Raw genomic sequence first — 57,009 nt, 5'->3', positions numbered from 1 at the left:
GTGGCCGACGGCAACGCCGAGTACGACGAGCTGACCAGCCGCGCCCAGATCGACGCCGACCGCGCCATCGAAGCGGGCAAGGCCTCCTATGAGCGTTCGGTCGCCGACGGCAAGGCCGAACAGGCACGCCTGGTCGCTCAGACCGAGGTGGTGCGGGCCGCGCACGCCGAATCCGCTCGCTTGATCGACGAGGCCCAGGCCGAATCCGACCGGGTGCGCGCCGAGTGCGACGACTACGTCGACGAGCGGATGTCGGATTTCGGCGGCCGGCTCGCCGAACTCGAGGAGACGCTCAACACCACCCGGCGCTCGATCACTCGCGGCCGCCAGCACATGCGTGGTGCCCCGGCGGCGGAATACGCGACCGAGCACCGTCGTTGAGCTGCCGCGCGTTTTGAATTCCGGCGGGTTCCTGCCGTACTGTTGAGTGGTTGCCCACGATCCCCCCTGAAGAAGTGAGTTTGTGATGCCCGCCGGTTCCGGTTCGCCCTCGCGTCACCGCAAGACCAGTAGCGGTCCTGTGTCCGACGCGGGTTTCGTGCTGGACGTCCGCAATCTCGGCCGTCGGCCGGGAACGCTGCGGGAGATGCATCGCACGGTCACCGAGCACGGGCGGCTGGGTCTGGACCTGATCGCCATCCCGGCTGATGCCGAGGTGGAACTCGATCTGCAATTGCAGGCGGTCTCGGAGGGTGTGCTGGTCACCGGCACGGCGTCCGGGCCGACGGTCGGGGAGTGCTCGCGCTGCCTCGAACCGTTCGACGACCAGGTGCAGATTCGTCTGACGGAGCTGTTCGCCTACCCGGACAGCAACACCGAGCAGACGACCGAGGACGCCGAGGTCTACCGCATGGAAGACGACCTCATCGATCTCGAGCCGGTGATCGTCGACGCCATCGGGCTGGAGCTTCCGCTGCAGCCGCTGTGCTCTCCGGACTGCGCGGGCCTGTGCCCCGAGTGCGGTGTGCGGATGGCAGTTGCCGGTCCCGATCACGGGCATGAGATACTGGACCCTCGCTGGGCGAAGTTGGCACAGTTCGCCACCGACGCGCCCGGCACCGGCGACCCCGCTGAGGGTTCCACCCACCCAGACCGATCCGCTCCCGCGGCAGCCGATGCCGACGTGGTCAGCGAAAACCAAGAGGAGAAGTAGCCGTGGCTGTTCCCAAGCGCCGGATGTCCCGTTCCAACACCCGGTCGCGGCGCAGCCAGTGGAAGGCCGTTGCGCCGACCCTGGTCACCTGCCCGAACCGTGCCTGCGGTGAAAAGACCCTCCCGCACATCGCGTGCCCGTCCTGCGGCACCTACAAGGGCCGCCAGGTCACCTCCGCCGCCTGATCGTCTCGATCATCAGTAGCGACGTGACAGCAAGCAAAGAAACATCGGGCTCGGCCGACAACGCCAGCCTGCTCACCGCCCTCGGTGTCGACGTACGACCGGAGCTGCTGCGCCTGGCGCTGACGCACCGGTCGTACGCCTACGAGAACGGCGGTTTGCCGACCAACGAGCGTCTGGAGTTCCTCGGCGACTCGGTGCTCGGCCTCAGCATCACCGAGCGCCTCTACACCGAGCACCCCGAGAAGTCCGAGGGCGAGCTCGCGAAACTGCGCGCCAGCGTGGTGAACATGCACGCGCTCGCCGAGGTGGCGCGTGGTCTCGGCGACGGCGGTCTCGGCCGGTATCTGCTGCTCGGTAAGGGCGAAGAGCAGACCGGTGGCCGGGACAAGCCGAGCATTCTCGCCGACGGCATGGAATCGCTGCTCGGTGCGGTGCATCTCGAGCACGGCATCGAGGTGGCGCGCGGCGTGGTGCTGCGCCTGTTCGCCGAACTGCTCGAGCGTGGTCCCCGCATGGGTGCCGGCCTCGACTGGAAGACCAGCCTGCAGGAACTCACCGCCGAGCGCGGTCTCGGCGTGCCCGCCTACGAGATCACCTCCACCGGCCCGGACCACAACAAGGAGTTCACCGCCACCACGGTGATCGCCGGTCGTTCGTACGGGCAGGGTGTCGGCCGCTCCAAGAAGGACGCCGAGCAGAAGGCCGCCGGTACGGCCTACAAGGCCCTCACCGCCGAAACCGCCGTCGACGAAGCCGTCACCGAAGCCTGATCGTGCCCGAACTGCCCGAAGTCGAGGTGGTGCGGCGCGGTCTGGCCGATCATGCCGTGGGACGGGTGATCGACACGGTGACCGTGACCCATCCCCGCGCGGTGCGCAGGCATGTGCCGGGTGGTGCGGACCTGGCCGCCCAGCTCACCGGTCTGCGCATCGATGCCGCCCAGCGGCGCGGCAAATACCTCTGGCTCACCTTCGACGACGCCGAACTCGCCCTGGTGGTGCACCTGGGCATGAGCGGTCAGATGCTGGTGCAGCCGGCCGCGGCCCCGGTCGAGAAGCACGCCCACATCCGGGCCGGGCTCGACGACGGGTCCGAACTGCGTTTCGTCGACCAGCGCACCTTCGGTGGCTGGTCGCTGGCCGGACTCGTCGAGGTGAACGGCACCGTGGTGCCCGATTCGGTGGCCCACATCGCCCGCGACCCCCTCGACCCGCTCTTCGACGCCGAAGCCGCGGTCGCCGCCGTCCGCGCCAAGAACACCGAGATCAAGCGGGTGCTGCTCGACCAGACGGTGATCTCGGGCATCGGCAACATCTACGCCGACGAGGCACTGTGGCGGGCCGGGCTGCACGGCACCCGCATCGCCGCCGATCTCACCCGCCCGGTGGTGCGCACCCTGCTCGGCGCGGTCGCCGCGGTGATGGGCGAGGCACTGTCCGTCGGCGGCACCTCCTTCGACGCGCTGTATGTGAACGTGAACGGCGAATCCGGGTACTTCTCCCGCTCGCTGGCCGCGTACGGGCGGGAGAACGAACCCTGCGATCGGTGCGCCACGCTGCTGATCCGGGAACAGTTCATGAATCGGTCGTCGTTTTCCTGTCCGAAGTGTCAGCGCAAGCCACGCCGTCGCTGAGCTGAGCGCGATACGGTTTCGGTGAGTGGTCCGAGACCGGGGTCCGTGCAGGAGGACGCTATGCGCAAGCTGACCTATTTCGTGGCATCGACGATCGACGGCTTCATCGCCGCCGAAGACGGGACGCTGGACTTCTTCCCGGTCGGCGGTGATCACGGTCCGGCGATCACCTCCCAGTATCCGGAGACCCTGCCGACGAAGGTCCGTGAGGCGCGCGGCGTCGCGGCGGGCAACATCTATTTCGACACCGTCATCATGGGCCGCAAGACCCACGACTTCGGGGTGCGCACGGGCACGGCCAGCCCGTACGAGCATCTGCGTCAGTACGTGGTGTCGACCACGCTGCCCGAATCACCGGCACCGGGGGTCGAACTGATCTCGGCGGACCCGGTCGCCGCGGTACGCGAGCTCAAACGGGAATCGGGCCTGGGCATCTGGCTCTGCGGTGGCGGCGAGCTGGCACAGACGCTGTTACCCGAGATCGACCAGGTGTTCCTGAAACTGTATCCGGTGGTGCTCGGCACCGGGCGCCCACTGTTCGGCGGCGGCACGAAACTGCCCGCCCCGGAACGGTTCCGGGTGATCACCAGCCGGGTGTACGCCGACGGCGTCGCCTTCCTCAAGTACGGCCGGATCAGGTAGCACCGATGCCCACGGCGACCGGACCCGACCCGGTGGCGGCGCTGCGCGAGATCGCGTTCTGGCTCGAACGCGCTCGGGCACAGACCCATCGGGTGAAGGCCTACCGCCGCGCCGCCGATGTCGTGGCCGAACTGCCCGTGGCCGAGTACACCGAACGTGCGGCGCAGCACAGCTGGCAGGAGCTCGCCGGGATCGGGCCCAAGACCGCCACCGTCATCGAACAAGCCTGTGCCGGTGCGGTCCCCGCGTATCTGACCGAACTGCGCAACGCCGCCGAGCCGATCGGTCCCGCCGGTGACGCGCTGCGCAAGCGGCTGCGCGGCGACCTGCACACGCATTCGGACTGGTCCGACGGCGGCAGTCCGATCGCGGAGATGATGCGGGTAGCCGCCGCTCTCGGACACGAATACTGCGCCCTCACCGACCATTCGCCGCGGCTGAAGGTGGCCAACGGACTGTCGGCCGAGCGGTTGCTGCGTCAGCTCGACGTGATCGCCGAACTCAACGAGCAGCTGGCCCCGTTCCGCGTCCTCACCGGCATCGAGGTCGACATCCTCGACAAGGGCGCCCTCGATCAGCGTGCGGAGCTGCTCGAACGGCTCGATGTGGTGGTGGCCAGCGTGCATTCGCGCCTGCGCGACGACAGCGCGACGATGACCGAACGCATGGTCTACGCCGTGGCCGATCCGAACGTGGACATCCTCGGGCACTGCACCGGTCGCCTCGTCGAAGGCGGGCGCGGTACCCGCCCCGAATCGTCGTTCGACGCCGAGGTCGTCTTCGAAGCCTGCCGGCGGTACGGCACCGCCGTCGAGATCAACAGCCGCCCCGAACGCCGTGATCCACCGGGGCGTTTGATCGAACTGGCCGTGGAGATGGGCTGCTACTTCAGCATCGACACCGATGCCCACGCCCCGGGCCAATTGGCCTGGCAGGGTTACGGTTGCGAGCGTGCGCTGGCCCACGGCGTGCCCGCCGAGCGGGTGATCGATACCTGGCCACTGGACGAGCTGCTCGCCTGGTGCCGGGAAACCGGCGCGTGAAGTATTGACCAACACCTGACGCTCGGCCGCCCTCGGCCGGATTCGCCTGATATATATGCGATCACAGGTTCTGCAGGTGAGGGGTGGGTCAGCCGGTGGACGAGTTCCCGTTGGAAATCGTGCTGTCGATCGTCGGTATCGTGGTTGCGCTGGCCACCTTCCTGGGCGAATTCGTCCTCGTCGGACGCAGGCGGCTGGGGTACCGGGTGCAGATGGACACCCCGGTCACCGGGGAGGTCGAATTCCCGGCGCCCGCCACGGCTGCCGATCCCGATGTCACCGGGGTGCTGCGCAACCTGCGCACCACCACCGACGGTGCCCTTTCGCTGGTGCTGGTGCGGATCGAGAACAGCGGATCGCTCGGGATCAACGACGGCGACTACACGATGCGCATCCGGGATCGGGAATCGGTGGGCCTGCACCTGTGCTTTCCAGAGCGCGAGGTGATCGGGGTGGCCGTCACCGAGCTCCAGGGGGTGCCACGCGAGAACCTGGGCCACGACTCCGGCATCGGCCGACGGGTGGAGAGATCGGCGTCGTCGGCCGAGGGCCGGCCCGCCACGCTGACCGGCATCGTCGACCTGCCGAAAGTGCCACTCGAACGCGGTGATCACTACAAGGTGCTGGCGGTGTTGAACCGGCCGGCCGGTAGTGGCCATGCCCCCGAACCGACACTGTCGGGCGGGATGCGAGGCGGCAGGGTGGTCAAGACCGAGAGCAACGGACGTCCGCCCTGGATTCTCGTGGCGCTGAGTCTGTTCCTGCTCACCCTGGTCGTGGTCCAGTTGGTGGTCGCGGTGGTGCGGCCGGATCCGCCGCCACGCGATTGCGCCGCCGGTGACCTCACCGTGGTCGGATCATCGGCGATGGCGCCGATGATCGGCAAGGCCGCCGAGAACTACCGCAGGACCTGCACCGGTGCGCGGTTCAGCTTCGACTTCACCGGGACCGAACCGGGATTGCGCGCGCTCACCCGCGCCGGGCAGACCGAGACCATGCTGGCCATCGGTGACGGCGCCAAGGGCAACTCGTTCCAGTCGCTCACCGAGCATCCGCTGGCGCTCGGGTCGTTCTCGATGGTCGTGCACCCCGATGTCGGGCTGACGGATCTGACCACGAGCCAGATTCGTGCTCTCTACCGCGGCAACGTCGTCAACTGGCAGCAGCTCGGTGGGCCAGATCTGCCGGTGGTGCTGATCGACCGGACCGCCGGCTCGGGAACCCGGCGTGCCCTCGAGTCGCGGTTGCTCGAGGACAACCGCAAGGTCTTCCGCTACGCCAGCTGCGTCGGGATGGCGCCCGGTGGTGCGCAGTGCGAGGTCGACGTCACCGAGGAAGTGGCTGTGTTCGTTGCCAAAATCCCGGGCGCGGTGGGCTATCTGGAGACCTCGGCCGCCGGGGACGGCGTCCGCGCGGTCACCATCGACGGGGTCGGGCCGAGTCCGGACACGTTGCGCGGCGGTGACTACCCGTTCACCGGTGTCGAGTACGCCTACACCCACGGTCCGGTCGCCGGTGATTCGCTGGCCGCGCAGTTCCTGGACTATCTGGTCCGGGGAAAGGCCCGGCTCACCGTGGCCGAGTTCGGGAACATCCCGTGTGGAGACCCGGCCGTGTCGAAATTCTGTACACCGTAGACCGCTGTTGACGGTGGAATCTCCTGTCCCGCCGGGGAATCGCCGGAAAACAAATCCAGCAACATGCTGGTTTACTCTCCGGTAGCGGGGTACGTTCCATCACGGCCCCTCTGTTCAGGCGAGCATCCCCGCGGTGCGCTCGGCGTCTGGCCAGGCCAACCATGCCCCATGGACGGCGGTGAAGCTCTCGTCTCCACCCCGCCGAGGCGGCCATCTCTTGTTCGCGCAAGTGTTGCGAGGTTGTGTCCCTGGAAGGAAGGTCATGAGTGCAGACATGTCGGCAATGTCGCCGACCGGGTTCTCCACGTCCGATCTCTATTCGATCGAGCACAACGGTGGCCCACTGCGGATCGCGATGGTGGTTCCACCCTATTTCGATGTTCCCCCCAAGGCCTACGGCGGCGTCGAGGCCGTAGTCGCCGATCTGGTCGATTCGCTGTGCGAACGCGGCCATCACGTCACCCTGTTCGGTGCGGGCGAACCCGGTACCCAGGCGAATTTCGTCCCACTGTGGGACCGGATCGTGCCCGAGCGGCTCGGTGACCCGTTCCCCGAAGTGGTCCACGCGCTGCGCGTGCGCCGCGCGATCGAGCGGCTGGCCGATACCGAAGGTATCGACCTGGTGCACGATCACACTTTCGCGGGTCCGCTCAACGCGCCCGCCTACGCCAATCTCGGTCTGCCGACCGTGGTCACCGTCCACGGACCCGTGCAGGACGACTGCTACCGGTACTACCGCGAGCTGGGCCAGGAGTGCTCGCTCGTCGCGATCAGCGACCGGCAGCGGGAACTGGCGCCGGAACTGGCCTGGGCCGGCCGCGTGCACAACGCGCTGCGTCCCGATCAGTGGCCGTTCCAGACCGAGAAGCAGGACTACGCCCTGTTCCTGGGTCGCTTCACCATGGACAAGGGGCCACACCTGGCCCTGGATGCCGCCCATGAGGCGGGCATCCCGCTGATCCTGGCGGGCAAGTGCTCTGAACCGATAGAGCAGGCCTATTTCGAGGAATACGTGCGCCCGCGCCTGACCGACGACGATCACGTATTCGGCCTCGCCGACGCCGCCGCCAAGCGTAAACTCTTGGCCGGAGCTCGGTGTCTGCTGTTCCCCATCCGCTGGGAGGAGCCGTTCGGCATGGTGATGATCGAGGCAATGGTCTGCGGCACACCGGTCGTCGCGTTGCGTGGCGGCGCCGTGAGCGAGGTACTGGTCGAGGGCGTCACCGCGCGCATCTGTGACGATCCGTCGGAACTGTCGGCCGCCATCGGAGAAGTCGCCTCCTACGACCCGGCCGCCTGCCGGGCCCACGTGGTCGACAACTTCGGTGCCGACACGCTGGGCCGTGGCTACGAGCAGGTGTACCGGCAACTGCTGGCGCGCACCACGATCGGCTACGGCAACCCGTTCGCGATGCCCGCGCCGGTCGGGGCTGCGGCCAACGGGCGCGCATGAGCGAAGCAGATCCGGTGCAGCCGTCGAGCCCGTCGCCGCTCAACGCCGGCGAACCAGCCGGGCTCGGCGGCCACAGCGGCAACGTGACGCTGGTGGAGGGCGGCACGTTCTGTCTGTCCGACCGCATGGGCGATGTGGACCCGAGCAAGCCACACGGCCTGTTCTTCCGCGACGCGCGGGTGATCTCGCGCTGGGAACTACTCGTCGACGGCAAACAGCCCGAGCCGCTGTCGGTACTCAGTCCCGAGGCGTTCGCCGCGCGGTTCGTACTGCGCAGGCGGCCGCAGGCCGGGATGGCCGACAGCACGCTGCTGGTGGTGCGCGACCGGCTCGTCGCCGAGGGCATGCACGAGGTGCTCACCCTCGAGAACATGAGCCGCGAGGCCACCGCCGTGGTACTCGAACTTCACGTGGACGCCGATTTCGTCGACCTGTTCTCGGTGAAGGAGGGCCGCGGCGGCGGCAGGCGCGCGGAGATGACCACCTCCGACGGTGAACTGCTGCTGCACGACCGCGGCGACCTGTCGCGCGGGCTCGCGCTGACCTCCACCGTGGAGCCGATGGTGCTGCCGGGCACCATGATCTGGCGCATCGTCGTGCCCGCGGGTGGCCGCTGGCAGACCGAGATCGCCGCGCAACCGGCGGGCGCGGCGCAGCGCCCGCAATTGCAGGGCTCGGTCGGTGAGCGTTACCGGGCCAGCGAACCGGTGCGCAAGATCCAGGCGTGGCGGGCCACCGCCACCGACATCACCAGCGACTCCTTGATGCTCAACCGGATACTGCGCCGCAGTGAGAGCGATCTGGGCGCCTTGCAGATCCACAGCGATTCCGGCACCGGCCGTCCGTTCGTCGCGGCCGGTGCGCCCTGGTTCATGACCCTGTTCGGTCGTGACTCCCTGCTCACCGCCTGGATGTCGCTGCCGCTGGAAACCGATCTCGCCCTCGGCACGTTGCAGCAGCTGGCCGAGCTCCAGGGCCAGACGGTCGACCCGCTGGTCGAGGAGGAACCGGGCCGGATCATGCACGAGATGCGGCGCGGCCCGGCGGTCGGACAGGTGCTCGGCGGCCAGATCTACTACGGCACCGTCGATGCCACCCCGCTGTTCGTGATGCTGCTCGCCGAATGTCTGCGCTGGGGCGCCGATCCGGCTTCGGTGGCGACCCTGCTGCCCGCGGCCGACGCGGCGCTGGGCTGGATCACCGATTTCGGTGACCGTGACGACGACGGTTTCGTCGAGTACGTGCGCGCCACCGACCGCGGCCTGCTCAACCAGGGCTGGAAGGACAGCTACGACGGCATCAACTACGCCTCGGGCCAGCTCGCGCAGGCCCCGATCGCGCTGTGTGAGGTGCAGGGTTATGTCTACGCGGCGCTGCTGGCCCGGGCGGAACTGGCCGACGCGTTCGACGACGTGCCGCTGGCGCAACGGCTGCGGGAACGGGCCACGTCGCTGCGGACGAAATTCGCCGAGCAGTTCTGGCTACCCCAATGCGGTTGGTACGCCGTGGCATTGGACGCCAACAAGCGCCAGGTCGACGCGCTCACCAGCAACGCCGCCCAGTGCCTGTGGTCGGGGATCGCCACCGACGAGCACGCCGAGATCCTGATCCGCCACCTGGCCTCGCCCGCGATGGACTCCGGATTCGGTTTGCGCACACTGGCTTCCAACATGGGCGCCTACAACCCGATGAGCTACCACTGTGGTTCGGTGTGGCCGCACGACACCGCGCTCGCGGTGGCCGGGCTGATGCGGTACCAGCACGTGCCGGGCGCGATCGAACTCGCGCATCAGCTCTCGGCCGGACTGCTCGATGCCGCAGCGGCTTTCGACGGACGGCTGCCCGAGCTGTTCTGCGGTTTCCCGCGCGGCCGGTTCGCCGCGCCGGTGCCCTACCCCACCTCGTGCTCGCCGCAGGCGTGGGCCAGTGCCGCACCGCTGCTGCTGGTCCGTTCCTTCGTCGGGCTCGACCCCGACGTCCCGGCGAAGCGGCTCACCGTCCGGCCGCGGATCCCACCCTCGTGGGGGATCGTGCGCCTGGCCGACTTCCGGCTCGGCCCGGACACGGTGGACATGGAGGTGCGTGGCACCGAGGTGCTCACCGCCGAACTGCCCGAGGGGTGGGCACTGGTTGTCGAGTAGCGCACGAGTTCGGGTCGCGGCAGCCCACCCACGTCTTCGGGACGGGGTGGGTTGCCGCTACCACGGACGTGACCCACGCGACGTCGACCGGTACGGCATGCGAGGTGTGTGCGGCCGACATGCCAGGATCGGACACATGGCTGAGCAGAACGCACCCGTGACCACCGCACCCACCGAACTGTGGGTCGAGCGCACCGGCACCCGGGCCTACACCGGGCGCAGCAACCGGGGCGCCGAGGTGCTGATCGCTTCCCAGGGCGTGCCCGGCGCGTTCACCCCGGGCGAGCTGCTCAAGATCGCGCTGGCCGCCTGCACCGGGCTGAGCTCGGATCTGCCGCTGTCGCGGCGCCTGGGCGACGATTTCGACGCCACCATCCGCGTCTCCGGTGACGCCGATCGCGAGAACGAGCTGTACCCGCAGCTCGACGAGGTCTTCGAACTGGACCTGTCCGAACTCGACGAGGCCGCGCGCGAACGACTGCTGGTCACCGTGCAGCGCGCCGTCGACAAGGTGTGCACCGTGGGCCGCACGCTGAAGGCGGGCACCGAGGTGTCCCTGAGTTTCGACATCGACGCATGAGTGCGGCCCCGGTGCGGCTGAGCGCGTGGGTGCACGGCATGGTGCAGGGCGTGGGGTTTCGCTGGTGGACGCGCTCTCGGGCACTGGAACTCGGTCTGGTCGGCTGTGCCCGCAATCATGCCGACGGACGCGTCCATGTGGTCGCCGAAGGATCGCGAACGGCGGGCGAGAAGCTGCTGGAACTGCTACGGTCCGGCCGAGCACCTGGCCGGGTCGACCTGGTTGTGGAAAGCTGGGAGCCCGCGCGGGGCGACATGACGGGATTCGAGGAGCGCTAGTGGTGACTTCGGGGGTTAGGCAGCGGTGAGCACACACAACCCCGGCCCGCCCGAGCAGCCGGATTCCTCGAACGGCGGGTCCCCACAGTCGCCGTGGACTCCGCCCGACCCCGGCGCCGGCTGGGCACCCGGTGCGTCCGGACCGGGATGGCCACCGGTGCCGCAGCAGCCGCCGCCGCCCGGTGACCGGCCGCGGCCGGGCCGGATGCAGCGGCAGGAACCCGGAAGTACCCAGCCGCGTCCGCCGACCGTCGCCGAGGCCCGGGCCCGGGACAAAGCGCGCAGGCAGGCCGAACAGGCCGAACGCGCGGCCGCGCTGGAAGCCGAGGCCAAGCGGCGCACCAGGAACCGCGTGATGATGGGTGGTGTCGCCGTGGTCGGGATCGCCGCCCTGGTCGGTGGCGGATACCTGGCCTACCGGGCGGTCGCCGCACCCGAGCAGGTCACCGCCTCGTGCGTGCAGGTCGATCAGAACGGCCAGGAGGTCGTGGTTCCCGACGACAAGTGTGGTGAGGGCAAGCCCAACTTCCGCAGCGACAGCGGCGGCGGGTACGGCAGCCTGATCCTGCTGGGCTGGCCCCAGTACCGGTACCACTACGGCGGCACCTCCACCATCGGCCGCCCGCCCGTCGGTGGTACCTCGGTGAAACCACGCAGTGCCCAGATCAAGACCAAGAGCGGAACCGTGGTGCAGCGCGGCGGTCTCGGCAGCAAGTCCGGCGGGAGTGGGTCCTAGTGCGGCGCAGGGTGATCACGCCGCGACCGGGTTGGCAGCAGATCATCGAGAGTCAGGGCCTGGTCTACGGTGTGCCCGGTCGCGACGCCAGCGGGCAACCGCGCCCGTACTGGGACGAATCGGTGCACTACGAGTTCTCGATGGACGAGATCCTCGCGCTGGAAGCCGATGTGGAACTGCTGCAGTCGATGTGCCTGCACGCCGCCGAGCACGTGGTGCTCACCGAGCGTTTCGCCGACTTCGGTCTGCCGGAATGGAGTTGGGGGCCGATCGCCGAATCCTGGCGGCGCAGCGATCCGTACGTGTACGGCCGTTTCGACCTGCGCTACGACGCGCGGCGACCGGCCAAGCTGCTCGAGTACAACGCCGACACTCCCACCTCGCTGCTCGAGGCCGCGATCGTGCAGTGGCACTGGTTGCAGCAGGTGTACCCCGGTGGTGACCAATGGAATTCGCTGCACGAGCAGCTGGTGCAGCGGTGGGGTGAACTGCGAGAGGTGCTGCCGGGTACCGAATTGCACTTCACCTGGTCGGCGGCCGACGCCACCGGCGAGGACAACGTGACCACCGCCTACATGCAGGAGACCGCCGCCGAGGCCGGCTTCGACACCGTGGCGCTGCCGATCGAGGAGGTCGGCTTCGACACCGAGCTGCACCGGTTCGTCGACCTGGCCGAGGCACCGATCGAGTCGATCTTCAAGCTGTATCCGTGGGAATGGATCCTCGACGACGACTTCGGCAAGCGGGTCGTCGCCAGTATTCCGGCCACGGCCTGGATCGAACCGCTGTGGACCACGCTGCTGAGCAACAAGGCGCTGCTGGCCATCCTGTGGGAGATGTACCCCGGCCACCCCAATCTGCTGCCCGCCTACCTCGACGATCCGCACGAACTCACCGAATACATCCGCAAGCCCAAGCTCGGCCGTGAGGGCGCCAACATGACCATCGTCGGGCCGGGCATGGAGACCGCGACCGGCGGCGTCTACGGCGCCGAGGGTTTCGTCTACCAACTGCTCGACCCGCTACCGGAATTCGACGGCATGCGCCCGGTGCTGGGTGCCTGGGTCGTCGGCGACACCGCCGCGGGCCTGGGTATCCGCGAGACCGCGGGCCTGATCACCGATGACGGTGCGGCGTTCGTGCCGCACCGCATCCTCGACTGACTACTCGACCACACCACTGTTCGAAAGGACCACGATGACCGCCCTCGCCCTGGAATCGGGTTATTGGAATGCGCTCGGTGAAGGCGTCGGCGCCATCATCCTGTACTGCATGATCGGCCTCGCCCTGATGCTGATCGGTTTCTTCGCCATCGATCTGACCACACCGGGCCGGCTGCGTGAGCTGGTGGTCGCGGGCAAGCCCAACGCGCTGATCGTCTCGGCGGCGGGCATGGTGAGCATGGCGTTCATCGTCGTGTTCGCGGTACTGGCCACCGGCGGCGTGGGCAAGTTGTCGCAGGGGCTGATCGCGGCGGTGGTCTACGGCCTGGTCGGCATCATCGCGCAGGTGATCTCGGTGCGGGTGCTCGAGAAGGTCACCGGTATCCACATCGGCCGCACGCTGCATTCCGACACCTACACCCCCGAGGTGCTGGTCGTGGCGGCCGCGCACTTCGCGCTGGGTCTCGTGGTGGCCTTCGCGATCCTCTGAGGTCGCTAGTGCGGGTCGGCGCTCTTGCACTGCTTGCGCAGCTGCCGTAGGTGGGTGCTGGTGCCCGGCGTGGCTTCCCAGCCCGTGACGACCCGGAACAGCAGCACCGCGCCCCACGGGCCGATCACCCACATCGGCCAGAAGTAGGTGAGCTCGCCCGCGGTGAGCGAGATGAGACCCCAGATGACGAGCACGATGATGCTCACGCCCAGCCAGCTGCCCGCTTCGATGCGCTGCCAGACGGGGATGCGCGGTTTCGGGGCGGGCGCTGGTTTCCGGTCCACCGGTGCCGGCAGATCGGAGAGCACCAGGGCGAGGTCGTCGCGGGTGGTCGTCTCGTAGACCTTGGCGACTCGCTGGTCGTATTCGGCCAGGTCCAGCCTGCCCTCGGTCAGATGGGTACTCAGTTGGGCGACGATCGCATTGCGCTCGGCGTCGGACGCGCGCGTGCCGGGAGCGATATCCATATCGACGACCTCTCGTTCACCAGGACAGTGACCTACTGCACTCCAGCGTCCACCCTCCACTGTGTAATGTCAACCCCGCGCCATGCTGAGTCCGACCTGTGCGAGCAGGTCGGACGGCTCCGATAGGGTGAGGACTCGCCCGAATTCCCGGAGAGGCGGTCCGTTTTGCATTTGAAGAGCCTCACGCTGAAGGGGTTCAAGTCCTTCGCGTCCGCGACCACTCTGCGCTTCGAACCCGGCATCACCTGCGTCGTCGGCCCGAACGGTTCCGGTAAGTCAAACGTGGTCGACGCCCTGTCCTGGGTGATGGGTGAACAGGGCGCCAAGGCGTTGCGCGGCGGCAAGATGCAGGACGTCATCTTCGCGGGCACCACCGGGCGGGCCGCACTCGGCCGCGCCGAGGTGACCCTGACCATCGACAACTCCGACGGCGCGCTGCCCATCGACTACGCCGAGGTCTCGATCACCCGGCGGATGTTCCGCGACGGCGCGGGTGAATACGAGATCAACGGCAGCAGTTGCCGGCTGATGGACGTGCAGGAGCTGCTCTCGGATTCGGGCATCGGACGGGAGATGCACGTCATCGTGGGGCAGGGCCAGCTCTCGGCGATCCTGGAATCGCGGCCCGAGGACCGGCGTGCCTTCGTCGAAGAAGCCGCGGGCGTGCTCAAGCACCGCAGGCGCAAGGAGAAGGCGGTGCGCAAGCTCGGCGCGATGCAGGCCAACCTCGCCCGGCTCACCGACCTCACCACCGAACTGCGCCGTCAGCTCAAACCGCTCAGCCGCCAGGCCGAGGTGGCCCGGCGCGCCCAGACCGTGCAGGCCGACCTGCGCGACGCCCGGCTGCGCCTGGCCGCCGACGACCTGGTGACCCGCCGCGGCGAACTGCAATCCCAGCTCAGCAAAGAGGCATACGCCCGCGAACAGCAGATCACCGTGCAATCCGAGCTCGACGCCGCCAATGCCGCACTGGCGCAGCAGGAATTCCAGCTCTCGCGGCTCAATCCCAGCGCCGAGGCCGCCGCGCAGACCTGGTTCCAGCTGTCCGCGCTGGCCGAACGGGTCAACGCCACCATCCGCATCGCCGCCGACCGCGCCCGGAATCTGCACACCGAGGCGCCCGTGGGCACCGGCCGCGATCCCGAGCAGCTCGAAGCCGAGGCCGACCGGGTCGAAGCCGAGGAAGCCGAACTGCGGTACGCAGTGGAGATGGCCACCGAAACCCTCGAGGCCGCCCGGGAAGCGCTCGCCGACCGGGAACACGCCGCCAAGGCCGCCGAGCAGGAACACCTGGCCGCGGTGCGCGCCATCGCCGATCGCCGCGAGGGGCTGGCCCGGCTGTCGGGCCAGGTCGACAACCTGCGCACGCGCGCACAGTCCGTGGACGCCGAGATCGCGCGGCTGTCGGTCGCGATCGCCGATGCCCGGCATCGTGGGGAGTCCGCGCAGGTCGAATACGACTCGGTGCAGGACGAACTCGGCGAACTCGACGCGGGGGAGAAGGGCCTCGACGCCCAGCACGAACACGCTGTCGCGGCCCTGGAGCTGGCCGACGAGCGGGTGCGTGAACTGCGTGAACAGGACCGCGAAGCGAGCAAACTGGTCGCCCGCCTGGGCGCGCGGATCGAGGCGCTCGGGATGAACCTGGCCCGCAAGGACGGCGCGGCCTGGCTGCTCGAACACGGCGTGCACGGCCTGGGGGAGCGGTTGTCGGGGCTGTTGCGGGTGCAGGCGGGTTTCGAACCGGCCGTCGCGGCGCTGCTCGGCCCGCTCGCCGACGCCATCACCGCGCAGACGGCGAGCACCGCCGACGCCGCCGTGCGTGAACTGCGTTCCGGTGACGGTGGCCGGGTGGCCTTCGTCTTCGCCACCGACGGACTGGTTCCGGCCGAACGCGGCCCGCTGCCCGCGGGTGCACGCTGGCTCGCCGAGGTGATCGACGGTGCCGACCAGGTGCGTCCGGCCCTGGCGGCGCTGACCGCCGGGGTGGTGATCGCCGACGATCTGGCCGGGGCCACCGAACTCGTCGCCGACCGGCCCGAACTGCGGGTGGTCACCCGCGACGGTGATCTGGCCGGTTCCGGCTGGATCATCGGCGGTTCGGAGCGGATGCCCAGCCAGCTCGAGGTCCAGGCCGACATCGACGCCGCCACCGCCGAGCTGGCGGCCGCGCAGCGCCGGGCCGACGAACTCGAGGCCGCCCTGGCCGGCGCGCTCGCCGAGCAGGCCGATCGCAAGGACGCCGCCGACCACGCGCTGCTGTCGCTGCACGAATCCGATCAGGCGCTGCTGGCGATCTATGACCGGCTCGCCCGCGTCGGCCAGACCGCCCGCGCCGCCCAGACCGAGGGCGAGCGCCTGACCACTCAGCGCGCCGAGGCCGAAGCCACCCGCGAGCAGTCGCTGGCCTCGCTGGCCGAGCTCGAGGACCGGCTGCGCCACGCCGAGGTCGAACACGACGACAGCGACGACAGCTACGGTGCCGCGGGCACCGAGACCGCGGGGCGCGCTCGCGAGGAGGCCGCCGCGGCGCTCGCCGAGGCCCGCACCATGGAGGTCGAGGCGCGGCTGGCCGTGCGCACCGCCGAGGAGCGCGCGGAATCGGTGCGGGGCAAGGCGGATTCGCTGCGCCGGGCCGCACGCGCCGAACGTGAGGCGCGGGTCAGGGCCGAGCGGGCGCAGGCCGCCCGGCGCCGGGCCGCCGCCGTGGCCGCCGCGGTCGCCGAGTCCGGGTCCGAGATCGCGCGCGAACTCGAGCGGGTCGTCGCCGCGGCGGCGGCCCGGCGCGACGAACTGGTGCGCCGACGCGGGGAATGTGCGACCGCGGTGGAACAGGTGAAGGAACGTTCGCGTGCCCTCAACACCCAGCTGGCCCAGCTCACCGACGCCGTGCACCGCGACGAAGTCGCCAAGGCCCAAGCGGCCCTGCGTATCGAGCAGCTCGAGACCACCATCTCCGAACAGTTCGGCATCGCCCTCGACGATCTGGTCGCCGAATACGGTCCGGATGTGCCGCTACCACCTTCGGCGCTGGAACTGCAGGAGTACGAAGATGCCAAGGAGCGCGGTGATCAGGTCACCGCGCCCCAGCCGATGCCCTATGACCGCGCCACCCAGGAGCGCCGCGCCAAGCGCGCCGAGAAGGACCTCGCCACCCTCGGCAAGGTGAATCCCCTGGCGCTCGAGGAGTTCGCGGCGCTCGAGGAACGCTACAACTTCCTGGCCACCCAGCTCGAGGACGTCAAGAAGGCCCGCCAGGACCTGCTCGACGTGGTCGCCGAGGTCGACGCCCGCATCCTGCAGGTGTTCACCGAGGCCTACGCCGATGTGGAACGCGAGTTCGTCGGTGTGTTCGCCAAACTGTTCCCCGGCGGCGAGGGCAGGCTGGTGCTCACCGATCCCGCCGACATGCTCACCACCGGCATCGAGGTGGAGGCCCGCCCGCCGGGCAAGAAGGTCAAGCGCCTGTCGCTGCTGTCGGGCGGCGAGAAGTCGCTGACGGCGGTGGCCCTGCTGGTCGCCATCTTCCGGGCCCGGCCCTCGCCGTTCTATGTGATGGACGAGGTGGAAGCCGCCCTCGACGACACCAACCTGCGCCGCCTGATCGGCCTGTTCGAGCAGTTGCGCGAGAAGAGCCAGCTGATCGTGATCACCCACCAGAAGCCGACCATGGAGGTCGCCGACGCGCTCTACGGCGTGAGCATGCGCGGTGACGGCATCACCCAGGTGATCTCCCAGCGGCTCAATCGGGCCCGGGTGGCCGACGCCGACTAGGTGGGCGCGTCGGCCTAGTCCCGCTCGATACCGGGGCTCGCGGCGCTACAGGAGGTCGCTGACGTCGTCGGGCACGTCGACGGCGTATTTGCGCAGGATGTCCATCGAGATGACCTCGAGCGCGTTCTCGTGGGTCGCGGCCAGCACCACCGGCGCGGCGACACCGTCCTCGTGCGCGTGCAGCCACCGGACCGCGACCACGCACCAGCGATCGCCGGGCTGCAGACCGGGGAAGTTGTTCTCCGGGCGCGGAGTACTGAGGTCGTTGCCGATGGAGGCCTGATGCTCCAGGAAGTCGGCCGTCACGACGGTGCACACGGTGTGGCTGCCGAGATCCTCGGGACCGGTGCTACAACAACCGTCCCGGTAGAACCCCGTGAGAGGATCGGCGCCGCATTCTTCGAGCGGCCCCCCAAGCACGTTTCGATCGGTCACTCCGCCGATCCTATGGGTCGAGCGCCAGAAGTTCCGCAGGACAACGAATCTGTAGTGTTTCCGCCACGCGGCGACCCGCCCGGATCGTGCGATCGAACCGCCGCGTCGACGCCGCCGACGTGCCGCGACGAGCTCGCCGAATAGACTCGGCCAAGTGAGTTCGCAAGCGTGGATCCTGATCGCCGCGATCGCCGCCGTCCTGTTGGTGGCGCTCGTCGCGGGTTTCGTCCTGTACAAGCGGCGCCAGATTTCGCTGGCCCCGCCCGAGCCGGACAAGGAGTTGACGGATCGTTCCGGTGGTTACACCGCGTCCGGCGGGTTCAGCTTCAGCCAGGGCGGGGCGACGGCGGCGACCCTGCCGCGTCCCGAACCGGTGCCCGAGCGCACCGACACCGAGGGGCAGCCCCACGTCGGTGACGACGCCGCGGTCCCGCGCGACGCCACCCGGCGTGACATCACCGATGTCCCGCTGCCCGAGCGTGACGTCGTGGCCGAGGAGACCGTGGCCTCTCCCGAGGACACGCTCACCCCGGTCGCCCCGGCCGAACCCACCACCGAGACCGCTCCGGTCGATACCCCGCCCACTGATACCGCGCCCACCGAAGTAGCGCCCACTGAAGTCGCGCCGACCGAAGTCGCGCCGACCGAAGTCGCGCCGACGGAAACCGCGCCGACCGAGCCCGCTCCCGCCGACACCACGCCCACTCGCCCCACTCCCGCCGACACTGCCCCACCCGTCGCCCCCACCGCGCCGGTCGAGCCGGCCACCGCCCCGGTCGCCCCGGCCCCGGCGGAGACCGCCCCGGTCGCAGCCCCCACCGAGGCCGACGCGGTCGCCACCGCGATCGAAGAGATCGACCCCACCACCGGCCGCCTCGTTCGCCTGCGCGGTCGCCTCTCGCGTTCCCAGAACGCTGTCGGCAAGAGCCTGCTCGGCCTGCTCGGCGGCGGCGATCTCGACGAGGACTCCTGGGAGGAGATCGAAGACACCCTGGTGCTGGCAGATATCGGCACCGCGAGCACCGCGACGATCGTCTCGCGGCTGCGCGAGGAGATGGCCGCGCGCAGCGTGCGGACCCCCGAGCAGGTCCGCGCCACCCTGCGTGACGTGCTGATCGAGGCGTTGCGTCCCGAGTTGGACCGCTCCATCCACGCCCTGCCCCACGGTGACCATCCGGCGATCCTGCTGGTGGTCGGTGTCAACGGCACCGGCAAGACCACCACCACCGGCAAGCTGGCCCGCGTGCTGGTCGCCGACGGCCGCCGGGTGCTGCTCGGCGCCGCCGACACCTTCCGCGCCGCCGCCGCCGACCAGCTCCAGACCTGGGGGGAACGAGTCGGCGCCGACACCGTGCGCGGCAAGGAAGCCGCCGACCCGGCCGCGGTCGCCTTCGACGCCGTCGCCGCCGGTATCGACCGTGGTGTCGACGCGGTCCTCATCGACACCGCGGGCCGGTTGCACACCAAGACCGGCCTGATGGACGAGCTGGGCAAGGTCAAGCGCGTGGTGGAGAAGAAGGCCGAAGTCGACGAGGTGCTGCTGGTCCTCGACGCCACGGTCGGTCAGAACGGTTTGATGCAGGCCCGGGTGTTCGCCGATGTCGTCGACATCACCGGTGTGGTGCTCACCAAGCTCGACGGCACCGCCAAGGGCGGCATCGTGTTCCAGGTGCAGCACGAGCTCGGGGTGCCGGTGAAGCTCGTCGGCCTGGGGGAGGGCGCCGACGATCTGGCCCCGTTCGAGCCGAACGCCTTCGTCGACGCTCTGCTCGGCGGCACTTCCTAGCCGTGCGGCCCTGCCCGCCCGGTCCGGTGACCGGGCGGGCAGCGCTGTCCGCTGGGCCGATTCGCCACGCCGCGGCCCCGCGCGAACGGGCGGCAACCCGCGCCCGCGCGGCCACCTCACCGTCGTCCGCGCGGCTCGGCGAAACGCACGAAACCTGACAGCAACACAACTGTGCGACCCGTTCACGCAGGCGAAACACCACAGCTCAACGAATGAAACACCGAGTAGCGACCCTTTTCTACAGGTCCTTACGCCGTCACCGGCGGGGCCCGAGATGAGGAGGACTAACGGTGGTGAATCCCGTATTCCTGGCGAGCGCCGACGCGCTCGACACAGGTGACACGGCCTGGGTACTGACCAGTGCGGCTCTCGTGCTGCTGATGACGCCCGGGCTCGCGTTCTTCTACGGCGGCATGGTCCGTAGCAAGAATGTCCTGAACATGATCATGATGAGCGTCAGCGCCATGGGTGTGGTCGGGGTGCTGTGGGCGCTCTACGGCTACTCGATGGCCTTCGGCACCGACAAGGCGAGCCTGATCGGCGATCCGACCGAGTTCTTCGGTCTGCGCACGCTGTTCACCGGTTTCGGTGACGACGCCGCGAACCTGCCGCTCACCGGCACGATTCCGGTGCTGGTCTTCGTGGCCTTCCAGGCGATGTTCGCGATCATCACCGTGGCCCTCATCTCGGGTGCGGTCGCCGACCGGATGAAGTTCAGCGCCTGGCTGATCTTCGCCGCGGTCTGGGTCAGCGTCGTCTACTTCCCGGTCGCGCACTGGGTGTGGGGTGGCGGCTGGATCATGTCCAAGGTCGAGGCGATCGACTTCGCCGGTGGCACCGCGGTCCACATCAACTCCGGCGCGGCGGCGCTCGCGCTGGCCCTGGTGCTGGGCAAGCGCAAGGGCTGGCCCAAGACCCCGTTCCGTCCGCACAACCTCCCGTTCGTGATGCTCGGTGCCGGCCTGCTGTGGTTCGGGTGGTTCGGTTTCAACGCCGGTTCGGCGCTGGGCGCCAACGGCACCGCCGCGGCCGCCTTCGTCACCACCCTGGTCGCCACCGCGGCCGCGATGCTCGCCTGGCTGCTGGTGGAGAAGTTCCGTGACGGCCGGCCCACCTCCCTCGGTGCGGCCTCGGGCATCGTGGCCGGTCTGGTCGCGATCACCCCCGCCTGTGCTTCGGTGAACGTGCTGGGTGCGCTGGCGATCGGCGTGATCGCGGGTGCGGCGTGTGCGCTCGCGGTCGGCCTGAAGTTCAAGTTCGGCTACGACGACTCGCTCGACGTGGTCGGCATCCACCTCGTCGGTGGTGTGCTGGGCACCGTGCTGATCGGCCTGGTCGGTACGGCCGAGGCCCCGACCGGTGTCGACGGTCTGTTCTACGGCGGCAGCTTCGAACTGCTGGGTCGCCAGGCGCTCGGTGCCTTCGCGGTGCTGGCCTATTCGCTGGTGATCGCGACCGTGATCGCGCTGGTCCTGAAGGCCACGATCGGGCTGCGCGCCGATGCCGAAGAAGAAGCCGCGGGCATGGACGAGTCCGAACACGCCGAGACGGCATACGATTTTGCTGCTGTGAGTGGCACGGCACGGACTGCCGTCAAGGAGGCATGACGTAATGAAACTCGTTACCGCTATCGTCAAACCGTTCACCCTCGAAGACGTCAAGGCCGGACTCGAGCAGGCGGGTGTGTTCGGCATGACCGTCAGCGAAGTCCAGGGCTATGGCCGGCAGAAGGGTCACACCGAGGTCTATCGCGGAGCCGAATACTCGGTGGACTTCGTACCCAAGGTCCGGGTCGAGGTCGTCGTCGACGACGCCTCGGTGGAGAAGGTCGTCGAGGTGATCGTCGAGGCCGCGCGGACCGGCAAGATCGGTGACGGCAAGGTCTGGGTGACCCCGGTCGAAACGATCATCCGCGTCCGTACCGGCGAACGCGGTACCGACGCACTGTAATTCGTCGTCGGAGCGTCCGACGACGTAGGGACCAGCGCCGGCCCCGCTCACACCGAACTTCGGGAGGGCGGGGCCGCGTGCGTGAACGGCGGTGGGGCAGTGGCACATCAGAACGGCGGTATTCAGCACAACGGGGCGGCCGACCTGGTCAGGGCCAGGGCGCAGCTGCTCGACAGCGCGGGCGCGCGCACCTCGCGCCTGGACCCGCAGGCACTGCGCGCGGCACTGGTCGATCTGTTCGAACTGTGGCTCACCAACAAGGGCAACGAACTCGGCATCACCGCCGACAGCGGCCTCGCGATCGTCGCGGTCGGCGGTCTGGGCAGGCGCGAGATGCTGCCGTACTCCGATCTGGATCTGGTGTTGCTGCACGACGAGGTGGACCCGGCCGTGGTCGCCGAAGTCGCCGATCAGCTCTGGTATCCGCTCTGGGACGCCCACATCAAGCTCGACCACAGCGTGCGCACGGTGCCCCAGGCGCTGCGGGTGGCCGCCGAGGACATGATCGCCGCGCTCGGTCTGCTCGAGGCCCGCCACATCGTCGGCGACGAGGATCTGAGCAATCTGCTCATCGGTGGGGTCCGCCGGGAATGGCGTACCGGGATCCGCTCGCGTTTCGACGATCTCATCGCCCAGACCACCACCCGTTGGCAGCGCAGTGGTGAGATCGCCCACCGCGCCGAACCGGATCTGAAGAACGGTCGCGGCGGCCTGCGCGACATCCAGTTGCTCGATGCGCTCTCGATCGCCCAGTTGACCGACGCCATGCCGGGTCTGGGTCCCGAGGTGCCCGGTGGCGGCCTGCTCCAGGCGCACCGCAGGCTGCTCGACGTCCGCACCGAACTGCACCGGGTGGCGGGCCGGGCACGCGATCAGCTGCGTGCCCAGGACGCCGATGAGATCGGGGCCGCGCTGCGCATCGGTGACCGGTTCGATCTGGCTCGCACCCTGAGTGATTCGGCGCGCACGGTGAGCTACTCCACCGAGGTGGGCATGCGCACCGCCGCGGGCGCGCTGCCGCGTCGCGGGCTGGCCCGTCTGCGCCGGATACCGGTGCGCCGCCCGCTCGATGAGGGCGTGGTGGAGCACTCCGGTGAGGTGGTGCTGGCCCGCGACGCGCGACCCCAACGCGACCCCGGCCTGATCCTGCGGGTCGCGGCGGCCTCGGCGCAGACCGGCCTGCCCATGTCGGCCACCACCCTCAACCGCCTTTCCGAGGACGCTCCGGAGCTGCGTGAGCCGTGGCCCAAGGACGCGCTCAACGATCTGCTCGTACTGCTGGGCGCGGGCCGGGGCGCCATCGACGCGGTCGAAGCCCTGGATCGAACGGGTTTGTGGGGCAGGCTCTTTCCCGAGTGGGGCGCGGTGCGCGATCTGCCCCCGCGTGACGCGCTGCATACCTGGACCGTGGACCGCCATCTGATGGAGACCGTGGCGGGCGCCGGTGCGCTGAGCACCCGGGTCGCCCGGCCCGACCTGCTCGCCCTCGGTGCCCTGCTGCACGACATCGGCAAGGGCCGCGCCGGGGATCACAGTGTGGTCGGTGCGGAACTGGCCACCCACATCGGGCGCAGGCTGGGTCTGTGGCCCTCGGATGTGCGGACCCTCAGCGCGATCGTGCGCCACCATCTGCTGCTGCCCGACACCGCGACGCGCCGCGATCTCGACAACCCGGCGACGGTGCGCCGCGTGGTCGACACGCTCGACGGTGATGTCGGTTTGCTCGAATTGCTGCACGCGCTGGCCGAAGCCGATTCGCTGGCCACCGGCCCCGGTGTCTGGGGCGACTGGAAGGCCTCGCTGATCGGTGACCTCGTGCGCCGCTGCAAGCTGGTGATGGCGGGCGAACCGCTGCCGCGACCGGAACCGATCGACGCGCAACTGCTGGCACAGGCCCGGGCCGGTGGCGTGCACGTCCGGCTGGCCGCCGGGGAGAGCAAACACACCTACGTCGTCACCGTGATCGCTCCCGACGCACCCGGTCTGCTCTCCGAAGCGGCCGGGGTGCTGGCGCTGCACTCGCTGCGGGTGCTCTCGGCATCACTTGGCGCGGCGGGGGATTCGGCGATCGACACCTTCGTGGTGATGCCCACCTTCGGTAACCCGCCCGAGGCGGGGCTGCTGCGCCAGGAACTGATCCGCGCCATCGGCGGCGCGCTGAATGTGTCCGAGGTGCTCGCCACCCGCGAAGCCGAAACCGTCGGCCGCTACGCGCGCGCCCGGCCACGGGTGCTCTGGCAACCGACCGGCACGCCGGGGCAGGTGATCATGGAGTTGCGCGCCGAGGACCGGATCGGGCTACTCAGCAGGCTGGCAGGTGCTTTCGCGGCGGTCGGGGTGAATGTGCGCTGGGCCAAGGTGGTCACGATGGGCCGGGCCGTGGTCGACGCGTTCTGCCTCGATCTCGGCGACACCGACAGCCCGGTCCTGCGCGATCGCATCGAAAAGGCCGTCCTGGCCGTGGTTCCGCAGCCGGCACCGGCTCCGGCGCCCACCGAATCCGAGGCCGCCGGCTGATCGGCGAAGGACACGGTTTACTCACCGATTGCTATCAGGTTGCCATGCATTGTTAACTGCCTGCCCGATAAGTCGATATAGGACCTATAGCATTCCTTGAGTCTGGCTGTCACTCGTTCGAGGGGAGCAGATCCGTGGCTATCGAAGTCGTGTCCGCATCGATGATGACCAGCGACGCCACCGCGCACATCGCGCGATGTGTCGGTGGTGACCTGTGGGTGGTTTCGTGGTTGCCGGGCCGCACCCTCAGCGGTGCGCAAGCCCTGGCGGCGATGACCATCGCCTCGACCACCGCCCACCACGTCGATTCCGCGGAATCGGAGTGGAATCGGATCGAGGCGCTCTCGCGTGAACTCGGGCTCACCGGGCGCGAAGCGGTGTACCTGGTGAACATCGAGAATCACGAGCTGCGCCGCACCGTGCCACCGCACGTGCGCTCCGGGGAATAACACCCATTACCCTGGGAGGGCAATAGAGGTCCCTTTCAGATCAGGAGCGCGATCGGTGTTCGAATCCCTGTCCGACCGGCTTACCGGTGCACTGCAGGATCTGCGCGGTAAGGGGCGGCTGTCCCCGGCCGACATCGACGCCACCGCGCGTGAGATCCGCCTCGCCCTCCTCGAAGCCGATGTGGCGTTGCCGGTGGTGCGCGGCTTCATCGCCAACGTCAAGGAGCGCGCCAAGGGTGCCGAGGTCTCCGCGGCGCTCAACCCCGCTCAGCAGGTCGTCAAGATCGTCAACGAGGAACTCGTGGCGATCCTCGGCGGTGAGACCCGCCGGCTGAACCTGGCCAAGAACCCGCCGACGGTCATCATGCTGGCCGGTCTGCAGGGTGCGGGTAAGACCACCCTGGCCGGCAAGCTCGCCAAGTGGCTCAAGGGCCAGGGGCATCAGCCACTGCTGGTGGCCTGTGACCTCCAGCGCCCCGGCGCCGTCACCCAGCTGCAGGTCGTCGGTGAGCGCGCGGGCGTGCCCGTGTTCGCACCGCACGGCGGCACCACCATCGCCGGGGAAGGCGCGCCGGGTGCGAACCCGCTCGGCATCACCGCCGCCGACCCGGTCGCGGTCGCCGCCGCCGGTATCGAAGAGGCCAAGACCAAGCAGTACGACGTCGTCATCGTCGACACCGCCGGTCGCCTCGGTATCGACGAAGAACTCATGCGCCAGGCCGCGGGCATCCGCGACGCCGTGCAACCCGACGAGACCCTCTTCGTGCTCGACGCGATGATCGGTCAGGACGCGGTGAGCACCGCCGAAGCCTTCCGCGACGGTGTCGGCTTCACCGGTGTCGTGCTCACCAAGCTCGACGGCGACGCCCGCGGTGGCGCGGCGCTGTCGGTGCGCAACGTCACCGGCGCGCCGATCATGTTCGCCTCCACCGGTGAGAAGCTCGAAGACTTCGACGTCTTCCACCCCGACCGGATGGCTTCGCGGATCCTGGGCATGGGCGATGTGCTCACCCTCATCGAGCAGGCCGAACAGGTCTACGACGCCGAGCAGGCCGAGGAGACCGCCCGCAAGATCGGTAGTGGCGAGCTCACCCTCGAGGACTTCCTCGACCAGATGCTGGCCATCCGCAAGATGGGCCCCATCGGCAACCTGCTGGGCATGCTGCCCGGCGCGGGTCAGATGAAGGACGCGCTCGCCCAGGTCGACGACAAGCAGCTCGACCGGGTCCAGGCGATCATCCGTGGCATGACCAAGGCCGAGCGGGACAACCCGAAGATCATCAACGCCTCGCGGCGGCTGCGCATCGCCAATGGTTCCGGTGTGCAGGTCTCCGACGTCAACCAGCTCGTCGACCGGTTCTTCGAGGCCAAGAAGATGATGGCCGCGATGGGCCGGCAGATGGGGATGCCCGGTGCGCGCCGCGGCAACAACAAGAAGGGCAAGAAGGGCAAGAAGGGCGGTCGCGGGCCGACTCCGCCGAAGGCACGTGGCGGTTTCCCCGGCATGCCCGCCGGGATGCCCGGCCTGCCGCAGGGCATGGACCTGTCGCAGATGCCGCCCGGCCTCGATCAGTTGCCGCCCGGACTGGACGGCATCGACCTGTCACAACTGAAGTTCCCGAAGAACTGAGTGCCCCGCCCACGCCGCGGTCGGATCGTTGCGACCGCGGCGTTCGCGTGGCCGGACTCAGATCAGGCCGGGGATCAGGGCCTTGCGGTCGGTCGGGTAGTCGGCGAACTTCTCCCGGTACCAGCGGTGTGTCGCGAAGGCGCGCGGTACCAGGTTGCCCGCGGTGATCAGCAGGATCACCACACCGGCCAGCGACCACGTCAGCAGCGCGAAACCCGCCCAGGCGATCAGTTCGCCCAGGTATGCGGGGCTGCTGACCAGACGGAAGGCGCCGCCGCGCGGGATGCGGTACTCCGCGGCGCCCGGATCGTTCTTGTCGCGCAGGTTGCGCACGATCGACTCCGAGTGCACCAGCAGCGCGAAACCGCACAGGTACACCACCAGGCCGAGCAGGAAGCGCGGGTCGGTCAGCCACGCGGTGCTGTACTGGTTCAGGTAGTCGTGGCTGAAGAACGCGCCGTTGAGGTAGCCGTGCAGTGCGGTCACGAACACCCCGGCCGCGACCACCGAGAAGTTGAAACTGCTCGTCTTGCCCGGCACCTGCCGGATCGAGAGTGGGAAGAACCAGCCCCGGTTGGCGTAGTGCAGTACCCAGATCGCCGCCAGCACCAGTGGTGTGGGCGAGAACGGATCGGGACCGGTGAGGTAGAACACGGCGAAGACCACGGTGGCCGGTAGTTCCATCAGCCACCAGCCGAGCTTGGGGTTGAGGTTCAGCCCGATCTTGGTCGAGGTGAAGCGCCCGTACGGACTCTGGGCGAACATCCCGCCGATCATGACGAAGGCGGCGAACGCGAAGCCGATGGTGAGCACGGTGTCGTAGGTGGTGTTCCCGGTGTACCACTGCATCGAGATTCTCCGTCGAACAGGGCGAGGGCGCGATGGCGCGATCGCCGATCAAAAACTAGAACACGTTCTATCATGGATGCGGCGAGACCACGACGACGTGAGGACGAGAAATATGCCGCTGGACCCGACCTCGGAACGCTTGCTGGCGGCGGTGCACGCCTCGCCGCGCGCGGTGGCGGCACACGACAAGGACGCCTGGGTCGCCCTGTTCACCGCCGAGGCCGCCGTCAACGACCCGGTCGGCGCCCCGGCCCATGTCGGTACCGAGGCGATCGCGCGGTTCTACAACGCGTTCATCGGACCCAACAGCATCGCCTTCCAGGTCGACCGGGATCTGGTGGCCGGGCACACGGTGGTCCGCGATCTGCACATCCGGACGACCATGTCCACCGGCGCCACCATCACGGTGCCGATGCACCTGCGCTACGACCTGGTCGACACCGACGGCGGTTGGCGGATCGTGCGCCTGGCCGCGCACTGGGAGCTGGCGGTGATGATCACCCGCCTGCTCGGCACCGGTAAGGCCGGAGTGCTCGCCGGCGCCAAGCTGGGGCCGCAGTTGATCCGGGAGCTCGGGATGAGCGGCGCGGTCGGCATGATGCGCGCGCTGCGCGGTGTCGGTGGGAGCGGCAAACGCCGGGTCGGGCACCTGTTCGCCGCCGCGGCCGCCGCGGACACCGGGCGCGTGCACGAGCTGCTCGGCGGCCGCGCGGTGGTGGAAGTATCGACCGGAGGTCCCCGCACAGCCGCCGAGCTCACCGATATCGCGCGCAACATGGAATGGGACAAGATGATCGCCGCCGGCCGCACCGTCAGCGCCAGCCTGCGGATCGGCGAGGCGCACGGCGTGGCCTTCGTGGAATTCGCGCCCAGCTCGTCCGACATCGACGCCGTGACGATCTTCCTGGACCGAGAACCGTAGATCTGGACCGTGGGCCTTCAACCGAACAAGAGGCGGTGTGGCCCAGCTCGGGCTACACCGCCGGCGGTACCCCGGCCCTCACCCCGCTTCCGATGCTCGCCGGGATCCGGTCTCCGTGGGCGGCGAGGGCCAGTAGCAGCGCGGCCGCCGCGGCCGTGAACACCGACGCGTTCAACGGTGCCTCGGGACCCGAGAAGACCGCCATCGACAACGCGAAGCTCAGCAGGGTCGCGAAAGCGGCCAGCGCCGACCACCGCAGGGCGAACCCGAGTAGCAAGGCCACGCCGAGGACCACTTCGACCACGGTCGCCGCCCAGCCGAGGACCTCGACCAGCGCGGTCGGCAGATAGGGCGCGAGGCTGTGCAGATACGTGAGGAAGGCATCGAAGTCACCCCAGGCGACCTGCCCGGTCCCGGCCGCACCCCACAGGCCGAAGCGGTCGGCGACCGCCGAAAGGAAGCCCGCCGCCAGTGCGAGACGGGCGAAGACGGTGGCCGCCCGCCACGCCGTGTTGCGCTGCTCGGTCGAGACCTCAACCATTGGTGCTCGCCCGCTCGGTGGCTGCCCGCCGAATGGCCGCTCGCTCGGTGGGAGCGGGGCCCCACCGCAGCAGCTCGCGCACCTCGGCGGGCCAGTTCGCGATCGCCACACACGCCATGATCATCAGGTGCAGTGGTGCCGAGACCTCTTCGTAGACCGGCGCGTCATCGATGACATGGGTGGTGACCGCCCCGGTCAGCAACAGCACCAGCGCGCCGGCGCCGAGGAACCGTGTCTGCCTGCGGGGGATGATCAGCAGGATCGCGCAGACCAGCTCGATCACGCCGACCACGTAACGCATGTTCGGGTCGAAACCCCAGTCGGCGAACTTCTCGGCGTATGACGGTCCGAAGAAGGTCGCGCCCGGCCAGAATTTGGTGAGGAAGCCGACGAAGAACTCGAGCGCCAGAAACCAGTAGAAGCCGGTGCGCAGCCAGTCGGGTATGCGGTGGGTCGGGATGGTCACGGTCGGGTCTCCTCGGTGAGGTGTTGTCACACCGGCGCGGGTCGGCCGGTCATAGGTACTGACCGATCCGCGAGGAGGTATGTGACAGATGGACCACAACGAATGGCTGGTGCGGGAATTCGAGGACAACCGGGGGCACCTGCGGGCCGTGGCCTACCGGATGCTCGGCTCGGCCACCGACGCCGAGGACGCGGTGCAGGAAGCCTGGATCCGGTTGAGCCGCAGCGATGTCTCCGAGGTCGACAACCTGGCCGGCTGGTTGACGACGGTGGTCTCACGTGTCGCCCTCAACGTCCTGCAGAGCCGCAGGAACCGGCGCGAACACCTCTACGGCACCGAACCGGTCGATGACGGACCCGAACGCGTGGGCGCGCCGGCCCCGGAACAAGAGTTGCTGATGGCCGACTCCGTCGGCTCGGCACTGATGGTCGTGCTCGACACGCTCGGCCCGGCCGAACGCCTCGCCTTCGTGTTGCACGACCTGTTCGCCGTCCCGTTCGACGAGATCGCCGCAGTTCTGGGCCGTTCCAGCGCGGCGACGCGGCAACTCGCCAGCCGGGCGCGCCGCCGGGTCCAGGGCATCGACGAGCCCGGCTCCGTCGACGGCCCGCGGCGGCGCGAGATCGTCGACGCCTTCCTGCGCGCGGCGCGCACCGGCCGTTTCGAGACACTGCTCGAACTGCTCGACCCCGAGGTCGTGTTGCGCGCGGATCAGACCGTCGTCGCGGCGGGCGCCGCCGCACAGGTTCTCGGTGCCGACGCTGTCGCCCGGACGTTCTCCGGGCGCGCGCAGGGCGCCCGGCTCGCCACGATCGACCGGGAACCCGGCGCGGTCTGGTCGGTCGGCGGCCGGGTGCGGTTCGTGTTCGCGTTCACGCTCCTGGGCGACAAGATCGCCGGCATCGAGATGATCGGCGACCCCGTTCGCCTCGCCACGATGGACCTCGCCGAGCACTGATTCGGCGCGCCGGGTCCGAGTCACCGGGGTGCTGTCACATCGGGGTGCGCGGGTCGGTCAGAGCGGTGTCAACCGAACTCGCCGTGATCGGCGGCCACCGACTCGAGGATCTGTCATGACCGAACCGCTACGCACCGCCAGCCGCTACCGCAACATCGTCTACTGGATCACCACCCTCATCGTCGCCGTCGAATCCGCGATGGGTGGGGTCTGGGACATCGCGCGCCTCGACATCGTGCGCGAGGTGGCCGTCGACCAGCTCGGCTATCCCGCCTATGTGCTGGTCATCCTGGGCATCGCCAAGATTCCGGGGGCGTTCGTGCTGCTGGCGCCCGGCCTGCCCAGGCTGAAGGAATGGGTGTACGCCGGTGTGCTGTTCATCTACCTCGGGGCGGCGGTCTCGCTGGCGGTCCAAGGTGAGCCGGCCGCCGTCGGCCCGCTCGGTTTCGCCACGATGACGTGTCTGTCCTGGGCGACCCGCCCCCAGCGGCGCCGGGTGATCGCGCCCGGTTCGTGGACACCCGGGCGACTGCGCGCCCGGCTCGGCTCGGGTCGGGCGGTGACGATCGTGTTCTGGGGTGCGACCGGTGTCGTCGTGGCGGTCCTCGCGAGCGGGGGGATCGCCGATCTGCTCGGCCGCGATGCCACGGTGGCGGGCATGCTCGAGCTGGGCTACCCCGCCTACTTCGTCACCATGCTCGGTGCGTGGAAGATCGCGGGGGCGGTGGTGATCGCGTTGCCCGGCCTCGGGCGGTGCAAGGAATGGGCCTGCGCCGGTGCCTTCTACAACTTCATCGGGGCGTCGGCCTCGCACTTCGCCGCCGATTCCGGCGTCGAGCACATCCTGTGGACCTCGGTGTTCGCGCTGTGTGTGCTGGTGGCGTGGGCTCTGCGGCCCGCTTCCCGCTGCCTCGAACCCGCGCCACCGCCGCTTTCGGCGACGGTTCCGGGAGTCGATACGAAGCTGATCCGATAGTGCCGCAACGCCTTTCGGCACTCGGCTGTGGTCCGCGCGCATCGAGCCGATCGCGGCGGTAGGTTGGCAGGCGTCGACGTCGAGGAGGTTGTGCATGCACGTACGTGGTGTGGTTCTGCCCGGTGACGAGGAACGCGACCTGTGGGTGGTGGACGGCACGGTGACCTTCGAACCGGTCGCGGGCGCCGACACCCTGTGCCGGGGCGGCTGGATCGTGCCCGGACTGGTCGACGCCCACTGCCACGTCGGCATCCGATACGGCGGCGGTGACGAAACCCACGAGGGTGCGATCGAACAGGCCGAGACCGAACGCGACGTGGGCGCGCTGCTGCTGCGCGACGCGGGCTCCCCGATCGACACCCGCTTCATCGACGAACACGCCGAACTGCCGCGCATCATCCGCGCGGGCCGCCACATCGCCCGCCCCAAGCGCTACATCCGGGAACTGGGCATCGAACTCGACGACGAGCGCGACCTGCCCGAGATCGTCGCCGAACAGGCCCGCTTCGGCGACGGCTGGGTGAAGATCGTCGGCGACTGGATCGACCGTTCCGTCGGCGACCTGCGCCCGCTGTGGAGCGACGACATCCTGAAACAGGCCATCGACGCCGCCCACGCCAACGGGGCCCGCGTCACCGCCCATGTCTTCGGCGAGGACGCCCTGCCCGGCCTGGTCAACGCCGGGATCGATTGCCTCGAACACGGCACCGGACTCACCGACGACACCATCGACTTGATGCTCGCCCACGGCACCGCGCTGGTCCCTACCCTCATCAACATCGACACCTTCCCCGGCATCGCCGACAGCGCCACCAAGTTCCCCGTGTACGCCGCTCACATGCGCGACCTGCACCGCCGCGTCCGCGACACCGTCGGCCGCGCCCACGAAGCGGGCGTGCCGATCTACGCGGGCACCGACGCCGGCGGCTCGATCCGCCACGGCCGCATCGCCGACGAGATCACCGCCCTGTCCGGCGCGGGCCTGTCCCCGCACGAGGCCCTCGGCGCCGCCTCCTGGAACGCCCGCACCTGGCTCGGCCGCGAGTCGGTCACCGAAGGCGCCCCCGCCGACTTCGTGATCTACGCCGAAGACCCCCGCACCGACCCGTCCGCCCTCACCGACCCACAATGGGTTGTCCTGCGCGGCCTGGTCGTGAAAACCCCGAACCCCGTCACCGGCCACCGCTGAGGGCAGATCGGCCCAGTCGATTTCAGCAGCGCACTACCCGTCTGGCAGAATGGGCCATCGTCCTTCCTGGACAGTGTCAGCCCGTCTCCGGTTACGTACCGCGCGGCGGTCACGCACTTCATGCGCGAAACCGGACCCACAGACCGTGTGGGTCGCTGAATCGCGTGGTGACCGAAACTACTGAAAGAGGCAGATCAGCATGGCTGTTCGCATCAAACTCACCCGCATGGGCAAGATCCGCAACCCGCAGTACCGCGTCGTGGTTGCCGACGCCCGCACCCGTCGTGACGGCCGGGCCATCGAGGCCATCGGCCTGTACCAGCCGAAGGAAGAGCCTTCGCTGATCCAGATCGACGGCGAGCGCGTCGCCTACTGGCTGTCCGTTGGCGCCCAGCCCACCGAGTCGGTGCAGCGCCTGCTCGAGATCACCGGCGACTGGCAGAAGTTCAAGGGCCTGCCGGGCACCGAGGGCACCCTGAAGGTCAAGGCGCCGAAGGCGTCGAAGCTGGATCTGTTCAACGCCGCGCTGGCCGCTGCCGACAACGAGCCCGTCGCCGAGGCCGTCACCCCGAAGAAGAAGGCCGCCAAGAAGGAAGAGGCCGCCGCCGAGGAGACCGCCGCCGCCGAGGCTGCCGAGTAATGACTGCTGTTGTTGCCGATGCCGTCGAACATCTGGTTCGCGGCATCGTCGCCAACCCGGACGACGTCCGCGTCGAGCTGCTCACCGGCCGGCGCGGGCGCACCGTCGAGGTGCATGTCCATCCTGAGGATCTGGGCAAGGTGATCGGGCGCGGTGGTCGTACCGCGACCGCGCTGCGCACCCTGGTCGCCGGTATCGGCGGCCGTGGCATCCGGGTCGACGTGGTCGACACCGACGCCTAGATGGAACTCGTCGTAGGTCGGGTCGCCAGGTCGCACGGTGTGCGCGGCGAGCTCGTCGTGGAGGTCCGCACCGACGAACCGGACGTCCGGTTCGCCCCCGGCACCACCCTGTACGGCCGGATGCCGAAGTCCTCGGCGACCCGTGAGTTCACCGTGGAGTCGGCCCGAGAGCACTCGGGCCGGCTTCTGGTGTGCGTCGACGGTGTCGATGACCGCACCGCCGCCGACGCACTACGCGGACTGCTGTTCGTCGTCGACAGCGCGTCCCTGCCACCGTCGGATGACGACGACGCCTTCTACGACCACGAGCTCGAAGGCTTGCGCGTCGAGCTCGCCGACGGCACCGTCGTCGGCGCGGTCACCGAGGTGTTGCATTCGGCCGCGGGTGAACTGCTGTCGGTGCGCGCCGCCGATGACGGCCGCGAAATTCTGATTCCCTTTGTCACCGCCATCGTGCCGACGGTTTCGATCGCCGATGGTCTGGTGGTCATCACCCCGCCCGAGGGCCTGCTCGATCCGGAGTAATTCGTGCAACTCGACGTCGTCACGATCTTCCCGGAGTACCTCGAGCCGCTGCGTACCGCGCTGCTCGGCAAGGCCGTCGACAAGGGCCTGATCTCGGTGGGTGTGCACGATCTGCGCCACTGGACCCACGATGTGCACAAGTCGGTCGACGACTCGCCCTACGGCGGTGGTCCCGGCATGGTCATGAAGCCCACCGTCTGGGGTGCGGCCCTCGACGAGGTGTGCCCCGACGATGCCCTGCTCGTGGTGCCCACCCCGGCCGGTGTGCCGTTCACCCAGGCCACCGCGCAACGCTGGGCCACCGAGCGCCACATCGTGTTCGCCTGCGGCCGCTATGAGGGCATCGATCAGCGCGTGTTCGACGATGCCGCCCGCCGCGTCCGGGTCGAAGAGGTGAGCATCGGCGACTATGTGCTCATCGGCGGCGAGGCCGCGGTGCTGGTGATGACCGAGGCCGTGGTGCGCCTCATCCCCGGTGTGCTCGGCAATCAGCAGTCACACCAGGAGGATTCGTTTTCCGACGGTCTACTGGAGGGCCCCAGCTATACCCGCCCGGTGTCCTGGCGTGGCCTCGACGTCCCGCCGATCCTGTTGTCGGGCGACCACGCGAAGGTGGCCGCCTGGCGCCGCGAGCAGTCGCTGGAGCGCACGCGCGCCCGCAGGCCGGACCTGCTCCCGGAGTGACCCGGTTCAGTTGGGTGCCAGCCGGGTGGTGATACAGAACGGGTGCCCGGCCGGGTCGAGCAGGACCCGCCATCGTGGGTCCGGTTGCACCGGAGCGGTTTTCGCGCCGACCGCCAGGGCGTGCTGTTCGCACAGATCCAGGTCGGCATCGGCGGCCAGATCCAGGTGTACCGCGGCGGTGCCCGGCCATTGTGGCGGGTAGTAGTCCTCGACGTGCTGTGCGGCGATGGTCAGACCCGACGGTATGCGGATGCCGACGCTGTGTGCGTCGTTCCACAGCACGCGGCCGCCGAGTAGTCCCAGATAGAAGCGGGCGAGAGATTCGGGGTCGTCACAGTCCAGCGAGAGGCCGGCCAGCTGAAAAGGCTCCGTCATCGGATCGACGGTACCGGGCCGGATCGGTGCCGAGATTGTTTTGCCCCAAAGACATCTGGGCATCTATTGGCCATATTCGTTGTGTGAACGTCCATAGTGAGTCTTGCTGGTTCCAATCGGAACCAGTCCGGGTCGCCGTGGCGGACGCCACCGAACCTGTACAGCGAGCACACTTACTGCGGCCCTTGGTATTTCGACTATCGACTGACCGGACGACGTGGATCGTTCCAAGTGGTAACAGCCGGTGGTGCGCCCCGATGTCCGCGCGCGGAGCCGACCTTCGGTCACCGTGGGTGATGAATCGCACAGCTGCCGCTCAGGGCAGTAAACCGTGCCGTCGAGCCAGTGCCACCGCTTCGTGGCGGGTGCGGGCATCGAGCTTGCTCATCGCCTGCCGCAGGTAGCTCTTGACCGTCTCCGCACCGAGCGAGAGCCGCAGCGCCGCTTCCTGATTCGTGCAACCCAACGCGATCTGAGCGAGCACGTCGAGCTCCCGGCGCGACAGCTGTGGCACCGCGCCCGCCGGCTCGCCGGTGAGGACCCCGGTCAGCCGCGCACACACTCCGGCGAGCCGGTCGCGCAATCCGGCGTCGCCGGCACCGCCCGACAAGGCCCGCAATTCGGCGTGGATCTCGCGGAGCTCCTCGGTGACCGCCGGCGCGGTGGACGTCGTGGGCGCGGCGAGCTCGAGCAGCCGAACCCGGCGGTCCACTTCGTCGCGGACCGCGATCTCGTGCGCCAGCCGCCTGCCCGCAGCCACGACCACCTCGGCGGTGCGATCACCCAGCGGGCTCGCGCCCCGGCTGGCCGCGTAGAGCACCGCGCGCGGCCGGTCGGCGACCACCACCGGCACCGCGATCACCGAACGCAGACCCTCGCCCGAGACGGCGGCGTCGTAGTCGTGGGTGATGGTGGACGCGCACCGGTAGTCGGCCACCGACGCGGGCCTGCGGTGCTGCATGGCCTGGCCGCCCAGGCCGGAAGTGCGCAGCACCGACAATCCGCGCAGCCCGGTGGTGACCGTGCCGACGAACTCGGTGAGCAGCAGCGTGTCCTCGTCCACCGCCCCGCCGAAGACCACCGGCACGTCGGCCCGGCGCGCCACCCAGCGGATCTCGGCGCGCAGCGCGTCACCGTCGCGTGGTCGCAACAGTGCGGTCATGGGGCACCCCTTTTCGGGGGTAGTGGTGAACGTGAGGTGTGCCACATTCTATTCGACACCGTTCGAGGCGTTGAGGAGAACTGCGATGAGGACCGATCTGGACGCGCGGGTGCGCGACCTGCTCGACTGTTACGACCGCCCGCAGGCCTGCGCGGCCGACCTGCTGTGTGACCGGCACCCGGCCGACGCGGTCGCGTTCACCGTGGTCGAGGCCGACCTGAGCGCCCGCGACCTGACCTACGGCGAACTCCGCGAACGTTCCGCCCGCTTCGCCGTCGCCCTGGCCGAACTCGGCATCGGCCCCGGTGATCGGGTGGCCACCCTGATGACCAAGTCCGCCGACCTCGTGGCGACACTGCTCGGGATCTGGCGTCGCGGCGCGGTGCACGTGCCGCTGTTCACCGCCTTCGCCACGCCCGCCATCGAGTTCCGGCTCGCGGCGAGCAACGCCCGGGTCGTCGTCGCCGACGCCGATCAGGCGACGAAGCTGGTTCCGGGCGACACCGACCGGGTGCTGATCGTCGCGGGGGAGTCCGGCGCCCGGACGCTGGACGACCTGATCGCCGCGCACCGGGCCGACGACCCGCGCGCGACCCCGGTGGCGGTCGGCGGCGACGGACTCCTGGTGCAGCTGTTCACCAGCGGTACCACCGGCACACCCAAGGGTGTCCCGATCCCGGTGCGCGCGCTGGCCTCCTTCCACGCCTACCAGGAATTCGCGCTGGACGTGCGCGACGACGATGTCTACTGGAACGCGGCCGATCCGGGCTGGGCCTACGGCCTCTACTACGCGATCCTGGCACCCCTGGCCACCGGAGTGCGCAGCCTGCTGCTGCACGCCGGGTTCTCCGCACCGCTCACCTGGCAGGTGCTGCGCCGCTTCGGCGTCACCAACTTCGCCGCGGCGCCCACCGTGTACCGGGCCTTGCGGGCCGGGGATCAGGCGCCCGACGACGTCGCGCTGCGCCGGGCGTCGTCGGCGGGGGAGCCGCTCACCCCCGAGGTCGTCGGCTGGTCGCGGCAAGCGCTCGGAGTGGCGGTACGTGATCACTACGGGCAGACCGAGCACGGGATGGTCATCTGCCATGCCTGGCATCGCGACCTGGATGTGGCGGCTCCGGCCGGTTCGATGGGCCGGTCGCTGCCCGGCTGGACGTGCGCGGTGCTGGCCGAAGGGTCCGACGACGAGGCCGCACCGGGCGAGATGGGCCGCGTCGCCATCGACACCGATCACAGTCCGCTGCTGTGGTTCCTCGGTTACCTCGACGACCCCGAACGCACCGCGGCCCGCTTCACCGCAGACGGGCGTTGGTACCTGACCGGCGATGTCGGCGCCCGCGACGCCGACGGCTTCTTCCGCTTCAACGCCCGCGACGACGATGTGATCATCATGGCCGGCTACCGGATCGGCCCGTTCGAGGTGGAGAGCGTGCTGGTGATGCACGAGCGGGTCGCCGAGGCCGCCGTGGTCGGCATGCCCGACGAATTGCGGGGTGAGGTGCTCGAGGCGTTCGTGGTGCCCCGTGCCGGTGTCGAGGGCGATGCCGAACTGGTGGCCGAGTTGCAACAACTGGTCAAGGACGAATTCGCCGCGCACGCCTACCCGCGGTCGGTACATTTCGTGCCGAGCCTGCCCAAGACCCCCAGCGGCAAGGTGCAACGATTCCTGCTGCGCGGCAAGGAGAACCGGTGATGCCCGAACTCAGCTACGCCTGTGGACCGGCGAGCACCCCGATGCTCGGCGACACCATCGGCGCCAACCTCGATCGCGCCGTCGCGACCCACCCCGAACGCGAAGCGCTCATCGACTGTCCGACCGACCGGCGCTGGACCTACCTGGAGGTGGGCGCGGCGGTCGATGCCGTCGCGACGGGTCTGCTCGAGCAAGGCGTCGTCGCCGGTGACCGGGTGGGGATCTGGGCACCGAACTGCGCCGAGTGGTACCTCGTGCAGTATGCCACCGCGAAAGCCGGTGCCGTGCTGGTGAACATCAATCCCGCCTACCGCAGCAGCGAACTGGAGTACGTGCTCCGACAAGCCGGGGTGCGGGCCCTGATCGCGGCACCGGAGTTCAAATCCACCGACTACGTGGCGATGATCGAACAGGTGCGGCCGAACTGCCCGGCACTGGAACAGGTGCTGATCCTCGGCACCCCGCAGTGGCAGGGGGTAGCCGGGACCGCACCGGACACCGCGCGACTGGCCGCGGTCGCCGAGACACTGTCGGCCGACGACCCGATCAACATCCAGTACACCTCGGGCACCACCGGTTTCCCGAAGGGCGCGACGCTGAGCCACCACAACATCCTCAACAACGGGTTCTTCGTCGGTGAACTGTGCGGCTACACCGCCACCGACCGGATCTGCGTGCCGGTGCCCTACTACCACTGCTTCGGCATGGTGATGGGCAACCTCGCGGCCACCTCCCACGGTGCGGCCGTGGTGATTCCGGCGCCGTCGTTCGACCCGGGCGCCACCCTGGCCGCTGTCGCCGCGCAACGCTGCACCGCGCTGTACGGAGTGCCGACGATGTTCATCGCGATGCTGGCCGAACTCGATGCCGGTGCCGCCCACGACCTGTCGAGCCTGCGGACCGGCATCATGGCGGGTTCGCCGTGCCCGGTCGAGGTGATGAAACGGGTGATCGACCGGATGGGCATGACCGAGGTCGCCATCTGCTACGGCATGACCGAGACCAGTCCGGTGTCGACCCAGACCCGGCGCGACGACAGCATCGAACGGCGCACCGCCACCGTCGGACGCGTCGGCCCGCACCTCGAAGTGAAGGTGGTCGACCCGGCGACCGGACATACCGTCACCCGGGGGGAGCCCGGCGAACTGTGCACCCGCGGTTACTCGGTGATGCTGGGCTACTGGGACCAGCCCGACAAGACCGCCGAGGCGATCGATGCCGCCCGCTGGATGCACACCGGCGACATCGGGGTGATGGACGAACACGGATATCTCTCGGTCACCGGCCGGATCAAGGACATGGTGATCCGCGGCGGCGAGAACATCTACCCCCGTGAGATCGAGGAATTCCTCTACACCCACCCCGATATCGTCGACGCGCAGGTGATCGGTGTCCCCGACGAGAAATACGGCGAGGAACTGATGGTGTGGCTGCGGCTGCGCGAGGACGCCGCGCCACTGGACGCCGCCGCCCTGCGCGACTTCTGCGCCGGTCGCCTGGCCCACTACAAGATCCCGCGCTACGTGCACATCACCGACGAGTTCCCGATGACGGTCACCGGCAAGGTCCGCAAGGCCGAGATGCGCGAACTCGCCGCGGTTCTGCTCGACCGCGGATCGGCGGCGAACCGCTGACCTGGGCGCCCACCGGGTGTCGGTGCGGAGATGTAGTCTCTGCGGCTGTGACGACAGCGCCCGAGATCGCCCGTTCGACGTCGAACGGCACTCCGACCGACAGCACGACCATCCTGGCCAGCGTAGGCAGGCGGATCGCGGACGAATTGGGGGTGCGTGAGGCCCAGGTCCGCGCCGCCGTCGAACTGCTCGACGGCGGTTCGACGGTTCCGTTCGTCGCGCGCTACCGCAAGGAGGTCACCGGCGGGCTCGACGATGCCCAATTGCGTCAGCTCGAGGAACGGCTCGGCTATCTGCGTGAGCTCGACGAACGACGCGGCGCCATCATCGAATCCATCCGTGGCCAAGGCAAACTCGACCCCACCCTGCACCAGCAGTTGATGCTCGCCGAAACCAAGGCGCGCCTGGAAGACATCTACCTGCCCTACAAGCCCAAGCGCCGCACCAAAGCGCAGATCGCGCGCGAGGCCGGCCACGAGCCGGTGGCCGACGCGCTGATCGGCGACCCCACCACCGACCCGGCGAACTACACCACCGAACAGCTCGACGGTGCGCGCGCGATCCTCGTCGAACGCTTCGCCGAAGACGCCGACCTGGTCGGTGAGCTGCGCGAACTGATGTGGAACCGTGGCCAGGTCACCGCCACCGTGCGCGCGGGCAAGGAGGAGGCGGGCGCGAAGTTCGCCGACTACTTCGAGTTCAGCGAGCCGTTCCGCAAGCTGCCCTCGCACCGGATCCTGGCGTTGCTGCGCGGGGAGAAGGAAGACATCCTCAGTCTGCACCTCGAACCCGACACCCAGGAACTCGAGCCCGGCGAGCGCACCATCTACGAGGGCCGCATCGCGGTGGCCTTCGGCATCGCCGATCAGGGCCGTCCCGCCGATTCCTGGCTGCTCGACACCGTGCGCTGGGCCTGGCGCACCAAGTTGCAGGTGAGCCTGGGCATCGACACCAGGATGCGGCTGCGTCAGGCCGCCGAGAAGGACGCGGTCGACGTGTTCGCCACCAACCTGCGCGACCTGTTGCTGGCCGCTCCCGCGGGCACCCGCACCACGATGGGGCTGGACCCCGGCTACCGCACCGGGGTGAAGGTCGCCGTCGTCGACGCCACCGGCAAGGCCGTCGCGACCGAGGTCATCTACCCGCACAAGCCGCAGGGGCAGACCGAGAAGTCACTCGCCGTGCTGGCCGCGCTGGTGGCCCGGTTCGGCGTCGACCTCATCGCCATCGGCAACGGCACGGCCTCGCGGGAAACCGATGCCCTTGCCACCGAACTGATCTCGCGCATCCCCGAGAACAAGCCGACCAAGATCGTGGTGTCGGAGGCGGGCGCCTCGGTGTACTCGGCCTCGGCCTACGCCACCGCCGAACTGCCCGACATGGACGTGTCGTTGCGTGGCGCGGTCTCCATCGCCCGGCGTCTGCAGGATCCCCTCGCCGAACTGGTGAAGATCGACCCCAAGTCGATCGGCGTCGGCCAGTACCAGCACGACGTGTCCGAAACCCTGCTGGCCCGTTCGCTGGGCGCGGTCGTCGAGGACGCGGTGAACGCCGTCGGTGTCGATGTGAACACCGCCTCGGTGCCGCTGCTGGCCCGTGTCTCGGGTGTGTCCGGCTCGGTCGCGGAAAGCATTGTGGCCCATCGTGATCAGCACGGCCCGTTCCGTAGTCGCACCGCGCTGCTCGCCGTACCGCGGCTGGGGCCCAAGGCTTTCGAACAGTGCGCCGGCTTCCTGCGCATTCGCGGTGGCGAGGACCCGCTCGACACCTCGGCCGTGCACCCGGAGGCCTACCCGGTGGTGCGGCGCATCCTCGAGCGCACCGGCCGCCCGATCGCCGAGATCATCGGCAACACCGGCGCCCTGCGCGCCCTGCGCCCGGCCGAGTTCACCGACGAGAAATTCGGTGTGCCCACCGTGAGTGACATCATCGCCGAACTGGAGAAGCCGGGCCGCGACCCGCGCCCGGAGTTCAAGACCGCCGAATTCGCCGCGGGCATCGAGAAGGTCGCCGATCTGAAACCGGGAATGGTGCTCGAAGGAGTGGTCACCAATGTGGCCGCGTTCGGCGCGTTCGTCGATGTCGGGGTGCACCAGGACGGTCTGGTGCACGTGTCGGCGCTGTCGCACAATTTCGTCAAGGACCCGCGCGAAGTGGTCAAGTCCGGCGACGTGGTGAAGGTGAAGGTGCTCGAGGTCGACGTCGCGCGCCAGCGCATCGGTCTGACGCTGCGCCTCGACGACGAGCCGGGCAAGCCCGCGGCCGGCGAGAGCCGTGGCGGTGGCGCACCGCGCGGCCAGGCACGCCCGCAGGGTGGACGTGGTGCCGACCGTGGCCAGGCACGTGCGCAGAGCCAGCCGCGCGGGCAGACCCAAGGCCGCGGGCAGACCCAGGGCCGTGGCGGCAATCAGCGCAAGCCGGCGGCCGAACCCACCGGCTCGATGGCCGACGCCTTGCGCAGGGCCGGCTTCGGCAACCGGTAACCGGACGACAGGGCAGGCGGCATGCGACGGTGGCTCGAAGAGGATGTGATCGCGCACGGCCGCCTGCCCCTGCTCTGCTTCCTGCTGGGCTTCATCCTCGGTTTCGTGGTCATCCGGATCAGTGTCCGGATGATCCGGGCCCAGGTCAGGTGGTGGCCGGGCAACCTCAAAGCCGGTGACACCCACATTCACCACATGGTGTTCGGCGTGATCACCGTGCTGCTGTCGGGCATCGGGATGATCGCGATCGCCGAGCACTCCACCCCGGTGACCAGCAGCGTGCTCGCCACCTTCTTCGGCATCGGCGCCGCCCTGGTCCTCGACGAATTCGCGCTGATCTTCTATCTGCGTGACGTCTACTGGTCCGAACAGGGGCGGACCTCGGTGGACGCGGTCTTCGTCGCCCTCGCGGTCACCGGGCTGCTGCTGCTCGGTGTACAACCGGCGACCTTCCTCGACTACGACGACTTCCGTGAGTCGCGCGGCATCGGCGTGCGCATCGCCGTGCTCGCCACGGTGGCGCTGAACCTGCTGCTCGCCGCCGTGGTGATCGCCAAGGGCAAGATCTGGACCGGACTGTTCGGGATGTTCTTCACCCCCTTGCTGCTGATCGGCGCGATCCGGCTCAGCAGACCCGGTGCGCCGTGGGCGCGCTGGCGCTACGGCAACCGGCCCAAGACGATGGGCAAGGCGATCGCGAGGGAACGGCGGTATCGGCGGCCGGTGATCCGGGCCAAGATCTTCATCCAGGATCTGATCGCCGGCAAACCCGATGTCGAGCACGCGCGCACCGCGGCCGAGATCGAACTGCGGCGCCGGGTCGTCGCCGCCCCGCCCGCCCCACCGCCGCACCCGCATCTGCTGCCGCGGCGTCGAGCCGATGCCGACGAACCGGAGCGGTGACGGGTCGATTTCGGTCACGCCCGCGGTGTCTGGCACAATGAACCGGTTGCCTGGGGCGAGTCCTGTCCGAGAGCACTCCTGTTCTGAGCACGAACCGGTCGAGCGCGCGAGCGCCGCCAGGGTCCTCTGTTCACGCAAAGAATCCGAAAAGGTGGAAAATGAACACCCTTGATTTCGTCGACGAGAAGTCGCTGCGCAGCGATGTGCCCGACTTCCGTGCCGGTGACACCCTCAACGTGCACGTGAAGGTCATCGAAGGCTCCAAGGAGCGCATCCAGGTCTTCAAGGGCGTCGTGATCCGGCGTCAGGGCGGCAGCATCGGCGAGACCTTCACGGTCCGCAAGGTGTCCTTCGGCGTGGGTGTCGAGCGCACCTTCCCCGTGCACAGCCCCAACATCGACCACATCGACGTCGTGACCCGCGGTCTCGTGCGTCGCGCCAAGCTGTACTACCTGCGCGACCTGCGCGGCAAGGCCGCCAAGATCAAGGAAAAGCGCTGACCTTCCGGTAGCGCTTTCCGGCACAGAATTTTCAGAGTAGCCCGGCGCCCCGACTCACCTCGGGGCACCGGGCTACTCTGTTCGGCGTGGCAGACGAAAGTGGGTCGGTGTCGGTGTCCGATTCGGGCGACGAAGGTAAGCGGCGCAGGAAAAAGGCCGACGACAACAAGCAGCGGCCGTTCTGGCAAGAACTGCCGATACTGATCGTGATCGCGGCCGTGATCGCGGCCCTCATGGTCACTTTCGTCGGACGCCCGTACGTGATCCCGTCGCAGTCGATGGAGGACACGCTGCAGATCGGCGACCGCATCTACGTGCAGAAGATCAGCTACTACGGTTCCGACCCCGATCCCGGCGACGTGGTGGTCTTCGTCGGACCGCCGTCGTGGAACGGGCACTACAAATCGATCCGCTCCGACAACGCGGCCGTACGCGGGGTGCAGAACTTCCTGTCCTACTTCGGGCTGGTCCCCCCGGACGAGAACGACCTGGTCAAACGCGTCATCGCGGTCGGCGGTCAGACCGTGCAGTGCTGCGACCCGCAAGGACGGGTGATGGTCGACGGCAAACCACTCGACGAGCCCTACATCAAAAAGGACTTCCCCTGGTACACCGACCGCCCCAACGCGGTGTACCCGTCCGGGCGGATGTTCGGACCGGTGAAGGTGCCCGAGGGCAACCTGTGGGTGATGGGCGACAACCGCAACGAGTCCGCCGACTCCCGCGCCCACGTCAGCGACGAACTACAGGGCACGGTCCCGGTCGACAACGTGCGCGGCAAAACGGTGTTCAAGATCTGGCCGCCGAGCCGCATCGGACCGGTCAGCTCGCAGAACCCGCAGGAAAACTGACAGCACGAGACACGGGGACAATCGAACTGTGGGCCACGATCGCAGCAACTGGCCGCCGCGGGTGGTGATGCGCCGGGCCGGTGGGCTCCGCACACTCGAAGCCGCCCTCGCCCGCGGCGGACTCGGCCCGGTGGCCGGCGTCGACGAGGCGGGGCGCGGCCCCAGCGCCGGACCACTGGTCATCGCCGCATGCCTGCTCGCGCCCAGAGCGCACGACAAGCTGTCCGGGCTCGACGACTCCAAGAAACTCACCGAGGCGGCCCGTGAGGAGCTGTTCCCGATGGTGCAGCGGTTGTCGCTGGCCTGGAACGTGGTCGTGGTCCCGGCCTGGGAGATCGACGCCATCGGCATCCACGTCGCCAACATCGAAGGCATGCGCCGCGCCGTCGCCGGCCTGGGACGCACCCCCGGCTACATCCTCACCGACGGCTTCAAAGTCCCTGGCCTGCCCGCACCGTCGCTGCCGGTGATCGGCGGCGACGGCACCGCGGCCTGCATCGCCGCGGCCAGCATCCTCGCCAAAGTGACCAGAGACCGCATGATGGTCGAACTCGACGCCCAACTCCCCGGCTACGGTTTCGCCGCGCACAAGGGCTACAACACCCCCGAGCACACCGCCGCACTGCGGCGGCTCGGACCCAGCACCGAACACCGCCGATCTTGGCGCAATGTGCGCGAGCTCGAGGTGCCCGGCGGTAGCCGAGTGGCTACCCGCCCGGCGCATGCGCGATGATGTGAACAATGAACGCGGCGCTGCTAGCAGGAGGATGTCCCACCCGATGAGTGCTGAGGACCTCGAGAAGTACGAAACCGAGATGGAACTGTCCCTGTACCGCGAGTACAAGGACATCGTCGGCCAGTTCTCGTACGTGGTGGAGACAGAACGACGCTTCTACCTGGCCAACTCCGTCGAACTACGGCCACAGAACGCCGACGGCGAGGTCTACTTCGAAGTGCGGATGAGCGATGCGTGGGTATGGGACATGTACCGGCCCGCGCGCTTCGTCAAGCATGTGCGGGTGATCACGTTCAAGGACGTGAACATCGAAGAACTCGAGAAGCCGGATTTGCGGTTGCCTGAGTAGTTGGAGCGCTGGCGCGCTCGAGCGCGGCCCCTGGGGGGCCGCGAGTCAGCCGTCGTTGCTGGCGGCTGCGCCGCGGACGCAACGGCGGCTGACTCGCGGCCGGGCCGCTACGCCGCTGCGCGGCGTCCCCTCCTCGAGGTCGGGGAGTGCGGGGCCGGGAATGATGGTTGTGACTGTTTTCGCGGTGGGTTTTGGCTGGTGGAAGCGGGTGTCGGCCGGTCTTTTGGGGGTGCTGACACGCTTGTTGGGGGCGGGGTTGTCCACAGGGGTGGAGTTGTCCACAGGTTTTTTGTTTTCCCAGGTCGGCGGGGGTTGGTAGGTCCCGGGTGGGGCGCATGCTTCGGTCCGTGACGGATAAACAGGCGCTCGGCGCATACGGGGAGAAGCTGGCCGCGCAGTATCTGTGCGAGACGGGAATGGAGATCGTCGCTCGCAATTGGCGGTGTCGGTACGGGGAATTGGACCTGATCGTTCAGGACCCGTCGGTCATCGTGTTCGTCGAGGTGAAGACGCGGTCGGGGTTGGGGTTCGGTACCCCCGCCGAGGCGGTCACCTTCGACAAGCAGCGGCGCATTCGGCGGCTGGCGCTGCTGTGGCTGGCCGAGCAGCAGGGGCCCTGGCGGCGGATCCGGTTCGACGTGGTGTCGGTGCTTCTCCCGCGCGGGCACAAGCCTGTCATCGACCATCTGACCGCGGCGTTCTGATGGCGCTCGGACGGGCGCTGTCGGTCGCGGTCACCGGCGTCGACGGGCAACTGGTGGAGATCGAAGCCGACATCGGGCAGGGACTGCCTTCGGTGAATCTGGTCGGTCTGCCCGACACGGCCCTGCAGGAATCACGCAACCGGGTGCGCTCGGCGGTCGCCAACACGGGGGAGAAGTGGCCCGACGGGCGGGTGATCCTGGCCCTGTCCCCAGCGACGCTTCCGAAGATCGGCAGTGTGTACGACCTGGCGTTGGCCGTCTCGGTGCTGGATGCCTCGGGCGCGGTGCCGGGGGACCGGTTGGTGAAGACGGTGCTGTTGGGGGAACTGGCACTGGACGGGCGGGTGCGCCGGGTTCGCGGTGTGCTGCCCGCGGTGATCGCGGCCCGCCGTGCGGGGCTACCGACGGTTGTCGTACCCGCCGAAGCGGTGGCCGAAGCCGGACTGGTCGAGGGAATCCAGGTATTGGGCGCCACCAGTCTGCGAGCTGTCGTGGCGTGGTTGCGCGGGGAAGGCACCCTGCTCGAACCCGACGGTGTGATGCCGGGCGTGCAGGCATCGTGTGGCGACCTCAGCGATGTGGTCGGTCAGGACGAGGCGCGCTGGGCGCTCGAAGTGGCCGCGGCCGGCGGCCATCACCTGCTGCTCACCGGTCCGCCCGGCATCGGCAAAACGATGCTGGCGCAGCGGCTTCCCGGATTGCTGCCACCGCTGTCGGACAACGAATCGCTCGAGGTGACCGCGATCCATTCGATGGCCGGGTCGTTGTCGGCCGAGCAGCCGTTGATGACGGTGGCCCCGTTCGTGGCTCCGCACCACTCGACCTCGGTGACGGCGATGATCGGCGGCGGTTCCGGAATGGCACGGCCCGGCGCCGTCAGCCGCGCGCACCGTGGCGTGTTGTTCCTCGACGAGTGCGCCGAACTCGGCACCAAAGTGCTGGAGGCTCTGCGTACTCCGCTCGAGGAGGGCGAAGTGCGGATCGCGCGCCGCGACGGGGTGGCCCGGTACCCGGCGCGGTTTCAGCTGGTGCTGGCCGCGAATCCGTGTCCGTGTGCGCCCGCGCGTGACGTCGACTGCATCTGCGCGCCGCTGGCCCGGCGCCGCTACCTCGGCAAACTGTCCGGACCGCTGCTCGACCGCATCGATATCTGGGTTCAGATGCGCGGGCAAGCCGGTGCGACATTCGGCGACGAGGAGGTCGAGAGCAGTGCCACCGTGGCGGCGCGTGTCGCCGAGGCGCGGGCGCGGGCCGCGCGACGGTGGAGTGCGCAGGGCTGGACGACCAATGCCGAAGTGCCGGGACACATTCTGCGGCAACGATTCCGCCTGCCCGGCGAAGCGACCGCGCCGATCGAGACGGCGCTGCGCCTGGGCAGGATGTCGGCCCGAGGCGCCGACCGGGCGGTGCGCGTGGCCTGGACCGTCTGTGATCTGCGTGGCGGCGACCTGCCCAATGCGCAGGATGTGTTGTCGTCGCTGAACTTCCGCCAGCGCGGTGGGCAATGAACGCGGCGGGCGTCGGTAGCGGAGCCACTGTCGACCTGGACGGCGATGTCGACGAGCGCCGGCTCGCGTGGGTGTACCTGTCCCGGGTGGTTCAGGGGCCGTGCGCCCCGCTGTCGGCGTTGATCGCCTCGGTCGGGGTGTGTGAGGCGGCCCGCGCGGTACGCGAGCACGAGCTGCCCGCCGCGCTGCGCGGACCCACCGCGGCACGACGGGAAATCGACTCGGCCGCCCGTGATCTCGAAACGATCGACTCGCTGGGCGGGCGCGTCATCACGCCCGACGACGAGGAATGGCCCGGCTGGCGGATGCTCGGGCTCGACCAGCTCGACGCCGACCGGGATCGCGAGGCGGCAGTGCCGTTGGTGCTGTGGGCACGTGGCCCGCTGTCGCTGCGCACCGCATCCGAACGTGCGGTCGCCGTGGTCGGATCGCGGTGCAGCAGCGGCTACGGGATGCAGGTGGCGAGCGAGATCGCCTGCGATCTGGCCGGCCGGGGCTGGACCGTTGTCTCCGGGGCCGCGTTCGGGATCGACGCCGCTGCCCACCGCGCCGCGCTGGCGGTCGGCGGTGCGACCGTCGCGGTGCTGGCGTGCGGTGTCGACCGGCCCTACCCCGCCCAGCACGACCGCCTGCTCGCGGCCATCGCCGACAGCGGGCTGATCGTCAGTGAATACCCGCCGGGCCTCACAGCCCAGAAACACCAGTTCCTGGCCCGCAATCGGTTGATCGCCACGCTGGGCGACGGGGTGCTGGTGGTGGAAGCCGGCATGCGCAGCGGTGCTCGGAACACCGTCAAGTGGGCCCGCCGGCTCGGCCGCCCCGCCATGGCCGTGCCCGGACCCGTCGGTTCGGCCTCCTCGGCCGGCTGCCACCGCATGATCCGGGAGGGCGAAGCCCTTCTGGTCACCACCGCCGCGGACGTGGTCGATGAAGCGGGCCCGCTGCGCCTACCGGTCCACGAAGGTGCCGCCGCCGACCCGGCAGCCCACCTGCGCGGCGCCGAAGCCGAGGTCTACGCGGCCTTGCCCGCCATCGGCTCCCGCCTACCCCGCGAACTCGCCCAGCAATCCGGCCTCGACCTCGCCACCGTCCGAGCGGTCCTCCCGGGTCTGGAACTCGCCGAACTGGTCGGCTGCGACTCCGACGGCTGGTTCCGCACCCGCGCCCGACGACCATGATGAGTTGCCCGGGTGTTGATGACCGCACGTCCGGGCGAGCGCCGACCAAAAGTCCGCGGTGCGATGCGGGTCCGAGGAGACCGGGAGGTGCGCCCGAGCAATCGTTCACCTATCCCGAGAGTGAGCCCCGGGGAAGAGCTCGTCGAGCCGCTCGAGTGGACTGCCGTCGGCGGTACACGGAATGGAGCGGGCGGTTCTCGGCGGTCGCGGTCATTCTGTGGTGCGGCGTGGTGGGTTGCGTGGGTCGGAAACGGGGGTGACGGTTGGGGGATGGAAGTGTTGCCTGATGATCTGACCGCGTTGCTCACCGAATTCGGGCGGCATCTGCGGTTGGGGCGCAATCGGTCCGAGCACACGGTGCGGGCGTATCTGGGGGATGTGCGGTCGCTGCTCGAGCATCTGTACGCGCGGTCACCGGACTCGGCGTTGCGGGAACTGGATCTGGCGTTGCTGCGGTCGTGGCTGGCCGAGCTCGCCGATCGGGGCGCGGCGCGCTCGACGTTGTCGCGGCGGGCCTCGGCCGCACGCACTTTCACCGCGTGGCTCACCGAGACCGGGCGGCTCGGCATCGACCCCGGCCTGCGGTTGCGGGCGCCGAAAGCTCATCGCACGCTGCCCGCGGTACTCGGTCGCGAGCAGGCGACGCGTGCGATGGACGCCGCCGAATCCGGTGCGGCGCAGCAGGAACCGATGGCGTTGCGGGATCGGTTGATCGTGGAGTTGTTGTACGCCACGGGCATCCGGGTCAGCGAGCTGTGCGGTCTCGATGTCGACGACATCGACCGGGAACGTCGGCTGGTACGCGTACTGGGCAAGGGCAACAAGGAACGGTCGGTGCCCTTCGGCGGTCCGGCCGACACCGCCCTCGACGCCTGGCTGCGAGCGGGTCGGCCGTCGCTGGTCAACGAAGATTCCGGCCGTGCCCTGCTGCTCGGTCAACGCGGCCGCCGCCTGGACCAGCGCCAGGCCCGCACCGTGGTGCACGAGGTGGTCGCGGCCATCCCCGGCGCACCCGACATGGGCCCGCACGGCCTGCGCCACAGCGCGGCCACCCACCTGCTCGAAGGTGGTGCCGACCTGCGCGTGGTCCAGGAACTCCTCGGCCACGCCAGTATGGCCACCACTCAGCTCTACACCCACGTCTCCGTCGAACGCCTCAAACGGGTACACGACCAGGCGCACCCCCGCGCTTGACCACACTCGGTCAATCCACCGTTTCGGATCTGGTCCGCTGACAGTTGCGTTGGCCGACAGTCGGAGGTACGGCGCCGAACGCTGAGCAGGTTCTACTGACAGTTGCGTTGGCCGACAGTCGGAGGTACGGCGCCGAACGCTGAGCAGGTTCTACAGAAAGTGTCCGGGCGGGGCGTGCGGATCGCGGGTGAAGGCGATGCGGTGGCGCATGATGGGGGCGGAGGTGATGGTGATGGTGTTACCCGAGGTGGGGCCCGAATCCGAAGGTGGGCCCGACGGGGTCGACTATCGGTTCACTTTGGCCAATGAACGGACCTTTCTCGCCTGGATCCGAACCTCGCTCGGTTTGCTAGCCGGTGGTGTGGCTGTGCACACCCTGGTCGAACCGTTGCGGTTGGCGGGTTTCGCCGGTGTCATCGCTCTGCTCTGTCTGCTGATGGCGCTGGCTGTCGCGCTGGGAGCTTTCCGGCATTGGCGCCGGGTGGGCCGCGCCATCCGCAGCGGTGCTCCGCTGCCCGGCACGGTGTTGGTGCCGGTTCTCTCGGCCGGGGTCGCGGTGGTCGCCGCGCTCGCCTGCGTGGCGGTGCTGCTGTCATGACCGTCCCGACCCTCGCCGCGGAGCGGACGGCGCTGGCATGGCGACGCACCGCCCTCGCCGCGGCCGCCTGCGCCCTGCTCCTGGTGAACGCGGCGATCACCGAAGGGGCGCCGGCCCCCGCGCTGCCGCTCGCCGCCGCTGCGTCAGCTCTGCTGCTCACCTGCCTCGCCTGGTACCGCGGGCGCGCCCTCGACCGCGGGTACACCGCCACCGGTGAGCGCGTCGTCGCGATCACGACGCTCACCGTGGCCGCCGTGGCCGTCCTCGCCGCGATCAGCTCGATCCTCGCTCGCTGACACGACATACCGGTGTGTGCACCGGAGGTGCGGCGACTCGGGCGAAGTGCCGCTGTCTCGTGAAAGCAGCGGGTGAGCCGTAGCCGCGAGCCGCACCAGGAAAGCATTCGACGGCGGCGCAGCGGGTATTTAAGCTCGATCAGCATGACCCCCGGAACTCCGAGCCCGCCCGGCACCGCGCTGCGTGATCGGCTACGGGCAGCACTGAAGACCGCGATGAAAGCGCGTGATCGCGGTGCGGTGTCGGCGCTGCGATCGGCACTGAGCGCGATCGACAATGCCGAGGCGGTCGATGCCGGGCAGAGCAAAGCCGGTGCGGTGGAAGACAGTGCGGTCGGTCTGGGCGCCGCCGAGGCGCGCCGACGCGACCTCACCGAAGCCGATATCGTCGCCGTCGTTCGCCGCGAGGTCGACGAACGGCGTACGGCCGCCAGCGAATACGACAACCTCGGACACGTGCAGCGCCGAGACCAGCTCACGGCCGAAGCCAACACCCTGGCTGCCCTGCTCTGACCGGATGTACTCGCGGATCCGGCGGGCGGGCGCTCGCCACGATCGGGCAGACGCACGGTTCCGGCTCGAATTCGCTTCTGTGGGCGCCGCCCCCCGAGATATCAGCCGACGACCACGAGCTGGGAAAAGCCGCGTGCCAACTCGATTGTGCTGAGCAGGTGACCTGGTACCTCATCACGTGTGACTCGCGGGTCGGATCGCCTGGGCGGCGGCCGCGCCACAGGCCTGTGTTTCGGCTGACCTGATTGTCGGCCAGGTCGGCGTTCCAGCTCGGTGCCGTCAGGCTGTGGCGTTCCAGCGGGACAGTAGGGCCTGCTCAGTTGCTGGTGGGCAGGGTGCGCAGATAGCGGTGGGCGAACCAGCGCTGGATCAGCCGGACGACCGGGCCACCCAGCCGGACGTACCACGCTCCCGGCCTCGAGAACGCGGTGACCAGCCCGTAGACCGTGTCGTCGGTGGGGTCGAACTCGACGGCGAACAGTTCTTCGCCGATTTCCGGGTGGCCCGGGAGTGTGCCGTATGCGAAGCCCCGGCGATTCGGTTCGTCCAGGACGTAGACCACGCGGCACGGCGCTGTGAAGCCGAACGGTCCGAAGCCGAGCCGCACCGTGAGCTCGGTTCCAGGCCGGGCCGCTTCGGTGTCGGTGTGCCGCAAGATGCCGACGCCTCGCTGCATGCCGAATCCGAGAACATGGTCGGCCGCGCGGTCGAAGAGGGCGCGGCCGTGGCCGATCGGCCGTCGATGCCGGAACCGGTGATATCCGGCGGGCGCGGTGTCGGCACGGGTGGCACCGACTTCGGGATAGGTGAACGGTTGCTCGGGCACACCTCCGATTCTCCTCGGACCCGCATCGCACCGGTGCGGTAGCCGAGATCACCGTACGAGTTCCAGCGGTTTCAGCCGGACCGGCACCACGTGCAGCAGGCCGAGCGGATCGACGTACTCACGCCGGTTGTGCGCACCGGATTCGCGCCGGGCGCCCCAGTGCAGGCACGCGATGGCCGGGCACCCCTCGTGTCCGGCCACCAGCGTGCCGACCGGTGTGCCCCTGTTCACCCGGCTTCCCACGGCTACCTGCGCCCGTACCGGCTCGTATGTCGTGCGCAAGCCGCCCGGATGTTGGATCGACACCACCGGTTTGTCGGCCACCGTTGCAGCGAAGACCACGATGCCCGCACCGGCCGCGAGTACCGCCTGACCCTGCGCGCCCGCCAGGTCCACCCCGCGATGGCCCGGCAGCCAGTTGTGTTCCGGTTTGTCGAACGGCCGTTCCACCGCGGGACGTGGCCGCAACGGCCAGCCGAACGGCCCCGGTTCGGCTGCTGCAACCGGCGCCGCACCGCCCACCAGCACCGCGGACAGACAGATCGCGACCGACACCGGGCCCGATATCGGCCGCAGCGGGTTCGCCGTGCGGCTCATCGCGCGGCACTCAGCGACGCGGACCGGGTGCCGGCGTGCGCTGCGACGATGCCAGGGCCCGCACCATTTCGCGCAGGACGGCGGGGAGCTCGGCCGCCGATCCACTCCCACCCCGCACGATGATCTCGATGTCCGGACCTGCTGCCGGGCGCCCGCCGTGGGAACGGGATGGGGCCGGGCCCGGACCGAGGTCGTGAACCGTCACTCGCACCGGAACGGGCAGGGGCACGAGCTCCCGCCGAGGAACGGTCGCGGGTCGCACGGTAGGTGTCCGACCGCAGGACCCGCCGGTGCTGTCCGAGCGATCAGAGGTGCCGGTCGGTCGCGTACCCGCACCATCGGGCGCAAGTACGGGCAGGACCAGAATCGGAACGACAACAGTCTTCGCACCCACCGAAGCGGGCATGTCCCTGTGGCCCGGTGGTTCCGGAGCCGCCTGGACGGTGCCGGGCGGCGCCCCACGCGGACCCCGCTCGGGCTCGTCGACGCCGGGCTCGGGCGGCTGCGCCAGGACGGCCCCTTCGGCACAGCCGGAGGACGGTTCGCCGGCGTGTGCCGCGGCCGGTGCCGCCGCGACGCCGACGGCGCAGAGTAGTGGAAACGTGGTGATCAGGGCGCGTGTCAACGTGTTCATGCCCCAACTCTGGGCGCCGGAGAACCTGATCGGGGCGGCGAGTTCGCGATTGGGGACAACCTGGCCGATTGTGGATATCGCGTACTTCAACCAGAGAAGCCGGTGGTCACTGCGCAGGGGCGATTTCTGACCTGGCCCCATGCCGCGTAGACTGAACAAGCGGTTTGTGCTCAGCAGCAACTGTGTGCACGGCACGGACCGACTTCGCGCGCCACCCGTGCTCGTCCATCCGGTCGTCGCTCGCAACGCAGACGGTCCGTGAGGGCATGTCAGCGCGAGTTCTCCAGCGGATGAACAGTGAAATCACCGGCTGGTCCCGATTTCCCTCGGGTCCGGTGGTTTCGGTGGCGCCAGGGCAGTCGATCGCCGATCGGCTGCGTCAACCGGCAACGAAAGAGGGTACGGGAGCTATGGCTGTCGTAACTATGAAGCAGCTGCTCGACAGCGGCGCGCACTTCGGGCACCAGACTCGTCGGTGGAACCCGAAGATGAAGCGGTTCATCTTCACCGACCGCAACGGCATCTACATCATCGACCTGCAGCAGACGCTGACCTTCATCGACAAGGCCTACGAGTTCGTCAAGGAGACCGTCGCCCACGGTGGCACCGTTCTCTTCGTCGGCACCAAGAAGCAGGCCCAGGAGTCGATCGCGTCCGAGGCGACCCGTGTCGGGATGCCCTACGTGAACCAGCGCTGGCTGGGCGGCATGCTCACCAACTTCTCCACCGTGCACAAGCGCCTGCAGCGCCTCAAAGAACTCGAGGCGATGGAGCAGACCGGTGGCTTCGAGGGTCGCACCAAGAAGGAAATCCTCATGCTCACGCGTGAGATGACCAAGCTGGACCGCACCCTCGGCGGTATCCGTGACATGGCCAAGGTTCCCTCGGCCATCTGGATCGTCGACACCAACAAAGAGCACATCGCCGTCGGCGAGGCGCGCAAGCTGAACATCCCGGTCATCGCGATCCTGGACACCAACTGCGATCCCGACCTGGTCGACTACCCGATCCCGGGTAACGACGACGCGATCCGTTCGGCCGCGCTGCTCACCAAGGTCGTCGCCTCCGCGGTGGCCGAAGGCGTGCAGGCCCGCGCGGGCCAGGCTTCCGGCGACGTGAAGCCCGAAGCCGGCGCAGCCGAGCCGCTCGCCGAGTGGGAGCAGGAGCTGCTGGCTCAGGCGACTCCGGCCGCCGAGGCCGAGGCCGAAGCCCCCGCCGCGACCGAGCCCCCGGCCGTGACCCCGGCCGAAGCCGAAGCCGAAGTGAAGGCCGACCCGGCCCAGCACACCCCGGCCGACTTCTGAGCTGATCGGTAGCACACTGTTCACCTTGCCGACCCGCCTGAATTCAGGCGAGGTCGGCAAGGTGGCGTAGATACCGACTGAACAACTGCCTGGCCCCGGCCGAGAAGTCACTTTTCTGGTTTCTCGGCCCTCAGGGCCGAGAAACCTGCGGCGCCAGCCGCCAATAGACACAGGAGGGTCGCCGCGAATGGCGAACTACACCGCTGCTGACGTGAAGCGGCTCCGTGAGCTCACCGGCTCCGGCATGATGGACTGCAAGAACGCGCTGGCCGATTCCGACGGCGATTTCGACAAGGCCGTCGAGGTGCTGCGCATCAAGGGCGCCAAGGACGTCGGCAAGCGTGCCGAGCGGGCGACCGCCGAGGGTCTGGTCATCGCCAAGGACGGCGTGATGGTCGAGCTCAACTGTGAGACCGACTTCGTCGCCAAGAACGCCGAGTTCCAGGAGCTGGCCGAGGCCATCGTCACCGCGGCCGCCGCGGCGAAGCCCGCCGATCTGGATGCGCTCAAGGCGCTGAAGCTCGCCGACGGCACCGTCGACGATGCCGTGCAGGCGCTCTCGGCCAAGATCGGTGAGAAGCTGGAGCTGCGTCGCGTCGTGTCCTTCGACGGCCCGGTCGCCACGTACCTGCACAAGCGTGCCTCGGATCTGCCGCCCGCCGTCGGTGTGCTGGTGGAGTACGAGGGCGAGGGTGACGCTGCCGCCGACGCCGCTCGCGCCGCCGGTATGCAGGTCGCCGCGCTCAAGGCGAAGTACCTCTCGCGTGACGATGTGCCCGCCGACATCGTCGACAACGAGCGTCGTATCGCCGAGCAGACCGCGCGGGAAGAGGGCAAGCCCGAAGCCGCGCTGTCGAAGATCACCGAGGGCCGGGTCAACGGCTTCTTCAAGGATGTCGTGCTGCTCGAGCAGGCCGCCGTCACCGATTCCAAGAAGACCGTCAAGGCGCTGCTGGCAGACGCCGGCGTGACCGTGAAGCGTTTCGCTCGCTTCGAGGTCGGCCAGGCCTGATCAGGCTGTCGAAACGCCCCCGGTGCTCGTGCATCGGGGGCGTTTTGCCGCGTCTGTCCGGCGTTGACCGGTTTTGCGGTCGTGCCGGGAGTCGGCGCGCACAGCAGGGGGTCTTGTTGGGCCCGCACAACCGGATAAGGCAGGATGGATGCCGCTCTGCCTTGCTGTGCGGCCGCTCGCATGCCCGCAGTTCGACCCCGTTCTCGACCCTCGCCGAAGGAGACGACCACCCATGACCGACCCGGGTACCGACCGCCCTGGATACCGCCGGGTGCTGCTCAAGCTGGGTGGGGAGATGTTCGGTGGTGGGGGCGTCGGCCTCGACCCGGATGTGGTGCAGGCGGTGGCCGAGCAGATCGCCGAGATCGTCGAGACCGGTGTGCAGGTGGCTGTGGTGATCGGTGGCGGCAACTTCTTCCGCGGCGCCGAGCTCGAGGAGCGCGGCATGGAACGCGCCCGCTCGGACTACATGGGCATGCTCGGTACCGTGATGAACAGTCTTGCGCTGCAGGACTTCCTGCAGCAGCAGGGCATCGACACCCGGGTGCAGACCGCCATCACGATGGGCCAGGTCGCCGAGCCCTATCTGCCGTTGCGCGCCAAGCGTCATCTGGAGAAGGGGCGTGTGGTCATCTTCGGTGCCGGTATGGGTATGCCCTACTTCTCGACCGACACCACCGCGGCTCAGCGCGCACTCGAGATCGGCGCCGATGTGGTGTTGATGGCCAAGGCGGTCGACGGCGTGTTCGACGCCGACCCGCGGTTGGACGACACCGCCAGCATGTTCACCGAGATCACCCACAAGGAAGTGATCGAGAAGGGGCTGAAGGTGGCCGATGCCACCGCCTTCAGCCTGTGTATGGACAACCAGATGCCGATGCTGGTGTTCAATCTGTTGATCAAGGGCAATATTGCACGTGCGGTCGCCGGTGAACCCATCGGCACCTTGGTTCGGTCTTGACCGCGCACTCGCGGACGATGACGATGACGACGCTGTGGAGGAACCGGTCGTGATTGATGAAGCGCTCTTCGATGCCGAGGAGAAGATGGAAAAGGCGGTGTCGGTAGCGAAGGACGATCTGGGCAGCATCCGTACCGGCCGAGCCAACCCGGGCATGTTCACCCGGATCCTGGTCGACTACTACGGTTCGCTGACGCCGATCACCCAGTTGTCGAGTATCAGCGTGCCCGAGCCGCGCATGGTGGTGATCAAGCCTTACGAGCAGAGCCAGCTGGGTCCGATCGAGAACGCGATCCGCAACTCCGATCTGGGCGTGAACCCCACCAACAACGGCGACATCCTGCGCATCACCGTGCCCCAGCTCACCGAGGAGCGGCGCCGCGAGATGGTGAAGATGGCCAAGGGCAAGGGTGAGGACGCGAAGGTTTCGATCCGCAACGTCCGTCGCAAGGCGATGGAAGAGCTGGGCCGGATCCAGAAGGATGGCGAAGCGGGGGAGGACGAGGTCGGGCGCGCCGAGAAGGAGCTCGACAAGACCACCGCCAAGTACGTGGGCCAGGTCGAAGAGCTGGTCAAGCACAAGGAAGCCGAACTGCTCGAGGTCTGAGCGCCAGATCTCGCCAGTCCCGCTCGTGCGGGGGATGAACGGAACGACGAGTTGAGCGACGGGACAATCGTGGCCGAAGACGCCGCCGCCACCGGAGCGGCACCGGAACCGGTCGAACCGACCGGTGGCGCGGCAGTGCCGCCCGAGCAACCGCAGGCGCCGGCGTCGCGGGCGGGCCGTAACCTGCCTGCCGCGCTGGCGGTCGGGCTGGGCTTGGGGTTGTCGCTGATCGCGATTCTGTTGTTCGTGCCGAAGGT

59 protein-coding genes (2 of these 59 only partly in view) are annotated in these 57,009 nt (G+C 68.9%); 50 read left to right on the top strand and 9 right to left on the bottom strand.

The window, feature by feature from the left end; genetic code table 11:
* The 15 genes from ACFO5K_RS12150 to ACFO5K_RS12080 form a co-directional block, all read left to right on the top strand.
* On the top strand, positions 1–381 hold the end of the coding sequence (locus ACFO5K_RS12150; RefSeq protein ID WP_378560581.1) for a DivIVA domain-containing protein. Its footprint begins 384 nt before the window's first position; only the last 381 of its 765 coding nucleotides appear in the window; its start codon lies beyond the left edge, outside the window; the stop codon is at positions 379–381.
* A gap of 85 nt (positions 382–466) precedes the next feature.
* Positions 467–1,153, top strand: a complete 687-nt coding sequence (locus ACFO5K_RS12145; RefSeq protein ID WP_378560578.1) for a YceD family protein — start codon at positions 467–469, stop codon at positions 1,151–1,153.
* Positions 1,154–1,155: 2 nt separating this feature from the next.
* The gene (rpmF, locus tag ACFO5K_RS12140; protein WP_378560575.1) at positions 1,156–1,338 is read left to right on the top strand and encodes a 50S ribosomal protein L32; all 183 of its coding nucleotides are present in this window, start codon (positions 1,156–1,158) and stop codon (positions 1,336–1,338) included.
* A gap of 11 nt (positions 1,339–1,349) precedes the next feature.
* Positions 1,350–2,108: a ribonuclease III gene (gene rnc, locus ACFO5K_RS12135; RefSeq protein ID WP_378563756.1), complete on the top strand. Its 759-nt coding sequence runs from the start codon at positions 1,350–1,352 to the stop codon at positions 2,106–2,108.
* A gap of 2 nt (positions 2,109–2,110) precedes the next feature.
* Entirely contained in the window at positions 2,111–2,971 is an 861-nt protein-coding gene (gene mutM, locus ACFO5K_RS12130) for a bifunctional DNA-formamidopyrimidine glycosylase/DNA-(apurinic or apyrimidinic site) lyase (RefSeq protein ID WP_378560572.1), read from the top strand.
* A 60-nt stretch (positions 2,972–3,031) separates the two neighbouring features.
* On the top strand, positions 3,032–3,613 hold the full coding sequence (locus tag ACFO5K_RS12125) for a dihydrofolate reductase family protein (protein ID WP_378560569.1): 582 nt from the start codon (positions 3,032–3,034) through the stop codon (positions 3,611–3,613).
* 5 nt (positions 3,614–3,618) lie between these two features.
* A complete protein-coding gene (locus tag ACFO5K_RS12120) occupies positions 3,619–4,656 on the top strand; it encodes a PHP domain-containing protein (RefSeq protein ID WP_378560566.1) in 1,038 nt (345 codons plus the stop codon).
* 83 nt (positions 4,657–4,739) lie between these two features.
* Complete coding sequence (locus ACFO5K_RS12115) at positions 4,740–6,293, top strand: PstS family phosphate ABC transporter substrate-binding protein (RefSeq protein WP_378560563.1); 1,554 nt, start codon at positions 4,740–4,742, stop codon at positions 6,291–6,293.
* 283 nt (positions 6,294–6,576) lie between these two features.
* Complete coding sequence (locus ACFO5K_RS12110; protein WP_378563753.1) at positions 6,577–7,746, top strand: glycosyltransferase family 4 protein; 1,170 nt, start codon at positions 6,577–6,579, stop codon at positions 7,744–7,746.
* Positions 7,743–9,887 (top strand): amylo-alpha-1,6-glucosidase, encoded by a 2,145-nt coding sequence (locus ACFO5K_RS12105; protein WP_378560560.1) that lies wholly within the window; start codon positions 7,743–7,745, stop codon positions 9,885–9,887. The genes ACFO5K_RS12110 and ACFO5K_RS12105 overlap by 4 nt, the downstream gene beginning before the upstream one ends.
* Positions 9,888–10,023: 136 nt before the next feature.
* Entirely contained in the window at positions 10,024–10,467 is a 444-nt protein-coding gene (locus tag ACFO5K_RS12100) for an OsmC family protein (protein WP_378560557.1), read from the top strand.
* Complete coding sequence (locus ACFO5K_RS12095; protein ID WP_378560554.1) at positions 10,464–10,745, top strand: acylphosphatase; 282 nt, start codon at positions 10,464–10,466, stop codon at positions 10,743–10,745. Before ACFO5K_RS12100 ends, ACFO5K_RS12095 begins: the two co-directional genes overlap by 4 nt.
* A 25-nt stretch (positions 10,746–10,770) precedes the next feature.
* Entirely contained in the window at positions 10,771–11,481 is a 711-nt protein-coding gene (locus tag ACFO5K_RS12090) for a hypothetical protein (protein WP_378560551.1), read from the top strand.
* Positions 11,481–12,644 carry a glutathionylspermidine synthase family protein gene (locus tag ACFO5K_RS12085; protein WP_378560548.1) on the top strand — a complete coding sequence of 388 codons (1,164 nt, stop codon included), beginning with the start codon at positions 11,481–11,483 and terminating at the stop codon, positions 12,642–12,644. The genes ACFO5K_RS12090 and ACFO5K_RS12085 overlap by 1 nt, the downstream gene beginning before the upstream one ends.
* A gap of 34 nt (positions 12,645–12,678) precedes the next feature.
* Positions 12,679–13,134 (top strand): DUF350 domain-containing protein, encoded by a 456-nt coding sequence (locus tag ACFO5K_RS12080; RefSeq protein WP_378560545.1) that lies wholly within the window; start codon positions 12,679–12,681, stop codon positions 13,132–13,134.
* Positions 13,135–13,139: 5 nt separating this feature from the next.
* On the opposite strand, the gene ACFO5K_RS12075 is transcribed toward ACFO5K_RS12080, so the two are convergent.
* Positions 13,140–13,601, bottom strand: a complete 462-nt coding sequence (locus ACFO5K_RS12075) for a DUF1707 SHOCT-like domain-containing protein (RefSeq protein ID WP_378560542.1) — start codon at positions 13,599–13,601, stop codon at positions 13,140–13,142.
* 165 nt (positions 13,602–13,766) lie between these two features.
* Between ACFO5K_RS12075 and smc the strand changes: the two genes are divergently transcribed.
* The gene (gene smc / locus ACFO5K_RS12070) at positions 13,767–17,375 is read left to right on the top strand and encodes a chromosome segregation protein SMC (protein WP_378560539.1); all 3,609 of its coding nucleotides are present in this window, start codon (positions 13,767–13,769) and stop codon (positions 17,373–17,375) included.
* Between the two features lie 45 nt (positions 17,376–17,420).
* On the opposite strand, the gene ACFO5K_RS12065 is transcribed toward smc, so the two are convergent.
* Entirely contained in the window at positions 17,421–17,810 is a 390-nt protein-coding gene (locus ACFO5K_RS12065) for a DUF2237 family protein (protein WP_378560536.1), read from the bottom strand.
* A gap of 154 nt (positions 17,811–17,964) precedes the next feature.
* Here ACFO5K_RS12065 and ftsY point away from each other — a divergent pair, with 154 nt between their 5' ends.
* The 6 genes from ftsY (at position 17,965) to ffh (ending at position 26,142) form a co-directional block, all read left to right on the top strand.
* On the top strand, positions 17,965–19,596 hold the full coding sequence (gene ftsY, locus ACFO5K_RS12060) for a signal recognition particle-docking protein FtsY (RefSeq protein WP_378560533.1): 1,632 nt from the start codon (positions 17,965–17,967) through the stop codon (positions 19,594–19,596).
* A gap of 290 nt (positions 19,597–19,886) precedes the next feature.
* The gene (locus tag ACFO5K_RS12055; RefSeq protein ID WP_378560530.1) at positions 19,887–21,203 is read left to right on the top strand and encodes an ammonium transporter; all 1,317 of its coding nucleotides are present in this window, start codon (positions 19,887–19,889) and stop codon (positions 21,201–21,203) included.
* Between the two features lie 4 nt (positions 21,204–21,207).
* Entirely contained in the window at positions 21,208–21,546 is a 339-nt protein-coding gene (locus tag ACFO5K_RS12050) for a P-II family nitrogen regulator (RefSeq protein WP_378560527.1), read from the top strand.
* A gap of 99 nt (positions 21,547–21,645) precedes the next feature.
* The gene (locus ACFO5K_RS12045) at positions 21,646–24,063 is read left to right on the top strand and encodes a [protein-PII] uridylyltransferase (RefSeq protein ID WP_378560524.1); all 2,418 of its coding nucleotides are present in this window, start codon (positions 21,646–21,648) and stop codon (positions 24,061–24,063) included.
* A gap of 134 nt (positions 24,064–24,197) precedes the next feature.
* Complete coding sequence (locus ACFO5K_RS12040; protein WP_378560521.1) at positions 24,198–24,512, top strand: hypothetical protein; 315 nt, start codon at positions 24,198–24,200, stop codon at positions 24,510–24,512.
* A gap of 55 nt (positions 24,513–24,567) precedes the next feature.
* A complete protein-coding gene (gene ffh / locus ACFO5K_RS12035) occupies positions 24,568–26,142 on the top strand; it encodes a signal recognition particle protein (protein WP_378560518.1) in 1,575 nt (524 codons plus the stop codon).
* A gap of 57 nt (positions 26,143–26,199) precedes the next feature.
* On the opposite strand, the gene ACFO5K_RS12030 is transcribed toward ffh, so the two are convergent.
* Positions 26,200–26,991 carry a 3-oxo-5-alpha-steroid 4-dehydrogenase gene (locus tag ACFO5K_RS12030; RefSeq protein WP_378560515.1) on the bottom strand — a complete coding sequence of 264 codons (792 nt, stop codon included), beginning with the start codon at positions 26,989–26,991 and terminating at the stop codon, positions 26,200–26,202.
* 112 nt (positions 26,992–27,103) lie between these two features.
* On the opposite strand from ACFO5K_RS12030, the gene ACFO5K_RS12025 reads away from it, so the two are divergent.
* Positions 27,104–27,913, top strand: coding sequence for a nuclear transport factor 2 family protein (locus ACFO5K_RS12025; protein WP_378560512.1), 810 nt, complete (start codon positions 27,104–27,106; stop codon positions 27,911–27,913).
* 52 nt (positions 27,914–27,965) lie between these two features.
* Here ACFO5K_RS12025 and ACFO5K_RS12020 read toward each other — a convergent pair whose 3' ends face one another.
* Together ACFO5K_RS12020 and ACFO5K_RS12015 are read right to left on the bottom strand one after the other, a co-directional pair.
* Positions 27,966–28,454 carry a DoxX family membrane protein gene (locus ACFO5K_RS12020; RefSeq protein WP_378560509.1) on the bottom strand — a complete coding sequence of 163 codons (489 nt, stop codon included), beginning with the start codon at positions 28,452–28,454 and terminating at the stop codon, positions 27,966–27,968.
* Entirely contained in the window at positions 28,447–28,920 is a 474-nt protein-coding gene (locus ACFO5K_RS12015; protein ID WP_378560506.1) for a DoxX family protein, read from the bottom strand. Before ACFO5K_RS12015 ends, ACFO5K_RS12020 begins: the two co-directional genes overlap by 8 nt.
* An 88-nt stretch (positions 28,921–29,008) precedes the next feature.
* On the opposite strand from ACFO5K_RS12015, the gene ACFO5K_RS12010 reads away from it, so the two are divergent.
* The 7 genes from ACFO5K_RS12010 (at position 29,009) to trmD (ending at position 34,134) form a co-directional block, all read left to right on the top strand.
* Positions 29,009–29,878 carry a sigma-70 family RNA polymerase sigma factor gene (locus ACFO5K_RS12010; RefSeq protein ID WP_378560503.1) on the top strand — a complete coding sequence of 290 codons (870 nt, stop codon included), beginning with the start codon at positions 29,009–29,011 and terminating at the stop codon, positions 29,876–29,878.
* A gap of 115 nt (positions 29,879–29,993) precedes the next feature.
* On the top strand, positions 29,994–30,854 hold the full coding sequence (locus ACFO5K_RS12005) for a DoxX family protein (RefSeq protein WP_378560500.1): 861 nt from the start codon (positions 29,994–29,996) through the stop codon (positions 30,852–30,854).
* A gap of 94 nt (positions 30,855–30,948) precedes the next feature.
* On the top strand, positions 30,949–32,043 hold the full coding sequence (locus tag ACFO5K_RS12000; protein ID WP_378560497.1) for a metal-dependent hydrolase family protein: 1,095 nt from the start codon (positions 30,949–30,951) through the stop codon (positions 32,041–32,043).
* A gap of 199 nt (positions 32,044–32,242) precedes the next feature.
* Positions 32,243–32,683: a 30S ribosomal protein S16 gene (rpsP, locus tag ACFO5K_RS11995; protein WP_378560494.1), complete on the top strand. Its 441-nt coding sequence runs from the start codon at positions 32,243–32,245 to the stop codon at positions 32,681–32,683.
* Positions 32,683–32,925, top strand: a complete 243-nt coding sequence (locus ACFO5K_RS11990) for an RNA-binding protein (RefSeq protein ID WP_056811833.1) — start codon at positions 32,683–32,685, stop codon at positions 32,923–32,925. Before rpsP ends, ACFO5K_RS11990 begins: the two co-directional genes overlap by 1 nt.
* Positions 32,926–33,450 carry a ribosome maturation factor RimM gene (gene rimM, locus ACFO5K_RS11985; protein ID WP_378560490.1) on the top strand — a complete coding sequence of 175 codons (525 nt, stop codon included), beginning with the start codon at positions 32,926–32,928 and terminating at the stop codon, positions 33,448–33,450. It abuts the gene before it with no gap.
* A gap of 3 nt (positions 33,451–33,453) precedes the next feature.
* Complete coding sequence (gene trmD / locus ACFO5K_RS11980; RefSeq protein ID WP_378560487.1) at positions 33,454–34,134, top strand: tRNA (guanosine(37)-N1)-methyltransferase TrmD; 681 nt, start codon at positions 33,454–33,456, stop codon at positions 34,132–34,134.
* Between the two features lie 6 nt (positions 34,135–34,140).
* Here the strand turns inward: trmD and ACFO5K_RS11975 are convergent, their stop codons facing one another.
* Together ACFO5K_RS11975 and ACFO5K_RS11970 are read right to left on the bottom strand one after the other, a co-directional pair.
* Positions 34,141–34,509 (bottom strand): VOC family protein, encoded by a 369-nt coding sequence (locus ACFO5K_RS11975; RefSeq protein WP_378560484.1) that lies wholly within the window; start codon positions 34,507–34,509, stop codon positions 34,141–34,143.
* A gap of 316 nt (positions 34,510–34,825) precedes the next feature.
* On the bottom strand, positions 34,826–35,671 hold the full coding sequence (locus ACFO5K_RS11970) for a helix-turn-helix transcriptional regulator (RefSeq protein WP_378560481.1): 846 nt from the start codon (positions 35,669–35,671) through the stop codon (positions 34,826–34,828).
* Between the two features lie 85 nt (positions 35,672–35,756).
* Between ACFO5K_RS11970 and ACFO5K_RS11965 the strand changes: the two genes are divergently transcribed.
* From ACFO5K_RS11965 to ACFO5K_RS11895, 15 genes are all read left to right on the top strand, one after another.
* Entirely contained in the window at positions 35,757–37,364 is a 1,608-nt protein-coding gene (locus ACFO5K_RS11965; RefSeq protein WP_378560478.1) for an AMP-binding protein, read from the top strand.
* Positions 37,364–38,998, top strand: a complete 1,635-nt coding sequence (locus tag ACFO5K_RS11960) for an AMP-binding protein (RefSeq protein ID WP_378560475.1) — start codon at positions 37,364–37,366, stop codon at positions 38,996–38,998. The genes ACFO5K_RS11965 and ACFO5K_RS11960 overlap by 1 nt, the downstream gene beginning before the upstream one ends.
* A gap of 47 nt (positions 38,999–39,045) precedes the next feature.
* A complete protein-coding gene (locus tag ACFO5K_RS11955; RefSeq protein WP_378560472.1) occupies positions 39,046–41,481 on the top strand; it encodes a Tex family protein in 2,436 nt (811 codons plus the stop codon).
* Between the two features lie 21 nt (positions 41,482–41,502).
* Positions 41,503–42,384 carry a hypothetical protein gene (locus ACFO5K_RS11950; protein WP_378560469.1) on the top strand — a complete coding sequence of 294 codons (882 nt, stop codon included), beginning with the start codon at positions 41,503–41,505 and terminating at the stop codon, positions 42,382–42,384.
* Positions 42,385–42,542: 158 nt separating this feature from the next.
* A complete protein-coding gene (gene rplS, locus ACFO5K_RS11945) occupies positions 42,543–42,884 on the top strand; it encodes a 50S ribosomal protein L19 (RefSeq protein WP_378560466.1) in 342 nt (113 codons plus the stop codon).
* Between the two features lie 86 nt (positions 42,885–42,970).
* Positions 42,971–43,735: a signal peptidase I gene (gene lepB, locus ACFO5K_RS11940; protein WP_378560463.1), complete on the top strand. Its 765-nt coding sequence runs from the start codon at positions 42,971–42,973 to the stop codon at positions 43,733–43,735.
* 28 nt (positions 43,736–43,763) lie between these two features.
* Complete coding sequence (locus ACFO5K_RS11935) at positions 43,764–44,468, top strand: ribonuclease HII (protein ID WP_378560460.1); 705 nt, start codon at positions 43,764–43,766, stop codon at positions 44,466–44,468.
* 46 nt (positions 44,469–44,514) lie between these two features.
* On the top strand, positions 44,515–44,820 hold the full coding sequence (locus tag ACFO5K_RS11930) for a DUF2469 domain-containing protein (protein WP_011210678.1): 306 nt from the start codon (positions 44,515–44,517) through the stop codon (positions 44,818–44,820).
* Between the two features lie 347 nt (positions 44,821–45,167).
* Complete coding sequence (locus ACFO5K_RS11925; RefSeq protein WP_378560457.1) at positions 45,168–45,524, top strand: YraN family protein; 357 nt, start codon at positions 45,168–45,170, stop codon at positions 45,522–45,524.
* Positions 45,524–47,032: a YifB family Mg chelatase-like AAA ATPase gene (locus tag ACFO5K_RS11920; RefSeq protein ID WP_378560454.1), complete on the top strand. Its 1,509-nt coding sequence runs from the start codon at positions 45,524–45,526 to the stop codon at positions 47,030–47,032. Before ACFO5K_RS11925 ends, ACFO5K_RS11920 begins: the two co-directional genes overlap by 1 nt.
* Positions 47,029–48,210, top strand: coding sequence for a DNA-processing protein DprA (gene dprA, locus ACFO5K_RS11915; RefSeq protein WP_378560451.1), 1,182 nt, complete (start codon positions 47,029–47,031; stop codon positions 48,208–48,210). Before ACFO5K_RS11920 ends, dprA begins: the two co-directional genes overlap by 4 nt.
* Before the next feature lie 270 nt (positions 48,211–48,480).
* On the top strand, positions 48,481–49,404 hold the full coding sequence (locus tag ACFO5K_RS11910; RefSeq protein WP_378560448.1) for a tyrosine recombinase XerC: 924 nt from the start codon (positions 48,481–48,483) through the stop codon (positions 49,402–49,404).
* 232 nt (positions 49,405–49,636) lie between these two features.
* Positions 49,637–50,002, top strand: coding sequence for a YidH family protein (locus ACFO5K_RS11905; protein WP_378563750.1), 366 nt, complete (start codon positions 49,637–49,639; stop codon positions 50,000–50,002).
* Complete coding sequence (locus ACFO5K_RS11900) at positions 49,999–50,298, top strand: DUF202 domain-containing protein (RefSeq protein WP_378560442.1); 300 nt, start codon at positions 49,999–50,001, stop codon at positions 50,296–50,298. Before ACFO5K_RS11905 ends, ACFO5K_RS11900 begins: the two co-directional genes overlap by 4 nt.
* Before the next feature lie 144 nt (positions 50,299–50,442).
* Positions 50,443–50,811, top strand: coding sequence for a hypothetical protein (locus ACFO5K_RS11895; RefSeq protein ID WP_378560439.1), 369 nt, complete (start codon positions 50,443–50,445; stop codon positions 50,809–50,811).
* A 316-nt stretch (positions 50,812–51,127) separates the two neighbouring features.
* Here the strand turns inward: ACFO5K_RS11895 and ACFO5K_RS11890 are convergent, their stop codons facing one another.
* Together ACFO5K_RS11890 and ACFO5K_RS11885 are read right to left on the bottom strand one after the other, a co-directional pair.
* Complete coding sequence (locus ACFO5K_RS11890) at positions 51,128–51,637, bottom strand: DUF1990 family protein (RefSeq protein WP_378560436.1); 510 nt, start codon at positions 51,635–51,637, stop codon at positions 51,128–51,130.
* A 48-nt stretch (positions 51,638–51,685) separates the two neighbouring features.
* The gene (locus ACFO5K_RS11885) at positions 51,686–52,234 is read right to left on the bottom strand and encodes a M23 family metallopeptidase (RefSeq protein WP_378560433.1); all 549 of its coding nucleotides are present in this window, start codon (positions 52,232–52,234) and stop codon (positions 51,686–51,688) included.
* Between the two features lie 1,044 nt (positions 52,235–53,278).
* Between ACFO5K_RS11885 and rpsB the strand changes: the two genes are divergently transcribed.
* The 5 genes from rpsB to ACFO5K_RS11860 all read left to right on the top strand — a co-directional run.
* The gene (gene rpsB, locus ACFO5K_RS11880) at positions 53,279–54,172 is read left to right on the top strand and encodes a 30S ribosomal protein S2 (RefSeq protein WP_378560430.1); all 894 of its coding nucleotides are present in this window, start codon (positions 53,279–53,281) and stop codon (positions 54,170–54,172) included.
* Positions 54,173–54,359: 187 nt separating this feature from the next.
* Positions 54,360–55,184, top strand: coding sequence for a translation elongation factor Ts (gene tsf / locus ACFO5K_RS11875; protein WP_378560427.1), 825 nt, complete (start codon positions 54,360–54,362; stop codon positions 55,182–55,184).
* A 232-nt stretch (positions 55,185–55,416) separates the two neighbouring features.
* Complete coding sequence (gene pyrH, locus ACFO5K_RS11870) at positions 55,417–56,145, top strand: UMP kinase (protein ID WP_378560423.1); 729 nt, start codon at positions 55,417–55,419, stop codon at positions 56,143–56,145.
* Positions 56,146–56,194: 49 nt separating this feature from the next.
* A complete protein-coding gene (gene frr / locus ACFO5K_RS11865) occupies positions 56,195–56,752 on the top strand; it encodes a ribosome recycling factor (protein ID WP_378560420.1) in 558 nt (185 codons plus the stop codon).
* Between the two features lie 51 nt (positions 56,753–56,803).
* Positions 56,804–57,009, top strand: partial view of a phosphatidate cytidylyltransferase gene (locus ACFO5K_RS11860; protein ID WP_378560417.1) — the beginning only. 724 nt of this gene lie beyond the right edge of the window; the window shows 206 of its 930 coding nt (coding positions 1–206); the start codon lies at positions 56,804–56,806; the stop codon falls past the right edge of the window.

The organism is Nocardia halotolerans, from assembly GCF_042650145.1.
GTDB classification, from domain to species: domain Bacteria; phylum Actinomycetota; class Actinomycetes; order Mycobacteriales; family Mycobacteriaceae; genus Nocardia; species Nocardia halotolerans.
The sequence above is the reverse complement of the archived record's forward strand: the minus strand, read 5'-3'. Positions and strand labels throughout refer to the sequence as shown.

Coding starts and splice junctions, on each gene's coding strand:
- ACFO5K_RS12145 (WP_378560578.1), top strand. CDS start 467: ATGCCCGCCGGTTCCGGTTCGCCCTCGCGTCACCGCAAGACCAGTAGC.
- ACFO5K_RS12125 (WP_378560569.1), top strand. CDS start 3,032: ATGCGCAAGCTGACCTATTTCGTGGCATCGACGATCGACGGCTTCATC.
- ACFO5K_RS12120 (WP_378560566.1), top strand. CDS start 3,619: ATGCCCACGGCGACCGGACCCGACCCGGTGGCGGCGCTGCGCGAGATC.
- ACFO5K_RS12110 (WP_378563753.1), top strand. CDS start 6,577: ATGTCGCCGACCGGGTTCTCCACGTCCGATCTCTATTCGATCGAGCAC.
- ACFO5K_RS12105 (WP_378560560.1), top strand. CDS start 7,743: ATGAGCGAAGCAGATCCGGTGCAGCCGTCGAGCCCGTCGCCGCTCAAC.
- ACFO5K_RS12100 (WP_378560557.1), top strand. CDS start 10,024: ATGGCTGAGCAGAACGCACCCGTGACCACCGCACCCACCGAACTGTGG.
- ACFO5K_RS12095 (WP_378560554.1), top strand. CDS start 10,464: ATGAGTGCGGCCCCGGTGCGGCTGAGCGCGTGGGTGCACGGCATGGTG.
- ACFO5K_RS12080 (WP_378560545.1), top strand. CDS start 12,679: ATGACCGCCCTCGCCCTGGAATCGGGTTATTGGAATGCGCTCGGTGAA.
- ACFO5K_RS12075 (WP_378560542.1), bottom strand. CDS start 13,601: ATGGATATCGCTCCCGGCACGCGCGCGTCCGACGCCGAGCGCAATGCG.
- ACFO5K_RS12050 (WP_378560527.1), top strand. CDS start 21,208: ATGAAACTCGTTACCGCTATCGTCAAACCGTTCACCCTCGAAGACGTC.
- ACFO5K_RS12030 (WP_378560515.1), bottom strand. CDS start 26,991: ATGCAGTGGTACACCGGGAACACCACCTACGACACCGTGCTCACCATC.
- ACFO5K_RS12025 (WP_378560512.1), top strand. CDS start 27,104: ATGCCGCTGGACCCGACCTCGGAACGCTTGCTGGCGGCGGTGCACGCC.
- ACFO5K_RS12020 (WP_378560509.1), bottom strand. CDS start 28,454: ATGGTTGAGGTCTCGACCGAGCAGCGCAACACGGCGTGGCGGGCGGCC.
- ACFO5K_RS12010 (WP_378560503.1), top strand. CDS start 29,009: ATGGACCACAACGAATGGCTGGTGCGGGAATTCGAGGACAACCGGGGG.
- ACFO5K_RS12005 (WP_378560500.1), top strand. CDS start 29,994: ATGACCGAACCGCTACGCACCGCCAGCCGCTACCGCAACATCGTCTAC.
- ACFO5K_RS12000 (WP_378560497.1), top strand. CDS start 30,949: ATGCACGTACGTGGTGTGGTTCTGCCCGGTGACGAGGAACGCGACCTG.
- rpsP (WP_378560494.1), top strand. CDS start 32,243: ATGGCTGTTCGCATCAAACTCACCCGCATGGGCAAGATCCGCAACCCG.
- ACFO5K_RS11990 (WP_056811833.1), top strand. CDS start 32,683: ATGACTGCTGTTGTTGCCGATGCCGTCGAACATCTGGTTCGCGGCATC.
- rimM (WP_378560490.1), top strand. CDS start 32,926: ATGGAACTCGTCGTAGGTCGGGTCGCCAGGTCGCACGGTGTGCGCGGC.
- ACFO5K_RS11975 (WP_378560484.1), bottom strand. CDS start 34,509: ATGACGGAGCCTTTTCAGCTGGCCGGCCTCTCGCTGGACTGTGACGAC.
- ACFO5K_RS11970 (WP_378560481.1), bottom strand. CDS start 35,671: ATGACCGCACTGTTGCGACCACGCGACGGTGACGCGCTGCGCGCCGAG.
- ACFO5K_RS11965 (WP_378560478.1), top strand. CDS start 35,757: ATGAGGACCGATCTGGACGCGCGGGTGCGCGACCTGCTCGACTGTTAC.
- ACFO5K_RS11960 (WP_378560475.1), top strand. CDS start 37,364: ATGCCCGAACTCAGCTACGCCTGTGGACCGGCGAGCACCCCGATGCTC.
- ACFO5K_RS11950 (WP_378560469.1), top strand. CDS start 41,503: ATGCGACGGTGGCTCGAAGAGGATGTGATCGCGCACGGCCGCCTGCCC.
- rplS (WP_378560466.1), top strand. CDS start 42,543: ATGAACACCCTTGATTTCGTCGACGAGAAGTCGCTGCGCAGCGATGTG.
- ACFO5K_RS11930 (WP_011210678.1), top strand. CDS start 44,515: ATGAGTGCTGAGGACCTCGAGAAGTACGAAACCGAGATGGAACTGTCC.
- ACFO5K_RS11920 (WP_378560454.1), top strand. CDS start 45,524: ATGGCGCTCGGACGGGCGCTGTCGGTCGCGGTCACCGGCGTCGACGGG.
- dprA (WP_378560451.1), top strand. CDS start 47,029: ATGAACGCGGCGGGCGTCGGTAGCGGAGCCACTGTCGACCTGGACGGC.
- ACFO5K_RS11910 (WP_378560448.1), top strand. CDS start 48,481: ATGGAAGTGTTGCCTGATGATCTGACCGCGTTGCTCACCGAATTCGGG.
- ACFO5K_RS11905 (WP_378563750.1), top strand. CDS start 49,637: ATGGTGTTACCCGAGGTGGGGCCCGAATCCGAAGGTGGGCCCGACGGG.
- ACFO5K_RS11900 (WP_378560442.1), top strand. CDS start 49,999: ATGACCGTCCCGACCCTCGCCGCGGAGCGGACGGCGCTGGCATGGCGA.
- ACFO5K_RS11895 (WP_378560439.1), top strand. CDS start 50,443: ATGACCCCCGGAACTCCGAGCCCGCCCGGCACCGCGCTGCGTGATCGG.
- ACFO5K_RS11885 (WP_378560433.1), bottom strand. CDS start 52,234: ATGAGCCGCACGGCGAACCCGCTGCGGCCGATATCGGGCCCGGTGTCG.
- rpsB (WP_378560430.1), top strand. CDS start 53,279: ATGGCTGTCGTAACTATGAAGCAGCTGCTCGACAGCGGCGCGCACTTC.
- tsf (WP_378560427.1), top strand. CDS start 54,360: ATGGCGAACTACACCGCTGCTGACGTGAAGCGGCTCCGTGAGCTCACC.
- pyrH (WP_378560423.1), top strand. CDS start 55,417: ATGACCGACCCGGGTACCGACCGCCCTGGATACCGCCGGGTGCTGCTC.